Raw genomic sequence first — 56,517 nt, 5'->3', positions numbered from 1 at the left:
CGGAGCCGACCCATGCTCACCACCCTGAAGACCTCCTACACCGACACGCGCGCGGCCGACCTGGCCTGGGCGCTGGGCCGTGAGCCGCTGCCGGCGCTCGCCGTGCTCGACCTCGAACTCGCCGGCGCCACACTCCAGTTGAGACTGCTCGGCGCCTCCCACCAGGTGCTTCTGGAGGAAGAGGGCCGCACCTGCTCCGAGACCGTCGCCTGCATGCCGGGCAGCAGCACCCCGCTGCCGCTCGGCGTCTCCAAGCGGATCGGCGAATGGGAGTACGAATTCGCGGCCCGCGTCGAGACGCTCACCCGGGGCTCCTTCGCGGGCCGGGCGCAGGAACTGCTGGCGCTGGTCGCCGACCACCCGCACGGCCTGGCCGGGACGTTCCCCGGTTCGCCGCACGCCTTCACCGCGATGCTGGCGCAGCGCCACGAGGGCCAGGTGCGCTGGCGGACCTGGCACGCCTACCCGCAGGAGGGCCAGCTCGTGGTCACCCGCACCCGGATCGGCGCCCGTATGCCCGCCGCGCTCTGAATACACCCGTGCGGCCCCAGATGCACTCGTGTGGGTGACAAAGGGCGAGGAGGTCGTGACGTAGCGTTACGAGCATGATCGAGCCGACCGTGACCCTGCCACCCACGAGGGTGCGACGCCGACCGCCGCCGCGGCCGCGCCCCCCGGTGCGGTGGCCGGTCCTCGTCGTCGTCTTCGTCTGCGCCGCCTGCGGTCTCGTCTACGAGCTCGAACTCGTCGCCCTCGCCTCGTACCTGATCGGCGACTCGGTCACCCAGGCGTCCGTCGTGCTCTCCGTCATGGTCTTCGCGATGGGCATCGGCTCGCTCCTCGCCAAGCGGCTGCGCTGCCGTGCCGCCGTCGGATTCGGCCTGCTCGAAGGCGCGCTCGCGCTCATCGGCGGCACCTCGGCCCTGGTGCTGTACGCCTGCTTCGCCTGGCTCGGCGAGTCGCGCTGGGTCCTGGTCGCCTTCTCGCTCGCCATCGGGGTGCTCATCGGCGCCGAGATCCCGCTGCTGATGTCGCTCATCCAGAGAGCGCCCGAGCGCTCCGTCCCCACCGGCCGGGCCGGCCGGGCCGGGGGGCCCGCCCCGCCCGGCGACCCCGACGACGCGGCCGGCACGGTCGCCGACCTCTTCGCCGCCGACTACGTGGGAGCGCTCGTCGGCGGCCTCGCCTTCCCGTTCCTGCTGCTGCCCTGGCTGGGGCAGCTCACCGGCGCGCTCGTCACCGGCGCGGTCAACGCGGTCGCGGGCGCCGTCCTGGTGCTCTGGTTCTTCCGCCGCGACCTCACGGCCCGTACCCGCGCGCTCGTCGTCGGCGTCAACCTCGCCGTCCTCGGCGTGCTCGCCACCGCGACCGTCCTCGTCGACGACTTCGAGGAGGCCGCCCGCCGGGCCGTGTACGGGGAGCGGGTCCGGGTCGCCGTCCACACCGACCTCCAGGAGGTCGTCGTCACCGGCGGCCCCGAGGACCCGCCCGACCTCTACCTCGACGGGCGGCTGCGGGTCTCCGGCGCGGACGAACACCGCTTCCACGAGGCGCTGGTCCACCCCGCGATGAACGGCCCGCACGCGCGCGTCCTCATCGTCGGCGGCGGCGACGGGCTCGCCGCCCGCGAGGTGCTCCGCCACCCCGGCGTCCGCTCCGTCTCCGTGGTCGAACTCGACCCCGGCCTCGTCCGGCTCGCCCGCACCGACCCCGCGCTCGCCGCGCTCAACGGCCAGGCCTTCCGCGACCCGCGGGTGCGGGTGGTCCACGCCGACGCCTTCAACTGGCTGAGGGCCACCTCCGGGCGTGTGCAGGAACGGTACGACGTGGTGATCTCCGACCTGCCCGACCCCGGCATCACCCGCAGCACCAAGCTGTACGCCCAGGAGTTCTACGGCCTCGCCGCCGGCGTCCTCGCCGACGGCGGCCGGCTCGTCGTCCACGCCGGCCCCGCCACCGACCGGCCCCGCACCTACTGGACCGCCGACGCCACCCTCCGCGCCGCCGGTTACGCCACCCGGCCGTACAGCGCCGAGGGCGGCACCCCCGGCTTCGCCGCCGGTCCCGACCGCGCCGACCGGGACAGCGGCACCCGCCACGAACCCGACGACTGGGGCTTCCTGCTCGCCGTCCGCGGCACCCGGCCGCCCACCCTCGGGCTCGCCGCCGACACGCCCCCGCTCCGCTCCCTCGCCCCCCGCGACCTGGCCGCCGCCGCCCGCCGGGCCGAGCGGACCCGGATCACCGGACTCCCGCCGTCCACCCTCGTCCACCCCCGCTACGTCGACTGAGCGGCGCCCCGAGCGGCACCCCGCGGCACCCGGGGTGTGGCTCCCGGGACGAACGGGCGACGCCGGGCGCCCCGCTGAGTAGGCTCGGATCCCATGGAGCATGAGGTGTTCGTCCCGGTCCCGGCCGAGGCCCTGCGGGCCACCCTCACCGACCCGGCCCGGGTCGCGCGGTGCGTCCCGGGCTTCCAGAGCGACGCCTCCGAGGAGGCCGCCGGAGCGGGCGAGGACCTCGTCGGCCGGCTCCGGCTCCGGGTCGGCGGCCACACCATCACCTACCGCGGCGGTCTGCGGATCGTCGAACGGGACGGCGCCATCACCTACGAGGGCGAGGGCGCCGAGGCCCGCGGCAAGGGCGTCGCCGAGATCTCCCTCACCGTCGTCCTCACCCCGGCGGCCGAAGGCACCGGACTCAGCTTCACCGGCGCGCTCACCGCCACCGGCCGACTCGCCGAGGAGCCCGAGGAGGCCCGGGAGACCGCCCGCGCCCGGCTCCTGGACGCCTTCGTGGAGGCCGCCGCCGCGCTCGCCTCCGAGACCGCCGCCGACGCACCCGAAGGGGACACCGCCTTCGGCACCGGCGCCTTCGACGGAGGCCCCGCCCTCGACGGGGAGCCCGCCCCCGCGGACGTCCGCGAGCCGGCCCCGGCCGCGCCGGTCGACATCCCCGCCGCGCCCACCGCGCCCGCCGCCGAGGCCGCCCACGCCCGCCGGACCATGATCGGCCGGAGCGCCGAGGAGGTGGACCACGCGCCGCCGCGCGGCCGGTACGCCCCGGTGCCCGCGCCCGAGCCGAGCGGCGCCGGCGCCACCCTCCGCTGGGTCGCCCCCGCCGCCGCGCTCGCCCTCGCCTCGGCGGTCATCGTCGGCCGCGCCCTGCGCCGCCGCCGCTAGGTTCTGTCCGGCGATTCCCGCCGGACCCGGCCCGCCGCACAGAGCCCGCCCGGCCCGCACGGTCTGCCCGCACGCCCCGCCCGCTCCGCTCCGCCCACCACGCCCCGCCCGCCACGCCCGGCCCGCCACGCCCCGCACGCCCCGCCCGGTCCCGCCCGCCCCGCCGGGACGAGGGCGTGGGAACGGTCCCATGATCCGGGCCCCAGGATTTAGGGTTCGGGCGTGAGCAACCTGACGCGACTGACGGCGGGCGACGCCGAGCTGACCATCAACCCCGAGCACGGCGGCCGGATCGAGAGCCTGCGCATCGCCGGCACCGAGGTCCTCAAGCAGGGCGAGCGCTACGGCAGCTTCCCGATGGTGCCCTGGTGCGGCCGGACCAGGAACGGCCTCTTCCGCGACGGGGCCACCACCCACCGGCTGCCCCTCAACGCGGACCCGCACGCCATCCACGGCACCGTCCGCGACCAGCCCTGGACCGTGGCCCGCACCACCGCGACCGAGGCCGTCCTCACCTGTGAGCTCGGCGACCCGTGGCCGTACAAGGGCAGGGTCACCCAGGTCCTCGAACTGGCCGACGACCGGCTGACCCTGAGGTTCGGGGTGGAGGCGTACGACGACTCCTTCCCGGCGCAGGCCGGCTGGCACCCCTGGTTCCTGCGGAACCTCGGGCGGGGCGGCGAGGACGTCCGCGTCGGCTTCACGCCCGACTGGCAGGAGGAGCGCGGCGACGACCACCTCCCCACCGGCCGCCGCATCGGCCCCACCCCCGGCCCCTGGGACGACTGTTTCGGCATGCCCGCCGGCGTCGACGTCGCCCTCACCTGGCCGGGCGAGCTGGAGCTCAGGGTGACCAGCCGCGCCGAGTGGGTCGTGATCTACGACGAGCCCGAGGACGCCGTCTGCGTCGAGCCCCAGTCCGGCCCCCCGAACGGCCTCAACACCCACCCGCGCCTGGTCACCCCCATCGACCCCCTGGAGGTCGAGAGCGTCTGGGCGTGGCGGCGGCTTTAAGCTCGGGGCATGACTGACGTACGCGCTGAACTGCTCCAGCAGATCAAGGACAAGGCCGTGGTGCACGGCAAGGTGACCCTCTCCTCGGGTCTGGAAGCCGACTACTACATCGACCTTCGCCGGATCACGCTGGACGGCGAGGCCGCGCCGCTGGTCGGTCAGGTCATGCTCGACCTGACCGAGGAGCTGGACTTCGACTGCGTCGGCGGCCTCACCCTGGGCGCCGACCCGGTCGCCACCTCGATGCTGCACGCCTCCGCCGCGCGCGGGCAGCGCCTCGACGCCTTCGTCGTGCGCAAGGCGCAGAAGGCGCACGGCATGCAGCGCCGGATCGAGGGCACCGACGTGAAGGGCCGCCGCTGCCTGGTCGTCGAGGACACCTCGACCACCGGCGGTTCCCCGCTGACGGCCGTCGAGGCCGTCCGCGAGGCCGGCGGCGAGGTCGTCGCCGTCGCCACCATCGTGGACCGGGGCGCGGCCGACGCGATCGCCGGCGCCGGGCTCTCGTACCTCACCGGTTACCGGCTCTCGGACCTCGGACTGGCCTGAGGACCGGGCCCGAGGACCGGACCTGGGGACCGGCGTAACCGCCGCGAAGTCGTGACTTAGGTCCCGGACCCCGGCACATGCGGCCCTGACCTGCGCTTTTCCCGAAGGGCGGGGTGTTTCACGTGAAACACCCCGCCCTTCGGCATGCGCCGTCCGTGGGAGGCCGCACAAGAGTCTGGAAAGATGGCACCGACGATGACGTCGCCCCTAGGTCAGGGACATAGCAACGCCCACACCCGCACATCACAAGGAGCGGACGAATGCCCATCGCAACCCCCGAGGTCTACGCCGAGATGCTCGACCGGGCGAAGGCCGGCAAGTTCGCCTACCCGGCCATCAACGTGACCTCGTCCCAGACCCTCCACGCGGCGCTGCGCGGGTTCGCCGAGGCCCAGAGCGACGGCATCATCCAGATCTCGACCGGTGGCGCCGAGTTCCTGGGCGGCCAGTACAGCAAGGACATGGTCACGGGCGCCGTCGCCCTGGCCGAGTTCGCGCACATCGTCGCCGCGAAGTACGACATCACCGTCGCGCTGCACACGGACCACTGCCCGAAGGACAAGCTGGACGGCTACGTCCGCCCGCTGCTCGACGTCTCCGCCGAGCGTGTCGCCCGGGGCGAGAACCCGCTCTTCCAGTCGCACATGTGGGACGGCTCCGCCGAGACCCTCGCCGACAACCTGTCCATCGCGCAGGAGCTGCTCGCGAAGGCCCACGCCGCCAAGATCATCCTTGAGGTCGAGATCACCCCGACCGGCGGCGAGGAGGACGGCGTCACCCACGAGATCAACGACGAGCTCTACACCACGGTCGACGACGCGATCCGCACCGCCGAGGCCCTGGGCCTGGGCGAGAAGGGCCGCTACCTGCTCGCCGCCTCCTTCGGCAACGTGCACGGCGTCTACAAGCCGGGCAACGTCGTCCTGCGCCCGGAGCTCCTCAAGGACCTCCAGGCCGGTGTCGCCGAGAAGTTCGGCCAGGCGTCCCCGTTCGACTTCGTCTTCCACGGCGGCTCCGGCTCGACCGCCGAGGAGATCGCCACCGCCATCGAGAACGGCGTGGTGAAGATGAACCTCGACACCGACACCCAGTACGCCTTCACCCGTCCGGTCGTGGACCACGTGTTCCGCAACTACGACGGCGTCCTGAAGGTCGACGGCGAGGTCGGCACCAAGTCGACCTACGACCCGCGCACCTGGGGCAAGCTCGCCGAGGCGGGCATGGCCAAGCGCGTCACCGAGGCGAGCGAGGCGCTGCGCTCGGCCGGCAAGAAGCTGAAGTAACAGCCGTGACCGAAGGGCCCGGCACCCACACGGTGCCGGGCCCTTCGCGTACCCGGAGGAGGGGCCGATGGAGGAGGCACGGATGGAGGAGGGACCGATGTACGACTTCGACGAGGTGAGGGACCGGACGGGCACCTGGTCGGTCCAGTGGGACGGGATCGCGGACCGCTTCGGTGTCTCCGAGCTCCTCCCCTTCACCATCTCCGACATGGACTTCGCCTCCCCGCCGGAGGTCCTGGAAGCCCTCCACGCCCGCGTCGGCCACGGCGTCTTCGGCTACACGGACTGGCGGCTCGGCGGCCCCGACGGCTTCCGCGAGGCGATACGCCACTGGTACGCGACCCGGTACGGCACCGCCGTCGACACCGAGGCGCTGGTCTACGCGCCCTCCGTGCTCAGCCAGCTCTCCCAGCTGCTGCGGATGTGGACCCGGCCCGGCGACGGGATCGTCACCCACACCCCCACCTACGACGGCTTCCGCAAGGCCGTCACCGGCCTCGGGCGCGAACTGCGCGGGGTGCCGGTCGGCGACCTCGGCGCCCTGGAGCGGGAGCTGGCCCGTCCGGACAGCACGATGCTGCTGCTCTGCTCCCCGCACAACCCCACCGGGCGGGTGTGGACGGAGGCCGAGCTGACCGAGTTCGCCCGGCTCGCCCGCCGGCACGGGGCGGCCGTCGTCAGCGACGAGATCCACGCCGACCTCACCTCCGAGGGACACCGGCACATCCCCTGGTCCCGGATCGCCGAGGCCGGCGGCGACCGGCGCTGGGCGCTCGTCACCTCCGGCACCAAGGCGTTCAACTTCCCGGCGCTCTCAGGCTCGTACGGCTTCCTCGGCGACCCGGAGGAGCGGGCGGCGTTCGTCCGGCGGATGGAGACCGGCGAGGGCCTCGCCTCCCCGGCCGTCCTCTCGCTCACCGCCCACATCGCCGCCTACCGGCACGGCGCCACCTGGCTCGACGCCCTGCGCGGCTATGTCGCCGGCACGATGGCGATGATCGCGGAGCGGCTCGCCGACGGGCTGCCCGGCGTCGTCTGGCAGCCGCCGCAGGCCGGCTACCTCGCCTGGATCGACCTCCGGCCGCTCGGCGTCGACGACACCCGGCTCCAGGAGGAACTGGTCGCCACGGAGAAGGTCGCGATCATGCCCGGCTCCACGTACGGCACCCCCGGCTTCGTCCGGCTCAACGTCGGCTGCCCCCGCGCCAAGGCCGAACAGGGCGTGGACGCCCTGGTCAGGGCGGCGACCCGGCTCCGCACCCGCTGACCGCACAGGGAGGCGGGGAGGCGGCGGGTCGAGGTCCGGGGGACCATGCAGGCATGAGTGTGGCTGGGCCCGAGGTGCGGATGGCCTCCGGGACCGGGCGGTGGATCGTCTTCACGACCGTGCTCGGCTCCGGGATGGCACTGCTCGACTCCACCGTCGTCAACGTCGCGCTGCCGCACATCGGCGAGGACCTCGGCGCCGACCTCGCCGTGCTCCAGTGGACCGTCAACGCCTACATGCTGACGCTCGCCGGGCTGATCCTCCTCGGCGGCTCGCTCGGCGACCGGTACGGGCGGCGGCGGGTCTTCGTCGTCGGCGTGGTCTGGTTCGCCCTCGCCTCGCTGCTCTGCGGGCTCGCCCCGAACGCCGGGGTGCTCATCGCCGCCCGCGCCCTCCAGGGCGTCGGCGGGGCGCTGCTCACCCCCGGATCGCTCGCGCTGATCCAGGCGAGCTTCCACCCGGACGACCGGGCCCGGGCGGTCGGCCTGTGGTCCGGCTTCGGCGGCGTCGGGGCCGCGATCGGGCCGTTCGTCGGCGGCTGGCTCGTCGACGGTCCCGGCTGGCGGTGGGTCTTCCTGCTCAACGTGCCGCTCGCCGCGCTCTGCGTGCCGGTCGCCCTGCGACACGTGCCCGAATCCCGCGACGAGGCCGCGCACGGGCGGTTCGACGTGCTCGGCGCGGTCCTCGGAGCCGCGGCGCTCGGCCTCGTCACCTACGCGCTGATCGGCGCCGTGTGGTGGGCCGGGGCGATGGGCGTGCTGGCCGGCGCCGGGTTCGTGGGGGTGGAGCGGCGGCGGGCCGAGCGGGCGATGGTGCCGCCGTCGATCTTCCGGTCCCGGCTCTTCACCGCCGTCAATCTGGTGACGCTCTGCGTGTACGCGGCCTTCGGCGGCTTCTTCTTCCTGGCCGCGCTCCAGCTCCAGGTCGTCTCCGGCTACTCCGCGCTCGCCGCCGGCACCGCCCTGCTGCCCACCACCGTCCTGATGCTGCTGCTCTCCGCGAGGTCCGGCGAGCTGGGGGAGCGGATCGGGCCCCGCATCCCGCTGACCGTCGGGCCGCTGCTGTGCGCCGCCGGGATGCTGCTGATGCTGCGGGTCGGGGAGGACGCCTCCTACGTCCGCGACGTCCTGCCCGCCCTCCTCGTGCTGGGCCTCGGCATGACCGCGCTGGTCGCGCCGCTCACCGCGACCGTCCTCGCCTCCGTCGACGTCGCCCGCGCCGGCCTCGCCAGCGGCATCAACAACGCGGCGGCGCGGGCGGCCGGCCTCATCGCGGTCGCGGCGCTGCCGCTGCTGACGGGGATGGGGCCGGAGGCGTACCGGTCGGCGGCGGAGTTCGACGAGACGTTCGGGAAGGCGATGCCGATCTGCGCGGGCGTCCTGCTGCTCGGCGCGGCGCTCGCCTGGTTCACGATGCGGACCCCCGAGGCGCCCTCCTGCCATCCCGGCTGCCGCCACCACTGCGGCGTGACCTCCCCGCCCCTGGACCCGGGCACCCCCTGACCTCCGCGTGCGCCCACGACGGAACGGCGGGACGGTCGGGCGGGCGGGTGGGGCAGACTGGGGGGATGGTTACGCATGAGAACTTGCTGGGCGGTCCCGCGCCGACGCTGCTGCCCGACGAGCCCGAGCCGCGCGAGCTCCTCGCGCAGGGCACCGCCCCCGCGGACGTCGCCGCGAAGTACCCGACCTCCTCGCTCGCGTGGGCGCAGCTCGCGGACGACGCGTTCGAGGCGGGCCGCGTGGTGGAGTCGTACGCCTACGCCCGCACCGGCTACCACCGCGCGCTCGACGTGCTGCGCCGCAACGGCTGGAAGGGCCACGGCCCGGTGCCGTGGGAGCACGAGCCGAACCGCGGCTTCCTGCGGGCCCTGCACGCGCTCGCGCGGGCCGCGGGGGAGATCGGCGAGCAGGCCGAGTACGAGCGCTGCACGACCTTCCTGCGGGACTCCTCGGAGACCGCCGCCGAGACGCTCGGCTGAGTGCCTTTCCCCCCGGCCAGTAGGATCCACGCAGCGGCCTGAACAGGGGGGAACTGTCGTGGGCAAGCGGGGGGCGCCGAACCAGCGCCCGCAGAACCGACAGAGCGGGACGAGCCGCCGCCGCGCGAGGACGCGTGTCACGCGCCGCGGCCGGCTCGTCCTCTCGACCCTGGTGCTGATGGGCGTCTCGCTCGGCGCGGGCGTGGCGATCGCGCACCTCCGGGGCGACGACGGCGGCCGGGACACCGCCGCCCCCGCACCGGTCTCCGAGGCGCCGCGGGCGCCCGGGCCGGCGGCGACCGCGTCGGAGGGACCGGCCCGCGAGGCCAGGTCGAAGCCCACCGCCGAGCCCACCGCCGAGCCCAAGCCGAAGCCTGATCCCAAGCCGAAGCCTGATCCGAAGCCGAAGCCGAAGCCGAAGCCGAAGCCCGAGCCGAAGCCGGCCGCCACGAAGAAGAAGCCCGCGACCGTGCCGCAGTCCGGCTCGGGCACCTTCACCACCGCCTCCGCCTCCGGACGGGTCACCGGCACGAGCGGCGAGCTGCGCCGCTACCGGGTGCAGATCGAGGAGGGCGTCGACCTGTCGGCCCGGGAGACGGCCGAGGAGATCGAGGCGATACTCGCCCATCCGCGCGGCTGGGCCGCGCACGGCCGGGGCCGCTTCCAGCTGGTCGGGTCGGACGCCGACTTCGTGATCCGGATAGCCACCCCCGACACCGCGGACGCGCTCTGCGCCCGGCAGGGCCTCGACACCCACGGCGAGCTGAACTGCGAGACCACCGAGGGCGTCGTGGTGAACCTCAAGCGGTGGATGCTGGGCTCGCCGACCTTCGCGGGGCCGCCGGAGGAGTACCGCCACCTGATCATCAACCACGAGGTCGGGCACGAGATCGGCATCCGGGAGCACATGGACTGCGGTGGCCCCGGCAAGCTCGCGCCCGCCATGATGCAGCAGATCAAGGGCCTGAACGGCTGTCGTTCGAACGCGTTTCCGTATGACGAAGACGGGGTCTACATCACCGGTCCGATCGTGTCATGATGCGTCTGGGACGGCGCGCGACGAAGCACGCCTCCTGAGGGGACCGGGGCTCCCGTGGCGCCCGCCTTCCGCAGCGGAGGGGCGCACGCGGTGGAGCGGACCGCTACCCGGTAGTTCGTATCGAGGAGACAGAAATGTCGACCTACCAGGGTTCTCCCGATGCCTCCGGAGCCGACGCGGTCACCGACGCGCCGAACCTCGACTTCGCGGGCACCACGCCGTACGAGGACTACGTCCAGGCGGACGTCCTCACCCACCTCCAGCACCTCCGCTCGGACGATCCCGGCGAGATGGTCTTCCTGGTCACCACCCAGGTCATGGAGCTGTGGTTCACCGTCATCGTCCACGAGTGGGAGACCGCGAGCCGCGCCCTGCGCGAGGACCGGATGCCCGTCGCCGTCGACGCGCTGAAGCGCTCGGTGCGCGAGCTGGAGGCGCTCAACCACTCCTGGCGGCCGCTCTCCCAGCTCACCCCCGCCCAGTTCAACTCCTACCGGGGCGCCCTCGGCGAGGGCTCCGGCTTCCAGTCGGCGATGTACCGCCGCATGGAGTTCCTGCTCGGCGAGAAGTCGGCGTCCATGCTCGTCCCGCACCGGGGCGCGCCCCGCGTCCACGCCGAGCTGGAGAAGGCGCTGCACGAGCCGAGCCTGTACGACGAGGTGCTCGCGCTCCTCGCCCGGCGCGGCCTGCCCGTCCCGGCCTCCGTCCTCGCCCGCGACCTCACCCGGCGGTACGAGCCCTCGGCCGAGGTCGAGGCCGTGTGGGCGGCGCTGTACGCGGAGCCCGAGGCCGAGGGGAACACCGAGCTGGTCCGGCTCGGCGAGGCGCTCAGCGACGTCGCCGAACTGGTGTGGCGATGGCGCAACGACCATCTGGTGGCGACCCGCCGCGCGATGGGCTCCAAGACCGGCACCGGCGGCTCCGCGGGCGTGGCCTGGCTGGAGAAGCGCGCGCAGAAGAACGTGTTCCCCGAGCTCTGGACGGCCCGCAGCCATGTCTGACCTGAACCAGCGGGCCCTGGAGCTCGACGCCGCCGACCCGCTCGCCGGCCACCGCGCCAAGTTCGCCCTCGACGACGCCACCGTCTACCTCGACGGCAACTCGCTCGGCGCCCTCCCCGCCCACGTCCCCGCCCGGATGGCCGACGTCATCGGCCGCGAGTGGGGCGAGCTGCGGATCCGGTCCTGGGACGAGTCGGGCTGGTGGACCGCGCCGGAGCGGATCGGCGACCGGATCGCCCCGCTCGTCGGCGCCGCCCCCGGGCAGATCGTCGTCGGCGACTCGACCAGCGTGAACGTCTTCAAGGCCGTCGTCGCGGCGGCCCGCCTCGCGGGGGAGGGACGCGACCAGATCCTGGTGGACGGTTCGACCTTTCCCACGGACGGGTACATCGCCGAGTCCGCCGCGCGGATGACCGGTCACCGGATCGTGCCCCTCGACCCGGCCGACATCCCCGCCGCGGCCGGCGAGCGGACCGCAGTCGCGCTCGTCAACCACGTCGACTACCGGACCGGGCGGCTCCACGACCTGCCCGGCACCACCGCCGCCCTCCACGCGGCCGGCGCGCTCGCCGTCTGGGACCTCTGCCACAGCGCCGGCGCCCTGCCCGTCGACCTCGACCGGCACGGCGTGGACCTGGCCGTCGGCTGCACCTACAAGTACCTGAACGGCGGCCCCGGTTCCCCCGCGTACCTGTACGTCGCCGAACGCCACCAGGACCGCTTCGACTCGCCGCTGCCGGGCTGGACCTCGCACGCCGACCCCTTCGCCATGACGCCCGGCTACCGGGCCGCCGAAGGAGCCGTCCGGGGCCGCGTCGGAACCCCGGACATCCTCTCCACGCTGGCCCTGGAGGCGGCGCTCGACGTGTGGGACGGGGTCGCGATCGACACCGTCCGCGCCAAGTCCCTCGCCCTCACGGACTTCTTCCTGGAGTGCGTGCGGGCGTACGTCCCCGAGGGCCGGGTCACCCCGGTCACCCCGGAGGCGCACGCCGAGCGCGGCAGCCAGGTCGCGCTGCGCTGCGCGGACGCCCCCGCCGTCATGCCCGAGCTGATCAAGCGCGGAGTCGTCGGCGACCTGCGCCGCCCGGACGTCCTGCGGTTCGGCTTCACCCCGCTCTACGTCGGCTTCGCGGACGCCGAGCGCGCGGCCCGGATCCTCGCCGACGTGCTCGCCGAGGCGCCCGCCTCTTCCTAGCCGACTCACCTACGGTGGACGGCCGGTGACCGGTCGTCAGGTCTGATCTTCACCTGATCTGCGGGGCCCCGGACCCTGATACGGTCCCCGCAGGTCAGGCCGATTCGGCCCCGTCACCGAGAGGTTGGAACCCCCATGCCGGACCCCGCCGCGCGCGACGCCGCCGAAGAGGCATCGGCCTTCTCGCACCCGGCCGTCCCCCCCGACGCCACCGCCGCGTACGGCGAACACCCCGACCAGATCGTCGACTTCCACGCCCCCCGGGACGGTGGCGACGGACGCGCCCCGCTCGTCGTCGTCCTGCACGGCGGCGCCTGGCGGGCCCCCTACGACCGGCAGCACATCAGCCCCTTCGCCGACTTCCTCGCCCGCCGCGGCTTCGCCGTCGCCAGCGTCGAGTACCGGCGCGGCCCCGGCCTGCCCCACCAGGGCGGTACGGCCCCGGTCGCCGGCCGCTGGCCGGAGACCTTCGACGACGTGGCCGCCGCCCTCGACGCCCTGCCCGAGCTCGCCGCCGCCCACCTGCCGCGCGCCGACCCGCACCGCACGGTCCTCACCGGCCACTCGGCCGGCGGGCAGCTCGCCCTGTGGGCCGCCGCCCGGCACGTCCTGCCCGCCGGCTCCCCCTGGCGGCTGCCCGCCCCGCCCGCCCTGCGCGGGGTCGTCGCCCTCGCCCCGATCGGGCACTTCGAGCGGGCCCGCGAACTCGACGTGTGCGGCGGCGCGGTGACCCAGCTGCTCGGCGGCGAGGAGGCGTACGGCGAACGGGCCGCCGCCACCGACCCGGCCCGGCTGCTGCCCACCGGCATCGCCACCGCCGTCGTCCAGGGCCGCGCGGACCTCACCGTCCCCGCCGAGGTCGCCGACGCGTTCGTCGAGGCGGCGGCGAAGGCGGGGGAGACGGTCGGCCTGACGCTCCTGGAGGACGTCGGCCACTTCCCGCTGATCGACCCGGCGGCCGACGCCTGCGCGGTCGTCGCGGAGGAGATCGCCCAGCTCGCCTACTAGGCGCGGAGGGGGGACGGACCGGCTCGCGAACGAGGCGCGGAGAGGGGACGGACCGGCTCGCGTACGAAGCGAGGAGGGGGACGGACCGGCTCGCGTACGAAGCGAGGAGGGGGACGGACCGGCTCGCGAACGAAGCGAGGAGGGGGGACGGACCGGCTCGCGTACGAGGCGCGGAGGGGATCGCCCGGCTCGCGTACGAGGCGGGAGCCGGAACGTAGTACTCAAGGGGGACGGCCCGGGATCCGTATCCAGCCGGACGCGGGCCGGCCCCGGGCTTCCGTACCGTGGTCGGCGTGAATCCGACACAGACCCCCGACACGGGCAGCCGCAGCCCCGAGCTCCGCATGACGCTGGACGCGCTCGGAGGCCTGCGCGCGGACCTGACCGGCGACGCCCTCTCCTACCGCCCGCTGCCCCGGCTCGCGCCGGACAGCCCCGTCCTGCGCTTCCTGCCCCGACGGCTGCGCCCGCACGCCGGGCTGCTGCCGCACGCGGCGATCTGCTTCCTCGCCCTGGTGACCTTCGTCCTCGGCGTCGACCGCATCACCGACTCCGTCGGACCGGTCGCCCTCGTCACCTGCCTGGTGCCGACGGCCGCCGTGCTCCTCACCCTGAGCCGCCCGGCGACGGCCTTCTGGCTCTCGATCGGCTCCACGCCCTTCGTCGCCTACCTGAGCGGCTACGACGGCTGGCCCTGGACGCCCAGCTCCTTCGCCGCCCACCTCTCCGTCCTGGTGATCGTCGCCCTGCGGACCGGCCCCAGGACCGCCGCCTGGATATGGGTGATCACCGCGGCGTACGCCACCCTCACCTCCTTCTTCCTGAGCGTGGGCTCGTGGTACGGCTTCAACGGCGTCGAGATGGTGTTCTTCTCCGCGTTCTTCCTGCTGGTCATCGCCGTCATCCAGATCCGCCGCCAGGCGGATCGCGAGGTCACCGCCCAGCAGACCGTCACCGCCGTCGAGCGGTCCAGGCGGACCCTCCTGGAGGAGCGCACCACCATCGCGCGGGAGCTGCACGACGTCGTCGCGCACCACATGTCGGTGGTCGCCATCCAGGCCGAGGCCGCGCCCTACCGGGTGGAGAACCCGCCGCCGGAGCTGGAGCAGGCCTTCCGCACCATCCGGGAGAACGCCGTCGCCGCCCTCACCGAGCTGCGCCGCATCCTCGGTGTCGTCCGCGCCGAGGACTACGAGGCCCCCGACGCCCCGCAGCCGACCCTCGCCGACCTGCACGGCCTGGTCGACAACGTCCGGGAGGCCGGGCTCGACGTGTCCATGGCGGTGACCGGAGCGGTGCGCGAGCTGCCGCAGGGCGTGGAGCTCTCCGCGTACCGGATCGTCCAGGAGGCCCTGTCCAACGTGCTGCGGCACGCGCCGGGCGCCGACGCGAAGGTCGAGGTCAGCCATGTGCTCGGCGGCCTCGGACTGCGGATCGCCAACGGCCCCGCCCGCGGCCTCGTGAAGCCCTCCCCCGGCGCCGGCCACGGCATCACCGGCATGCGGGAGCGTGTCACGATGCTCGGCGGGGAGATGACCGACGGGCCGACCGACGACGGCGGCTACGAGGTCGCCGTGTTCGTCCCCGTCCAGCGCGAAGGGACCGACCAGTGATCAAGGTACTGATCGTCGACGACCAGATCATGGTCCGCGAGGGCTTCTCCGTGCTGCTCGGCGCGATGCCCGACATCGAGGTCGTCGGCGAGGCCGTCAACGGGCGGGAGGCGATCGCCCAGGTCGCCGCGCTCCGCCCGGACGTCGTCCTCATGGACATCCGGATGCCCGAGCTCAACGGCATCGACGCCACCCGGGAGATCGTCGCCGCCGACGCGGACGCCAAGGTGCTCGTCCTGACCACCTTCGACCTCGACGAGTACGTGTACCAGGCGCTGCGCGCCGGCGCCTCCGGCTTCCTCCTCAAGGACGCCTCGGCCCGGCAGCTCGCGGAGGGCGTCCGGGTCGTCGCGGCGGGGGAGGCGCTGCTCGCGCCGACCGTGACGAAGCGGCTGATCACCGAGTTCGCCCGGTCCGCAGACACCGCGCCGAAGGCGCCCGCCGTCGCCCAGATCGGTGAACTGACCGAGCGCGAGACGGAGGTGCTGGTGCTGATCGCCCAGGGCCTCTCCAACCAGGAGATCGCCAGCCACCTCGTCGTCGCCGAGTCGACGATCAAGACCCACGTCAGCCGGATCCTGGTGAAGCTGGGCCTGCGCGACCGGACGCAGGCGGCGGTCTTCGCGTACGAGGCGCGCCTGGTGCAGGTCGGGCGCTGACCCGGCCCGGGCGGTAGCGTCCGCGGCATGGACGCCGCCGCAGTGTTCGACCCCTGGTCCCCGGAGTTCGTCGCCGACCCCTACCCGGCGTACGCGCGGCTGCGGGAGACCGGCCGCGCCCACTGGTACGGCCCCACCCGGCAGTGGCTGGTCCCGCACCACGAGGACGTGTCGGCGCTGCTGCGGGACCGGCGCCTGGGACGCACGTACACCCATCGCTTCACCCACGAGGAGTTCGGCCGGCCGGCCCCCGACCCGCTGCACGAGCCCTTCCACACCCTCAACGACCACGGGCTGCTCGACCTGGAGGGCGCCGACCACGCCCGGATCCGGCGGCTGGTGTCGAAGGCGTTCACCCCGAGGACGGTGGAGCGGCTGGCGCCGACCGTACGGGAGCTTGCGGCGGGGCTCGTCGGCGAGCTGGTCGCGGCGGGCGGCGGCGACCTCCAGGCGGCGGTCGCCGAACCGCTGCCGGTCGCGGTGATCGCCGCGATGCTGGGCGTCCCGGAGGAGGACGAGGAGCGGGCGATGCTGCGGCCCTGGTCGGCGGCGATCTGCGGGATGTTCGAGCTGAACCCGTCGGAGGAGACGGCCCGGCGGGCGGTCCGCGCCTCGGTCGAGTTCTCCGGCTACCTGCGGGAGCTGATCGCGCGCCGCCGGACCGACCCCGGCGACGACCTGATCTCGGCGCTCATCGGGGTCGAGGGGCTGACCGAGCAGGAGATGGTCTCCACCTGCGTGCTGCTCCTGAACGCGGGTCACGAGGCGACCGTGAACACCACGGTCGGTGGGGTGCGGACCCTGCTGGCGCACGGGGAGTGGCCGGCCCTCGCCCTCGCCCCGGAAAAGTTGTCCACAGCTGTGGACGAACTCCTCCGTCACGACACACCGCTCCAGATGTTCGAGCGGTGGGTCCTCGACGACATCGAGATCGGCGGGACGGTGATCCCCCGCGGCTCGGAGGTCGCGCTCCTCCTCGGCTCCGCCAACCGCGACCCCGCCCGCTTCGGCCCCACCGCCGACGCCCTCGACCTCACCCGCGCGGACAACCCCCACGTCACCTTCGGCGCCGGCATCCACTACTGCCTGGGCGCCCCCCTGGCCCGCCTGGAACTCGACGCGGTCTTCCGCGAGCTGCTCCGCCGGGCCCCCACCCTCCGCCTCGCCGCCGAACCCGTCCGCACCCCCGGCTACGTCATCCGGGGCTTCGACTCCCTCCTCGTGCAGCTCTGAGCCCCACCCCGAGCCCCGGCACGCCACCCCGGAGGCCCGCCCGCCGTGTCCGAGAGGCCCGGCACGGCCGCCCCCGAGGCCCGCACGGCCGCCCCCGAGAGGCCCGTACGCCGTGCGCGCGGCCCGCACGCGAGGCTCAGGAGTCCTCCGTCCCCTGCCGCTCCGCGGGAGGCGCGAGCCGGTCGATCAGCGCGGCGAACCCGGCCGACCCGGTCTCCCGGTACGGCTCCGCCGGCCAGAGCGCCCGCCCCTCGTGCCACGCGACGACGAGCGGGGCGCCGTCGTCCGCCCGGTCCAGCCAGCCGCGCAGCTCCACCGTGCCGGTCGGCCCGGCCGGCAGCCCCTCCCAGGGGCGCTTCGACGGCCCCGGCGACACCAGCGGGAGGACCGCCTCGGGCCGGTCGTCGTCCCCGCCGTGGTCGGGGAAGAGCACCAGGACCGGTCGGCCCTCGTACGGGTCGTACAGCAGCGCGTACCGCCGGACCACCGGCACGGGCGCGGTGGCGGCCCGCACCAGCAGCCGGACGGACGGCAGCCCCGAGTCCAGCAGCCGGAAGACGCTCCGGACGAGCAGCCCGGCCGTGATCACCAGGAACGTGTACGTCGGAACGGACGACGCGCCGGCGGGCGCGACGAGCGCGAGCAGCCCCAGCCCGAGGACGCTTCCGCCCGTCAGTTCCACGTCCCGCGCCCCGGACCACCGCCGCAGGCTCCGCACCCGCCACCAGGGCACCTCCCGGACGTCCGCCTCCGGGCGCGGCGGCCCGGTCCGCGGGGCGGCCTGCCGCTCGGCGTGCGCGGCGTACACGGCGAACCGGGCTCGGCCGGCCTGTTCCGTCGGGGCACCGCCGAAGCCGAGGGGCCCGGCCGCGGCGGAGGCGCCGCGGAGGTCCCGCGCGGCCTCCCGGGCGGCGCGCCGCCGCGACCGGGTCCAGAGGGACACACCGCCGCCGACGATCCCGACGGCGCCGCCCAGCAGCCCGCCGAGGCCGATCAGGCCGACCGTGTCCGCCGGGTCCGAACCATGCCGCTCCCCGTCCCCGGTGTACCCGTACAGCTCGCCCTTCCACGGGCCGTACGACACGACGAAGCCCGATTCCCAGCCGGCGAGCAGCGGATCGCGCTCCGGATCGCACCGGTAGGGGCTGCTGCGCTCCGACCCGTCCCACGGGTCCTTCCAGCGGACCACGCAGCTGCCGTCCGCCTCCTCGCTCACCACGGTGAGGTCGATCTGCGGGTCGGCCTCGCGGCGGTCGTCCCAGGCGACAGCGGTCGCCACCATGACCGCGGCCACCACGACCAGCCACCGCCACCGCCCCGTCAGCAGCCGGCGCCGCTCCTTCCGCCGCCCCGCGGCGTCCGGCTTCGCGGCGTCCGGCTCCGCGGACGGCCCGCCGTCGGGGAGCGGCGGCATCGGCGGAGGGACCGGCGGTCCGGCCAAGCCCTGTGCCGACGCACGGGCCACGATCCGACGGCGCGCAGCCGCCCCCCGTACCGGCTTCGTCCAGAACAGCGCCCCACCGCCGGGCGGCGCGAGCACACCGCCCGCGCCCGGATCGCCGCACCACCACATCACCGCGCCCCGGCCCGGCCCGTGCGGCGCCCAGCGGTGCCGCAGCGCGACCACCCGCAGCGGCCACAGCTCCTCGCCGTCCGGCCCGCCGGCCAGCACCACGGCCTCCGCGCTCCAGACACCGGGCGGCACCGCCACCGCCCTGTGCGCCGTCCACACCCCCGAGCCGAGCACCCGGCGGAAGCGGCGCGTGTGGGCCCGCGCCCCGATGCCGGTGCCGATGACCGCCAAGCCGATGCCCACCAGCCAGGCGGTCAGCTGGCCCCGCCACTCGGGCCCCGGCCAGAACGCGCCCAGCCCGACCCCGAGGGCGGTCAGCACGCCCCCGCCGGCCAGGACCCGGCCGCTTCCGCGCCGGTACGCCTCCAGCGCCTCGGCCGTCCCGCGCAGCTCGCGCGCACGCGTCATTCCCGCCCCTCCCCGCCGGACCCCCGCGGCCCGTCCCCGTCCCCGTCCCCGTCGAGGACAGTAGCCGCGGCGCACCGGTCACGACAGGGGTCGGAGTCGTGTCGGGGCAGGTCAGAGGGGTGGAACGAGGGACGGTTCGCGGGGCAGGGTGAGGCCCCAGCCGCCGGCGTGGACCGTCCAGGTGCGGCGGCGGACCGGGCCCGCCACGCGGCCGTCGGCGCGGTAGCGGAAGTCGGGGCCCGAGACGGTCAGGACGCCGGCGGCAGCGCGGCGCGGCGGGCCGGACGTCGCGCCCGGGTGGACGGTGACCTCCGCCGTACCGCCGCCGCCCGCCGGGCGGGCCGTCACCGCCGACACCGGCGCGTCCACGTCGGCCAGCAGCACCCCGTCCGCCTCCACCCGCAGCCGGTGCACGAGCACCGAGGGGACCGGCGGCGCGGGCCGCACCAGGGTGCGGACCAGGGAGCGGCAGGTGCCCCAGACGGAGGGCGCCGTCCCGGCGGCGGGGACGGGCACGGCGGGCACCCGCAGGTCGCCGAGGACCACCCCGTCGCTGTCGTCCACCAGCAGGTCCAGGCTCCGCACCGTGCCGTCCAGCACCGTCCGGGCCGCCGTCACCGCCGAGCGCGGCACGCCGAAGCCGTACGCGACCTCCAGGGCGTCCGGCGGGCCGATCGGGACCAGGGCGAGCGGCGCCCGGTCCCGGTGCAGCAGGGTCACCGCGCGCAGCAGCGCCCGGTCGTCGCCGAGGACGACGGGGCGGCGGGAGCCGCGCCGGGACAGGGCCCGGGAGAATTCCTCGGGGGAGTCCGGCAGGCAGATCTTCGCCTCCGCGCCCGCGGACAAGACATCCTTCGCGATCCGTACGGACTCGCCGTCACTTCGGCGGGCGACCGGGTCGACGATGACCAGCAGCTGGTCGTGATCCGACACCTCGGTCCTTCCTCGGGTAGTCTCTTTGTGCAAGAGCCCCTTGCGCTATTGCGCCAGGGGCTTCGTCTATTCCGGGGCACACCGGTGAGGCGGCGTAGGCCCCCTGACCTTGGAATGCCCCCTCCGGAAGGGGTGTACGCCTGTGCCCGCACTTGTGCTGCTCGGTGCTCAGTGGGGTGACGAGGGCAAGGGAAAGGCCACCGACCTCCTCGGTGGCTCGGTCGACTATGTGGTGCGCTACCAGGGCGGTAACAACGCCGGCCACACGGTCGTCGTCGGCGACCAGAAGTATGCGCTTCATCTGCTCCCTTCCGGAATCCTCTCGCCGGGATGCACCCCGGTCATCGGCAACGGTGTCGTCGTCGACCCGGCGGTCCTGCTCTCCGAGCTGAGCGGGCTGAACGACCGCGGTGTCGACACGTCGAAGCTGCTGATCAGCGGCAACGCCCATCTGATCACCCCGTACAACGTCACCCTCGACAAGGTGACGGAACGGTTCCTCGGCAAGCGCAAGATCGGCACCACCGGGCGCGGCATCGGCCCCACCTACGCGGACAAGATCAACCGCGTCGGCATCCGGGTCCAGGACCTCTACGACGAGTCGATCCTGGAGCAGAAGGTCGAGGCGGCCCTGGAGCAGAAGAACCAGCTCCTCGCCAAGGTCTTCAACCGCCGCGCGATCGAGTCCGGCCGGATCGTCGAGGAGATGCTCCAGTACGCCGACCAGATCAAGCCCTTCGTCGCCGACACCACCCTGATCCTCAACAACGCCATCGACGACGGCAAGGTCGTCCTCTTCGAGGGCGGCCAGGGCACCCTCCTGGACGTGGACCACGGCACGTACCCCTTCGTCACCTCCTCGAACCCCACCGCCGGCGGTGCCTGCACCGGCGCGGGCGTCGGCCCGACGAAGATCAACCGGGTCATCGGCATCCTCAAGGCGTACACCACCCGCGTCGGCGCCGGCCCGTTCCCGACCGAGCTCTTCGACGAGGACGGCGAGGCGCTGCGCCGCATCGGCGGCGAGCGCGGTGTCACCACCGGCCGTGACCGCCGCTGCGGCTGGTTCGACGCGGTCATCGCCCGCTACGCCACCCGCGTCAACGGCCTGACGGACTTCTTCCTCACCAAGCTGGACGTGCTGACCGGCTGGGAGGAGATCCCGGTCTGCGTCGCGTACGAGATCGACGGCAAGCGCGTCGAGGAGCTTCCGTACTCCCAGAGCGACTTCCACCACGCGAAGCCGATCTACGAGACCCTGCCCGGCTGGTCGGAGGACATCACGAAGGCCAAGACCTTCGCGGACCTCCCGAAGAACGCGCAGAACTACGTGAAGGCGCTGGAGGAGATGTCCGGCGCCCCGATCTCCGCCATCGGCGTCGGCCCCGGCCGCACCGAGACCATCGAGATCAACTCCTTCCTGTAGGCAGGACGGCGCAAGGGCCCGCACCCCGGCAAGGGGCGCGGGCCCTTCGCGCGTCCGCGCCGGCCCGGGAAGGCCAGAGACTGTCCGCGCCGGTCCGCGCCGGTTCGTGCCGGTCGGTGGCGGGGTCGGTGCGGATCGGACCGCCGTCAGTCCGCCCGGTGGTACTCGCCCGGCTCCGTGTCGTACATCGGGTAGACCTGGAGGATCTCCTTGCCCTTGTACGTCGTCAGCGTCAGGTAGCCGCCGGGGTCGTCGCGGACGCACTCCCGGTCCGCGCCGGGTTCGAGGTCCATGGGGCCGAGGACGTACGGGGGCGTGGTGCTCGCGAGGATCGCCGTCCAGGTGCAGTTGACCGCGTCGGCGAGCTGGTTGCCCTCCGCGTCCGTGCGCGGATAGACGCTCAGCACGCGGAGGACGGCCGAGCCGACCGCGCCCTGGGTGACCGTCACCTCGTCGGTGTAGCGATCCGCCTCCGGGCCCTCGACCAGCGGCTTCATCTTCCAGCGGCCCAGGTACTCCGCGGGCAGGACCTCCGGGCCGGTGCGGGCCTTGTGGAAGGTGGCCTTCGCGGTGCCCGAGGTCCATTCGAGGACCTCCGGGGAGCGCAGGGTGAGCGTCTGGTGGGCGGCGGCCATGCACCGCCGGGCGGGCACGCTGGTGGTGACGTCGGACTCGCCGAGGACGACCTTGTCCTCGTCGGCGGAGATGAGCCGCGAGCGGCCCATGCACAGCCGGTTGTCGCCGACGTGCGTGTAGACGGCGGTCTTGGTGCCGGTCGCGCCCTGGACGAGCTCGATGCGGACGGTCTCGCGGGGGTGCTCCGAGGTGCCCCGCAGGACGCCCTCCCAGGCGCCGAGGAAGGCGGCGGGCACGGACCCGGCGGGCGCCGAGGCGGCGGAGGACGAGCCGGATCCGGTGCCCTTGCCGTCCCCGCCGGGGGCGCCGGCCCCGCCGCCGAACGGCCAGAGGGCGTAGCCGACACCCGCCGCGGCCGCCACGGCGACGGTCGTGAGCGCCGCCGCCAGCACCCGCCGCCGGGAGCGGGCGGCGGGCCGCGACGGCTCAGGCTCCGGTGCGGGCGTCGGGTCGCCGGGCGCCGCACCGCCCGCGGTGCGGTCGGGCGCGCGCTCCGCCCCGGAGGTCCTCTCGGGGCCTTCCGTGCTCTCCGCCTCCAGCAGGCGCGCCGCGTGCCGGCCGAGGCGGACCAGGACGTCGGCGGGCAGCCACGGCTCGGCGACCGGCAGCGTCCCGGCGAGCTCGGCCGCCGTCGGGCGGGCCGCCGGGTCCTTGGCGAGGCAGGCGCGGATGAGCCCGGTCAGGGCGGGCGCCACGTCCGTCAGGTCCGGCTCGTCGTGGGCGATCCGGAACATCAGCGCGTGCACACCGCTGTCGGAGGTGCCGAAGGGGGAGCGGCCGGTCGCCGCGTAGGCGAGGACGGAGCCCAGGCAGAAGACGTCGGAGGCCGGGCCGAGCTTCTCGCCGCGCACCTGCTCGGGCGACATGAAGCCGGGGGAGCCGACGACGGCGCCGGTGCTGGTGAGGCCGCCGTCGGTGACGGTGTCCACGGCCCGGGCGATGCCGAAGTCGATGATCCGGGGGCCGTCGACGGTGAGCAGCACGTTGGAGGGCTTGAGGTCGCGGTGGACGAGCCCGGCCCGGTGGATGTGGTCGAGGGCCTCGCCGAGGCCGGCGCCGAGGGCGCGGACGGTGGCGGGCGGCAGCGGCCCGTACTCGTCGCCGACGACGGTGCGCAGCGAGGGCCCGGGCACGTAGCCGATGGCGACCCACGGGGCGGCGGCGGTGGTGTCGGAGCCGAGGACGGGCGCGGTGCCGGAGCCGCCGACCCGTTCCAGCGCCTCGACCTCGCGGGCGAAGCGGCGCCGGAACTCGTCCTGGGCGGCCAGTTCGGCGTGCACCACCTTCACGGCGACGGTCCGCCCGCCGGCCGAACGCGCGAGGAACACCCGGCCCATGCCGCCGACCCCGAGCCGGCCGACGAGTCGGAACGGGCCGATGGCGACCGGGTCTTCCGCGTTCAAGGGATCCACGTGGCAAGAGGATGCCAGACCGGGCGGAGGGGCCGGGCCACGGTCCGGGTCACGGTCCGGTGTCGGGGCGGGTACCAGGGGTGACGTCAGGGCGCGGGTCGGTGGCGGTGGCGGTGTCGGCGTCCGCGTCCGCGTCGGTGTCGGGGCCGGGACCGGGATTGGTGTCGGGGACGGGGACGGTGCCGGTGTCAGGGCCGGTGCCGGTGCCGGTGCCGCGACTGGGTTCGGGGCCGGGTCCGGGTCCGGGTCCGGTCCGGGTTCGGTCCGGGTCCGGCCGGGGCTCAGTCCTCGCCGCAGATCCGCAGGCCCTTCGGGGTGGCGCAGGGCAGGTGCCCGCGGGCGCGCACGATGTCCTGGCCGCGCCCGCGCGCGAGGTAGGAGAGGAAGCTCGCGGTGAGGGAGTCGCCGGGCGGATCGCCCCAGGTGTACGCGTACTCGATCTCCCGGTACGGGTACGGGGACGTGCCCAGCTCCTCCAGGACGGGCGCGCGGCCGTCGAGGTCGACGCGGTGCAGGCCCTTCGCCGTCGCGACCGCGCCGAGTTCGGCGTAGCCGATCGCGCCGGGGAGGCGGGCGACGGTGGCCAGGACCTGGGCGGTGGAGTCGAGTTCGCAGCGGACGACCTCGGCCTCCGGGTCGTCGACGGTGGCGCAGTCGCGGGAGGAGTGGGCGGGTTCGTTGCGGCCGAGGACGCGGCGCTGGAAGACCTCCCGGGTGCCGGAGTTGGCGTCCCGGCTGACCAGCAGGACGGGCAGGTCGGGGAGGTGCGCGGGCAGCCCGGGGCCCTCCAGCTGGTTCCAGCGGGCGACGTCACCGCGGTAGAGGGCGCGGATCTGCTCCAGGGTGAGGCTCTCGACGGGCACGGCGTCGTGGGCGACGACGGTGAACAGGGAGACGGCCACCAGGTGTTCGCGCAGCCGCGGGTAGCCGGCCGGGCCGTGTCCGTCGGAGAGGGCGAGGACGGCGGGGGAGCCCTCGGCGCCCGCCCGCGACCCCGCCTCGGCGAGGTCGCGGACGCCGGAGGTGGAGCCGTCGGCGTCGACGGTGACGGTGGCGCCCGCGCAGTCCTTCTCGTACGCCTTCGCCACCTCCTGGACGACCGGCGCGAAGGCGGTGGAGCCGGTGACGGTGAGGGTGCCGCGGGCGCAGCCGATCGGGGGCGGGGTCCGCTCGCGGACGACGAGCGCGGCGAGCGCCACCACGCAGGCGGTGAGGACGACGGTGACGGTGCGGGCGGCGGGGCTGAAGCGGCCGGCCTGGTCGTCGGGGGTGGTGGAGTGGTTGCGGCGGATGGAGCCCCCGACGATGTGCCCGTCCACCTCGATCCGGCCGTCGGCGACGGGTCCGGCGAGCTGGACGAGCAGCTTGAAGTACTGGCCGGTGCCGAGCGCGACCCGGGGGACGAGGACGGCGTTGCCCGCCAGGCCGAGCTCGGGGGCCCGCTTGAGGTCGTCGCGGACGGACTCCCAGCCCTGGGGGACGGTGGCGACGACGCCGCCGACGTTCACGGCGGCGGCGCCCTTGCCGAAGGTGAGTCGGAGGGCGGGCTCGGTGGGGGTGGTGCCGTAGTCGCCGTGGGTGATGTCGAGGTCGCCGTCGTTCTCGATGCGGAGCAGGACGACGGTGGCGCCGTCGGCGGAGTTGCCCAGCACCTCGCCGGCGCGGACGGTCGTCACCCCGCCGCCCCGGCCGGCGTCCTCCTTGTGGAGGGGCGTGTTCAGCTGCACGCGGTAGCCGAGGCGCTTGCGCTGCGGTCGGAGGCGGTCGAGCCAGATGGCCACGACCGAGACGAGGACGCCGGCCAGGGCGGTCACCACGGCGACCACGTTCTCGGCGGTTATCCACTCCATGCGGTCACCCACTCCGTGCGGCTGTCCCCTCCACCGGGCTCCATGGCCGGGACGGTACGGACGGGTGTGCGAGCGCGGGGGTGGTGTAGCGGCCGGACACCTGGATTTCGCCGCTCGTTCAGCCGGGCGCGGGGGCGTGGGGCGGGGGTCGTCCGGGTGGCCCGGCAGGGGTTGCCCGGGCCGGAGGAGCGTGGATGTAATGGCCGTGAGGGGGCCCTTCCGGAGGAGGAACCCCATGCGTGTCGTCGAAGTGACCGCCTACGGCGGACCCGAGGTCCTCAGATCGGCCCGGCGTCCCGAGCCGGACCCCGCGGACGCCCCCGGGCGGGTCCGGGTACGGCTGAAGGCCGCGGCCGTGAACCAGGCGGACCTCAAGATCCGTTCCGGTCGTTTCGCCGCCGCGCTCGGCGCGCTGGCCCCGCCCTTCGTGCTCGGCTACGACTTCGCCGGGACCCTGGTGGACCCCGCGCCGGGCCTGGCGGCGGGCACCCGGGTGGCCGGTTTCGTGCCCTGGGTGGCGGACGGCAGCGGCGTGGGGACGTACGCGGAGACGATCCTGGCGGAGCCGGCCTGGCTGGCGCCGGTCCCGGACGAGGTGGACTTCACGGCGGCGGCCTCGCTGCCGCTCTCCGCGGTGACCGCGGCGCAGGCGCTCGACCTGCTGGAACTGCCCGCGGGCTCGACGCTGCTGGTGACCGGGGCGAGCGGGGTGGTGGGCCGGTTCGCGGTGCAGCTGGCGGCGCGGGCGGGCCACCGGGTGATCGCCCTCGGCGACGCGGACGACGTGCACGAGCTGCGGCTCCTCGGCGCCCACGGGGTGGTGGGGCGCGGTTCGCCCGACGAGGTGATCACCGGGGTGCTCGGCTTCGCGCCGGAGCGGGTGGACGGCGTCTTCGACGCGGCCCTGATCGCCGAACCGCTGTTGCCCGTGGTCAAGGACGGCGGGGTCTTCGTCTCCGCCTCCGCCGAGCGGGTGCCGGTGGCCGAGCGGGACGTCCGGGTCGACGTGGTGGAGGGCCGTCCGGACGCGGCGCGGCTGAAGGAGCTCCTGGAGCTGCTGGGCGCGGGCGCCCTCGCGACCCGGGTGGCCGACGTGATCCCGCTGGAGCAGGCGGCGGAGGCGCACCGGCGCGCGGAGGCGGGTCACCGGCCCGGCCGGATCGTGCTGATGATCTGACGGTCGGGAGGAAGATCGAGAAAGCGCGCGGTTTCGGACAACCCTGGGGGGCCTTCACCGGTCGGAAGGGTGACAGCGAAACAACGCAGGGGGGAACCCGATCATGTTCGAACGACGCAGGCCCGGGCTGAAGGCGGCGCTCGTCGCCACGGCCGTCGCGGCGGCGACGGCCACCGGCGCGGCCTCCGCCGTCGCGGCTCCGGCCGCCGACCCGGTGGTGGCGCCCGCCTTCAACCTGTACGGCGTCCACCAGCAGACCGGCGAGTTGTGGGAGTGGTACCACGACGGGCCGTACCTCGTCAGCGACGTGCCTCTCATGGAGGACCGTTCGGACGTCGCCGACATCATCACGGTCGACAACAACAACAACGGTCACGGCGAGGGCATGTGGACCCTCTACAGGAACGGCCGTCTGGACTTCGGTGGTGTCGTCGGCGGCACCTGGCAGCCGGCGAAGACCGTCGGCAAGGGCTGGCACATCTACGCCGAGGTCCTGTCGCCCGGCACCCTCGGCGGCGCCAAGGAGGCCGACCTGATCGGCCGCGACACGGCCGGCGTGCTGTGGAGCTACCTGGCCTACCCGGACGGCCGCCTCACCACCCGGACGCGGGTCGGCGGCGGGTGGAACGCGTACGACCAGCTCGCGGGCCAGGGTGACCTGACCGGCGACGGCAGGGCCGACATCGTCGCCCGCGACAGGACCGGCGTCCTGTGGCTCTACAAGGGCACGGGCGACTACAAGGCGCCGTTCGCGGGCCGTGCGAAGGTCGGCGGCGGGTGGAACGCGTACGACCGGCTGCTGTCGCTCGGTGACGACGACCAGGACGGCAAGGTGGACCTGCTGGCCCGGAAGACGACGGGCGAGCTGCTCCGGTACCCGGGTACGGGCGACGCGGCGAAGCCGTTCGCGGCGCCGGTGCCGTTCATGGGGGCGGGCATGAAGAAATTCAACCTCCTCTAGATCCACGGCACTTCGCGCGAGGCGGCCCCGTACCCGGCCTTTCGGGTACGGGGCCGCCCGGTACCGGACCGCCATCTGTCCCGAGTCTTGGTCTAGACCTTGACAGGTACAGACCAGTGCCGGTTCGCTGGCCTTCCCCCCACCGGAAGGACGACAGCGCATGCGACGACTTCTCGCCCTGATCGCCGCTCTCTGTACGGCACTCGGACTCGCGGTCCTGCTCCCCGCCACGGCGGGCGCGGCGCCCGCCTGTGTCACCGCCTGGAACTCGGGCCAGGTCTACACGGGCGGCATGACCGCCTCGCACAACGGCCGCAACTGGTACGCGAAGTGGTGGACGCAGAACGAGCGTCCCGGCTCCAGCGACGTCTGGCGCGACGAGGGCGCCTGCGGCGGTGGCGGGGGCGGCAACCCGGACCCGTCCGGATTCGTCGTCACCGAGGCCCAGTTCAACCAGATGTTCCCGAACCGGAACCCCTTCTACACGTACGCGGGCCTGGTCACGGCCACCAAGAAGTACCCGGCCTTCGCGGGCACCGGCAGCGACACCGTGAAGAAGCAGGAGGCCGCGGCCTTCCTCGCCAACGTGGCCCACGAGACCGGCGGCCTCGTCCACATCGTCGAGCAGAACACCGCCAACTACCCCCACTACTGCGACCGCAACCAGCCCTACGGCTGCCCGGCCGGCCAGGCCGCTTACTACGGCCGCGGCCCCATCCAGCTCTCCTGGAACTTCAACTACAAGGCCGCCGGCGACGCCCTCGGCATCGACCTCCTCAACAACCCCTGGCGGGTCGAGCGCGAGCCGGACGTCGCCATGATGACCGGCCTCTGGTACTGGAACACCCAGAACGGCCCCGGCACGATGACCGCCCACAACGCCATGGTCAACGGCGCCGGCTTCGGACAGACCATCTGGGCCATCAACGGCTCCCTGGAGTGCAACGGCCGCAACCCGGCCCAGGTCCAGAGCCGCGTCACCAAGTACCAGCAGTTCACCCAGATCCTCGGCGTCCCCGCGGGTGCGAACCTGTCCTGCTGACCGCTCGCCCCGCACGACCCCGCACCACCCTCCTCCGCACGCCCCGGCCTCCCGGCCGGGGCGTGCGCGCGTCTCCGTCAGACCGCCCGCTCCGCCTCCGTCGCGACCACGTCGAGGGCCGCCGACAGCCGGTCGAGCACCCGGACCGTCTCGTCGAAGGCGTCCTGCCCGCCCAGGGCGGCGGTCAGCCGGGCTGCCAGCTCGGCGTGGCCCGGGTCGATGCGGGTGATCGCCGCGCGGCCGGCCTCCGTGGGGGCGAGCAGTTTGGCGCGGCGGTGCGCCGGGTTGGGGGCGTAGGCGGCCAGTCCCTCGCGGACCAGGAGGTCGGCGACGCGCTGGACGCTCTGCCGGGTGATGCCCATGACCCGGGCGATCCCCGCCACCGGCAGCGGCTCCGGGAGCACCGCGCCGAGCACCTGCCACCAGGCGGCGGTCAGCCCGGCGGGCTCGGCCAGCCTCTCCGAGACGGCGAGGAACTGGCCGTTGAGCCGGAAGACCCCGAGGGCGGTCCGGCTCAGGGCGTCCTGCTGGGCGCGGCTCACCCGTTCAGCTCGGCGAAGGCGGCCGGGTCGGAGTCGTGGAAGAGCCGGTACCAGGCGTCCCGCTTGCCCTCGTAGGCGCCGAGGCGGGCGAAGATCTCGCGGGCGAAGGCGACGGGCTCGGTCGGCCCGGCGGTGATCAGGTCCCCGTCGGTGACCGCGTCGGCCTCGACGTACCGCCCGGCGCCCGCGTACCCGGTCGCGGCGAGGTGGAAGGAGGCGGCGCCGGTGTGCGCCCGGTCGTCGAGCAGGCCCTCGCGGGCCAGTCCGGCGGTGGCGCCGCAGATGGCGGCGACCGGCACCCCGGCGTCCAGGAAGGCGCGGGCGGCGGCGGTGAAGGGGGCGAGCTCGTCGCCCTCGTCGTACTTCTCGGCCCCGGGGAGGATCAGCAGCGCGCTGTCCTCGGGGCGCAGTTCGTCCAGCGCGAGATCGGGCAGGATCCGGATCCCGGCGATCGTGCGGACGGGCTTCCCGGCGTCGAGGGCGACGGTCCGCACGGTGAAGCCGGCCCGGGCGAGCCACGCGGTGGCGTGCCCCGTCTCCCAGTCGGCGAGCGTGTCGTACACGGCGAGGTGAACGGTCCTGGAGGTCATGACAAGAGACTGTCATCACGACAGCATGCTGTCAAGGAGGGCGGAGGGTCGCCGACGACGGAATCCGCAGCGACCCGCCACGCGGAGCACAGTGTCGTGTCCGGCGCGTTCTCGGTGGACAAGATGGTGATGGCCGTCCCACCTGCGGTTCCTTACCCTTCGGTGCATGACCCCTCATGTCATCGAACCCGACCCCCAGGCCGGCGCCGCCGTCAAGGCAGCGGACCGCGCGCACGTCTTCCACTCCTGGTCCGCGCAGGGCCTGATCGACCCGCTCGCCGTGGCCGGCGCGGAGGGTTCGTATTTCTGGGACTACGACGGCAACCGCTACCTCGACTTCACCAGCGGCCTCGTCTACACGAACATCGGCTACCAGCACCCCAGGGTGGTCGCCGCCATCCAGGAGCAGGCCGCGAAGCTCACCACCTTCGCGCCCGCCTTCGCCGTCGACGTCCGCTCCGAGGCCGCACGCCTCATCGCCGAGCGCACCCCCGGCGACCTGGACAAGATCTTCTTCACCAACGGCGGCGCCGAGGCCGTCGAGAACGCCGTCCGGATGGCCCGGCTGCACACCGGCCGCCACAAGGTGCTCTCCGCCTTCCGCTCGTACCACGGCGCCACCTCCACCGCGATCAACCTCACCGGCGACCCCCGCCGCTGGGCCTCCGACACCGGCTCCGCCGGCGTGGTGCGCTTCTGGGCGCCCTTCCTCTACCGCTCGCCGTTCTACGCCGAGACCGAGCAGCAGGAGTGCGAGCGGGCCCTCGCGCACCTGGAGGACACCATCGCCTTCGAGGGCCCGGCGACGATCGCCGCGATCATCCTGGAGACCGTCCCCGGCACCGCCGGCATCATGACCCCGCCGCCCGGCTACCTCACCGGCGTCCGCGAGATCTGCGACAAGTACGGCATCGTCTTCGTCCTCGACGAGGTCATGGCCGGATTCGGCCGCACCGGCAAGTGGTTCGCCGCCGAGCACTTCGACGTCGTGCCCGACCTGATGACCTTCGCCAAGGGCGTCAACTCCGGCTACGTGCCGCTCGGCGGCGTCGCGATCAGCGAGCGGATCGCCGCCACCTTCGAGACCCGCCCCTACCCGGGCGGCCTCACCTACTCCGGCCACCCGCTGGCCTGCGCCGCCGCCGTCGCCACCATCGAGGTGATGGAGGACGAGCAGGTCGTCGAGCACGCGGCCCGCATCGGCGAGACCGTCCTCGGCCCCGGCCTGCGCGAACTCGCCGAGCGCCACCCCTCCGTCGGCGAGGTCCGCGGCATGGGCGTCTTCTGGGCGCTCGACCTGGTGAAGAACAAGGAGACGCGCGAGCCGCTCGTCCCGTACAACGCCGCCGGCGAGGCCAACGCCCCGATGGCCGCCTTCGGCGCCGCGGCGAAGAAGAACGGCCTGTGGCCCTTCGTCAACATGAACCGCACCCACGCCGTCCCCGCCTGCAACGTCTCCGAGGACGAGGTCAAGGAGGGCCTGGCCGCCCTGGACGCGGCGCTCACCGTCGCCGACGAGCACACGGTCTGACGCCGCGGACGCGCGCACGGGGTGACGCCGCCGACGGCACGGCCGGCGCCACCCCGCGCGGCGGGACCTCCTCCCCCGGAGCTGGTCTGGACTAGAGTCTTCCGGAACCTCACGGAGGGGGCCCCGCCCGCATGCCCGGCACGTCCGCGAACAGCGCCGTCACCCGCAGCACCCTCAGCCGGCAGATCGCGGACGCTCTCCGTGACGAGGTCCTCGCGGGGCGTCTCCGGCCGGGCCAGGAGTTCACCGTCAAGCAGATCGCCGAGCAGTACGGCGTCTCCGCCACCCCGGTCCGCGAAGCCCTCGTCGAGCTCTGCGCCCAGGGCCTGCTCGACTCCGACCAGCACCGCGGCTTCCGCGTCCACCGCTTCTCCGTGGACGACTACCGGGCGATGGTCGAGGCCCGCATGCTCGTCGCCGACGGCGTCTTCCGCCGCCACACCCCGCAGGCGCGCGCCGCGCTCCCCGCGCCCGACCCCGACCTCGGGGTCGTCCTGGTGTCGATCCGCCGCCGGGGCGAGGCCGCCGTCCGCGCCGCCCGCGCCGGCGACCTGGACGTCCTCGTCGGCTACGACATCCGCTACTGGCACGAGCTGGGCCGGCTCGTCGCCCGCAACGAGCACATCGCCGGGTTCCTGCACCGCCTCCGCGTCCAGGCCTGGGCCTTCTCCGTCCCCTACCTGCGGGCCGAGCGCGAACTCCACGGCTGGCTCTGGTCCGGCCACGTGGAGCTGATCGACGCCGTCACCCGGGGCGACGCCGAGGCCGCCGTCGGAGTCGTCCGCGCCTACAACGCGCACGCGCTGGAATGGGCCGACCGCCTGGAGACCCGTCTGCGCCGGTCCGGTTGAGGCCCCCCTTCCCGGGGCAGGCCTCCCACGGGTGGGCGTCGTCGGCCCCGCCGACTACCCTGGCCCTCCCCGGAACTGACGGAGAGCGAGCCTCCCTTGGCCTGTGACCTGTGGCTGGTCCCCCTCGTCGACGTGCTGTGCCACAGCCCCGACAACCCCTTCGCCGAAGACCTCGCCGCCTACGACGCGGTGCTGAGCGCCTCCGGCCTGCCGACCGTGCCCGTGTACGCGTACATGCCCGGACTCTCCGGCGACGTCGCCCCGGTCGCCGGCTTCGACTACGAGGCCCTGCACTTCCTGCGCCGCGCCTACCTGCTGGCGATCTGCGGACTGCCGGTCGAGCCGGTCGGCGAGCTCGGCGGGGACTACGAGCAGCTCCTGGAGATGTTCGAGACCACCGCCCAGCAGTCCCACCTCGTCTGGCACTACGACCACGCGGGCGCGTACGTGCCGGTCGACTTCCCCGTCCCGCTCTCCAGCGACGAGCTCCTCGCGGGCGGCGGCCCGCTCGGCTCCTCCTACGGGCTGCTGCGCGAGCTGGAGTTCGTCGCCCCGGCCCTCGGCATCGACCCGGCGAACCCGCCGGCCACCCCCGCCCCGCCCGCCGGGCCCACCGAGCTGGAGGAGCCCGCCGCCCCGCTCCCGTACGACGACGGCCCCTTCGCCCGGGAGCGGCACGTCTGGCTGGGGCTGCACGCGGCGGCCACCCGCAGCCTCGCCCAGGGCTCGATGATCATGCTCAGCTGACCTCCGGCCCGTGCGTCCCGGGGGCCCTCAGCGGGCCTCCGGGGGCCGCTGGCGCGGCATGTTCGGCCGGGTGCCCGGCGGCAGCGGAAAGCGGCCCGACGGGTGCGCCGCCTCCGGCCGCGCCGGCATGACCCCGACCGACTGGAGCGCCAGCGGCGCCGGGCCCGAGCGGAACTCGACCATCCAGTCCGCGGTCTCCGCCCGCACCAGCTCCGTCACGTCCTCCGAGAACCGCCGGAGCACCCCCAGGCACCGGTCGGCGGCCTCGCTGGCGGTCCCCTCCGTCGGCCCGAGGACCTCCCGCACGCTCTCCGAGGCCCAGTCGAACTGGAGCGCCTGGAGCCGCCGCTGCACGGCCTGGGCGGTCGCCACGTCCCTCATCCAGCCGGAGGTCAGCCCGAAGTACCGGTCGCAGGCCAGGCAGGCGGCTCCGAGCAGCAGCGAGAGGTAGCCCCAGCCGGCCGTGCCCCCGGCGACCCCGGTCAGGTCGAGCAGCGGCAGCGCGGCCCCGGCGATCACGCCGAGCGCGGTGCCGATCCGCAGTATCCGGGCGCAGCGGCGCTTCCGGGCCCGGTCGGAGAGGTACCACTCGGCGGTGGCCAGGGCGTTGGACTCCACCCACCGGTAGAGCTCGTCGAGGCGCTCCGCGGGCTCGCCCCAGTCGCCCAGGGGGAAGGGCTTCCCCGTCAGATCTCTGTGGACGTCTCCCCCGGGCTGCCCCGGCGGCTGCATCTCCGGCTGGTGGCTCACCGGGGGACTCCTCTGCTCAGCCCAGCGTTCGTGGCGCTCGTGTCCTTCTGTGACGTGCGGTGCACGTGGTGCCTGCCCTTCCTACCGCCGAATGGTGGGCGGCGGGCCCGGAATCCCGGGATTTCCGCCCGCAAGAGCGTGTTGATCAGGTAGAGGAGCCCGCAGTTTCTCACTCGAAAGAGTTGTCACGGCAGGGCGCTCCCCGACCACGTAGGCTCGTTCCACCGGCACCAGACGTGACGGACCGAACCATCAACCACGAGGAGTGACCGTGATCCCCGGTGGCGGCCAGCCCAACATGCAGCAGATCCTCCAGCAGGCGCAGAAGATGCAGCAGGACCTCGCCCGCGCCCAGCAGGAGCTCGCCGCGACCGAGGTCGAGGGCCAGGCGGGCGGCGGCCTCGTCAAGGCCACCGTGACCGGCTCCGGAGAGCTGCGCGGCCTGGTCATCGACCCGAAGGCGGTCGACCCCGAGGACACCGAGACCCTGGCGGATCTGGTGATCGCCGCCGTGCAGGCCGCGAACGACAACGCGCAGCAGCTCCAGCAGACCAAGCTGGGCCCGCTGGCGCAGGGTCTGGGCGGGATGCCGGGCCTGGGCTTCTAGCGGGCACTTCCAGCCACTACCGTAAGAAGCAAGGCAGCACACCCCGGAAAGGGCGTTCCGTTGTACGAAGGCGTGGTCCAGGACCTGATCGACGAGCTGGGCAGGCTGCCCGGCGTCGGTCCCAAGAGCGCGCAGCGGATCGCCTTCCACATCCTCCAGGCCGAGCCGACGGACGTGCGCCGGCTGGCCCACGCGCTCCTGGAGGTCAAGGAGAAGGTCCGGTTCTGCGAGGTCTGCGGGAACGTGGCGCAGCAGGAGCGGTGCAACATCTGCCGCGACCAGCGCCGCGACCTGACCGTCATCTGCGTGGTCGAGGAGCCGAAGGACGTCGTCGCGATCGAGCGGACCCGCGAGTTCCGGGGGCGTTACCACGTCCTCGGCGGCGCGATCAGCCCGATCGAGGGCGTCGGCCCGGACGACCTGCGGATCCGGGAGCTGCTCGGCCGCCTCGCGGACGGCACGGTCACCGAGCTGATCCTGGCGACCGACCCGAACCTGGAGGGCGAGGCCACGGCCACGTACCTGGCGCGGATGATCAAGCCCATGGGGCTGAAGGTCACCCGGCTCGCCAGCGGGCTCCCGGTCGGCGGCGACCTGGAGTACGCCGACGAGGTGACGCTCGGCCGTGCCTTCGAGGGGCGGAGGCTGCTAGATGTATGACGACCGGGCGCGGGAGGACCGGGCCGGTGCCGGTGAGCTCTCAGGGAGGCTCCTCGATGTCTGACCCCACGCTCCACTCCATCACGCAGAGTCCCGACGACTTCGCGGTGCAGATCGCGGACTCCGTCGAGAGCTTCATCGTCGCCACGACCGAGGTCGCCAAGGGCGACGAGCCGGACAGCGCGGTGCCGTTCCTGCTCCTGGAGATCTCCCAGCTGCTGCTCGCCGGGGGCCGCCTCGGCGCGCACGAGGACATCCTCCCGGACGAGCGGTACGAGCCCGACACGGGTCCCGAGCCGGACGTGGACGACCTGCGGGAGCGGTTCGCGGCGATGCTGGACCCGGTGGACGTCTTCTCCGAGGTCTTCGACCCGTACGAGCCCCGCAAGGCGCCGGTCCCGGCCCGTATCTCGGACAACCTCGCCGACATCGTCACGGACCTGCGGCACGGCCTCGCCCACTACCGGGCGGGCCGCACCTCCGAGGCCCTGTGGTGGTGGCAGTTCTCGTACTTCTCCAACTGGGGCCCCACCGCCTCGGCCACCCTCCGCGCCCTCCAGTCCCTGGTCGCGCACGTCCGCCTGGACCAGCCGCTGGCGGCCCTGGACGGCCTCGACACCGACGAGGACCTGACCGAGGACGACCTCGCCGAGGAGGCGGGCCGCGTGATGGTCCAGGAGATCGCCGGGCCGCTGGGGATGAAGGGGCTGTAGGGGCCGCGGGGACGGGCACGGTCGGACCGCGCCCGTCCCGATGTGATCACCCTCTGGTCACCGCGTCTCAGGATGTGATAGCAGGCAGGCGTTTTTCGGTCGCTCGTTAGACTGAGCCGACCGCAGCGAGAGGCTGCGGCACCGACCGAGCGAGGAGCGCACGTGGGCCTTGTCGTGCAGAAGTACGGAGGCTCCTCCGTTGCCGATGCCGAGGGCATCAAGCGCGTCGCCAAGCGGATCGTGGAAGCCAAGAAGAACGGCCACCAGGTGGTCGTCGTGGTCTCCGCGATGGGCGACACGACGGACGAGCTGATCGATCTCGCCGAGCAGGTGTCTCCGATGCCTGCCGGACGTGAGTTCGACATGCTGCTGACCGCCGGAGAGCGGATCTCCATGGCCCTGCTGGCGATGGCGATCAAAAACCTGGGCCACGAGGCCCAGTCGTTCACCGGCAGCCAGGCGGGTGTCATCACCGACTCGGTCCACAACAAGGCGCGCATCATCGATGTCACGCCGGGCCGGATCCGTACCGCCCTCGACGAGGGCAACATCGCCATCGTCGCCGGCTTCCAGGGTGTGTCCCAGGACAAGAAGGACATCACCACGCTGGGCCGCGGCGGCTCGGACACCACGGCCGTGGCGCTCGCCGCCGCGCTCGACGCCGAGGTCTGCGAGATCTACACCGACGTCGACGGCGTCTTCACCGCCGACCCGCGCGTGGTGAAGAAGGCGAAGAAGATCGACTGGATCTCCTTCGAGGACATGCTGGAGCTCGCCGCCTCCGGCTCCAAGGTGCTGCTGCACCGCTGCGTCGAGTACGCACGCCGCTACAACATCCCGATCCACGTCCGCTCGTCCTTCTCCGGACTCCAGGGCACGTGGGTCAGCAACGAACCGACAGGGGACAAGGTGGAGCAGGCCATCATCTCCGGTGTCGCCCACGACACCTCCGAGGCGAAGATCACCGTCGTCGGCGTGCCCGACAAGCCGGGCGAGGCCGCGGCCATCTTCCGGGCCGTCGCGGACGCCGAGATCAACATCGACATGATCGTGCAGAACGTGTCGGCGGCCTCCACCGGTCTCACCGACATCTCCTTCACCCTCCCCAAGGCCGAGGGCCGCAAGGCCATCGACGCCCTGGAGAAGGCGAAGGCCGCGATCGGCTTCGACTCGCTCCGCTACGACGACCAGATCGGCAAGATCTCGCTCGTCGGCGCCGGCATGAAGACCAACCCGGGCGTCACCGCGGACTTCTTCCGCGCCCTGTCCGACGCGGGCGTGAACATCGAGCTCATCTCGACCTCCGAGATCCGCATCTCGGTCGTCACCCGCGCCGACGACGTCAACGAGGCCGTGACCGCCGTCCACACCGCCTTCGGTCTGGACAGCGACTCGGACGAGGCCGTCGTCTACGGCGGCACCGGGCGCTGACCCGCCCCCGCGTCCCACCGACCGCGCCCGGCCGCTCCCCAGCGGCCGGGCGCGGTCGTCGCAACCGATTGCGGTGACTTCGTGGGATCTGTGAACATCCTGTGAGCAATTCGGCCGCGGAACCCCCTTGAACTGCGGTGATGTGGTGTCGGACGATGCTCTTCCCCCTTGCTGCAACTCGTGGTTGGGCGGGGCGCGTCTCCGCGTACACCCACGAACGTGGCGCGGAGCATGCGCGGAAACGGGGCGAAGGGGGAGAACGGTTACGCATGAGGATGATCTGCTCGCCGCAGAGAACAGCGGTGTACGCGTACAACCATCCCGGGGGAACACGCGTCCAACTGACGTGGCAGACGTACTCGACATCCCTGCGATCTCCCCGCTCCGGGGGGTACGCGCGGCCGTGCTCCCCCTCCGGGCGCCCCGCGGCGTCCCCGCGCCCGGACGCGCCGTCGCGGCCCGCCCGCTCGGACGTCCGCGCCCACTCGACGGGCCTCCGGTGACCACCGTCGTGCCCACCGAGTCCCGCGCGAGCGGAGTCAGCGGCATCCCCGCGCCCCGCACGGCCGCCGAACCCGCCGTCACCGGCGCCGGCACCACCGTCGACCACCTCACCGAGACCTACCGCGCCCACTACCGGTCGCTGCTCGGTCTCGCCGCCCTCCTCCTCGACGACACCGCCTCCTGCGAGGACGTCGTCCAGGAGGCGTTCATCCGCGTCCACTCGGCCCGCCGGCGCGTCCGCGAGCCCGAGAAGACCCTCGCCTACCTCCGCCAGACCGTGGTCAACCTCTCCCGGTCCGCGCTGCGCCGCCGCATCCTCGGCCTCAAGCTGCTCTCCAAGCCGATGCCCGACATGGCCAGCGCCGAGGAAGGGGCGTACGACCAGCTGGAGCGCGACGCCCTCATCAAGGCGATGAAGGGCCTCCAGCGCCGCCAGCGCGAGGTCCTCGTCCTGCGCTACTTCGCCGACATGACGGAGGCTCAGGTCGCCGAGACCCTCGGGATCTCGCTCGGCTCGGTGAAGGCGTACGGCTCCCGGGGGATCGCGGCCCTGCGCGTCGTCATGGAGGCGAAGGCATGAGCGCGGAGCGGGACCACGGCGAGCACCGCGACGAGCGGCGCGAGCACGACGAACGACCCGAGCGGGACGTGCGCGGCGACCGCGAGGACCGGGACGAGCACGAGGGACGCGGCGAGGGCGAGGAGCGCCACGACCCCGACGAACGCGGCGGACGCGCCCCCGAACAGGGCCGCGTCGCCCGTGACGACCTGAGTGGACGACTGATGACGGACTTCGAGCGCGCACCCGGCGAGGACGAGCTCGCACTGCGGCGACTGCTCCAGGGCGCCGTCTCCGGCCTCGAACCGTCCACCGACTCCCTCGACCACCTCCGCCGCGCCGTCCCCGCCCGCCGCGCCCGCAAGCGACAGGCCCTCGTGGGCGCCGCCGCCGCCGCGGTCCTCATCGGCACCGCCGTCCCGGCCCTCGTCCACGTCGCCGGCTCCCCGGGCGTGACCGCCGCGAACCCGGCCCTCGCCGGCCACGGCGAGCAGGCACAGGGCGGAACCGGCGCGGAGGCCGAGAACCCGGCCACGACCAAGGCGCCCTCCGTCAAGGTCTCGCCCACCACCGGCCCCACCAAGGACCACACCAAGGGCACCGGTCACCCCGACCCCGAGGACAGCCCGACCGCGTCCGGCACCGCCGCCGGACCCGGGGCCACGCTCAGCTGCGGCCGAGGCACCCTCCAGTCGGCGGGCGCGTACAACAGCGGCCCCGACGCCACCGGCGTCGTCTACGGCGGCTTCACCATCGTCAACGCCTCCGGCAAGCCCTGCGTCGTCGACGGCGACGGGCTCGTCGGCGTCTCGACCACCGGCTCCGCCGACCCGAACCGGATCGGCGTCGTCCGGCACAGCGACGGCGACCCGGCCACCGGCCTGCCCGCCCCCTCCGCGGAGTCCGCCTCGGTGCTGCTCGGCCCCGGCGACTCGTACCAGGTGAAGTTCGCCTGGGTGCCGAGCGAGGGGTGCCCGACGCTCGGCCCGGTCGACCCCCCGATCGAGCCCACGCCCACCGAGCCGACGCCGACCGCGACGGAGCCCTCGCCGCCCCCGCCCACCGAGCCGACGCCGACTCCGACCGAGCCCTCGCCGCCCACGCCCACCGACGGCGGTGAGGGCACCACCCCGGGCGGCGCCGACGCCGGCGGCGGCACCGGCGGCACCGGCGGCGGCTCGGGCTCCGGATCGGGCTCGGGAACCGACTCCGGCGTCGACTCCGGCCTCACCACCCAGCTCGTGCGCGCCGACCCGGTACAGGGCGGCGTCGTCGTCAGCCACACCGCGGAGCCCGGCGACCCCACCGTCAGCACGGTGCTCTCCGGCGCCTGCGCGGGCACGGTCTACCGCACGGGGCTGCTCAAGGGCTGAGCCCGGCCGGGACACGGCGAAGGGGCCGGGGAGACTGCTTCTCCCCGGCCCCTTCGCCGTACCGAGTCCGTACCGCGCCCGAGGCGAGCCCGCACCGCGCCCGAGGCGAGCCGTACCGCGCCCGGGGCGGGCCAGTACCGTGCCCAGGGCGGGCAGCCCGTCAGAGACGCCGCTCGTCGCGGACGCCGCCCGTCAGGGACCGGCCAGGCCCAGCTCCGCGTCCCGTGCCGCCTCCGCCTCGCGGCGCACCAGCCGGAACCACATGAAGACCACGAAGCCGGCGAAGACGAACCACTCCGCCGTGTAGCCGAGGTTCTGGAAGGCCTTCGCGTCCAGGCCGGTGCCCGCCGCCGCTGCCGCCGGAACCGGCGTCAGACCGGCCGGCGAGTCGGTGAGGGTGACCCAGGCGTCGTACACGTCCTCGGTCACCACGTTCACCAGCGACGCCGCGCTGATCATGCCCAGCTGCCCCTCGGGCAGCCCGCCGGCCGTCCGCACGCCCTTCGTGCCCTGGTTCTCCGACGCCTGGAGCGCGCCCACGGCCGTGACCTCGCCGGACGGCGGGGCCGGGGCCTCCGCGCCCGCCGGGAGCCAGCCCCGGACCACGGGCAGCGACCGCCCGCCGTCCGTCCGCAGCAGCGTCAGCACGTACGAGCCCCGCCTGCCGTCCAGCTCGCGCTCCGGCACCAGGAACTGCTTCCCGTACCGGCCGGTGGCCTCGGCCACGCGACCGGAGGTCTCCTTGTCCACCGGCAGCAGCGACGCCAGGGGCGCGGCGCGCTGGGCGCTCGCGGCGGGCTTCCGCTCGGCCTCCTGGTGGGAGTCGACGCGATCCTCGAACTTGCCCAGCTGCCAGGTCCCCATGAACACGCAGACGGGGATGGCCAGCAGGACGAAGAGATTGATCCCCCACCAGCGGGGGGTCCTCAGGAACCGGTACACGCCCCCCACGGTACGGGGACGGTCCCGGAGCCCCGCCGGGAGGGCACCGAATCCGGGCGCGCGCTCCTCAGGCCGCCGCGTCCGGCCGCCGCAGCCGGATCACCGCGCGGCCGCCCGCCAGGTCCACCGTGGTCCGTCGCGGCGGCGCCCCGTCCTCCTCGTCGTCACGGAGCAGGAGGGCGCTCTGCCGCTCCTTCAGCTCACTCTGCTTGCCCGGCGAGAAGGTGGCGTGAAGCTGCTCGAAACCGGTCGAGGAGACCGTGCCCCGGCGCTTGCCACGGCCGGTCATGCGTAGGAACTGGTCGGCGAAGGCGACCGCGGTCAGCAGGATGACCAGCCCGGGCAGCGTCACGAACACGGCGAACTCCATGCCCACAGCAGACCACGACCCACGACCGGCCGGAAGGCCCCGCCGCGGCGCACGGCCGGCCGGGAGGGGCCACCGCGGCGCACGGCCGACCGGGAAGGGCCTGTCACGGCCCACGGAGGGCCGGGGAAGGGCCCACTACGGCGCGCGGAGGGCCGGGGAAGAGCCGGCCACGGAGCACCGACGGCCGGGAGGGGCCACCGCGGCCCACGGGCGGCCGGGAAGGGCCCACCACGGCCCACGGACGGCCTGAAGGGCCCCGTCCGCGTCCCCGTCAGGGATCGGGCCGGACGTGGTGCGTCCGGCGGCCGTCCGGGCCGAGGACCTGCGCCCCGATCTTGTACGTGCGCATGCTGACCGCCGTCCCGGTGATCCGCAGCGCCGGGGCGGCCCGCACCAGCCCCGCCGTGATCTCGTGCAGCTCGTCGACCGAACCCAGCCACATCGCCACCGCCAGGTTGTGCGGCCCGGTCACCGAGGTGATCACCTGGGTGCGGCGCACCCGGGTCAGCGCCGCCACCGTCGCCGGCTCGTCCAGCGGCGCCACCTGCGCCGTCACCATCGCCCACACCGGGCGCCCGGAGAAGCGGGGCGCCGGCTGGCAGTGGTGGTGGAGCGCGCCGCCCGCCGCCAGGAGGTCCAGCCTGCGCCGTACCGTCGACTCGCTGGCGCCGCACCGCCGGGCCAGTTCGGCGGCGGTCCTGCGGGCGTCCCCGGCCAGCTCGGCGATCAGCCGCCGGTCCAGCTCCGTCACCCGGGGGGCCACGCGCGCGCGTGCCGGGTCCCGCCGCTCCAGGGCGGTCACCTCGGTGAGCAGCCGGGCCTGGGCGGGGGTGAGGTGCTCGACGCGGGAGCGGTAGGGGCGGTTGTGCATCCGGGTGACGACCTGGGTGCGGGCCCGGAGCACTCCGGGCAGCCGGCGCACCCGGCCGGTGACGTACGCGTCGAGGGCGGGCAGGTCCTGCGCGATCAGCAGCAGGACCAGATCGGCGCCGCCGGTCACCGCGTGCACGCCGAGGGTGCCCGGGTCGCCGGACAGCTCGATCGCCGTCGCTTCCGCGCTGTCGGCGGTGCACTCCAGCTCGATCCAGGCGTACAGGGCGGACTCGGCGCCGCGCCGGGCGACGAGGAGCGAGGTCCAGGCGTAGCCGCCGGCGGTGAGGTGCTCCCAGCGGCGCGCGAGCGTGTCGGGTCCGGTCCCGAGGACGGTGGAGAGCTGGGTCCAGCTGGCCCTCGGGAGTACCTGGAGCGCGTGGATCAGCGACATGTCCGCCTCTCCCAGGACGGAATCCCCGGTCTGCATTTCCCTCCTTGGCCGATCCCCGGAAAACCTTGGTCGTGGACCCGAGGGCACCCCAGGATGTGGACCAGGGCATATGCATTCAAGCCGCCTCGACGCCCGATGGCCACGGAATCGGCCAGAAGTCACAGCGGCGACACCCGGCGGCGGACCAGATCCGGCGAAACCAGGCCACGGGGGACGGAGACCATGGGGCGAGTGGCGGAAGAACCGCCGGAGTACGAGGTGTTGTGGGGCGAACCGGTCGCCGCCGCCCAGCTCGCCGTCGCGGAGGAGGGGTACGCGACGGCCGGCCCGGCCGAACGGCTCCTGTGGGAGCGGCTGTCGGTCTTCGAGGGCGCCTTCGACCGGCGCGCGGTGGAGGAGGTCTGCGGGTACGGGGCGCTCGCCGCCGTCGACATCGCCGCCGTCCTGGACCGGCTGGCGACGCGGGCCCTGCTGCCGGTGGACGACCTGTTCGACGGGGAGGACGGCGGGCCGCGCCACTGGATGCCGCATCCGATGCGGGCGGTCGGCGCCCGCAGGCTCACCGCCCGGGGCGACCGCTGGATCGTGCTCCTGCACCACCGGAGGTGGTGCGTGAAGGTCGCCCGGCGGGCCTCCGAGTGGTGGCAGCGGGGTCGTCAGCTGGATGCCCGCGACCTGGCGCTGCGCGAACTCCCGGACCTGGCGGCCGCGATGGACCCGACGACGGCGCCGCTCGCCCCCGGCGACGAGGCGGGCGCGGCCCTGGAGATCGCCGTCTCGCTCTGGTTCCTGTGGGTGGGTTGCGGGCGGGCGGCCGAGGGGCGGACCCGCCTGCGGCACGTCCTCTCGCTGCACCAGGGCCCGCCGCCCGCCCGGGCGCTGTGGCTCGCCGCCTTCCTGGAGCTGGAGTCGGGCCGCCCCGAGGAGGCCGACCCGCTGCTCGTGATGGCGTGGGCGAGCGCGGTACGGGACGGCGACGAGCGGTGCCTGGGACTGCTGGCCCATCTGCGCGGCTCGATCGCCCTGTACCAGGGCCGCACCCGGGCGGCGGCGGAGGAGTTCCGGGAGGCGCTGGCGCAGATCGGGGACGTGCCCGACTTCGGGCCCACCCGGGAGGCCTGCTGGGCGGCGCTGGCGCTCTGCTTCAGCCGCACCGACCCGGAGGCCGCGCAGGAGGCGCTGGACCGGCTGGAGCTGGAAGGGGTGCGGCGGCGGACCCGGGCGGGCCGGGACCTCTTCGCCGACGCCTGGGGGGACCACGCCCGCGCCGAACTCCTCGCCTGGGACGGGGAGCGGGTCCGGGCCGCCGAGCTCGCCCGCCGGGCGCTGTGCGAGCACCTGCGGCTCGGCTCCTCGGTGGGCGCCGCCTGCGCGGCCGAACTCCTCGCCCGGATCCGGCTGCTCGACGGCCGGCCCGACCGCGCCGCCCATCTCCTGGGCGCCGTCGACCTGTTGCGCACCTCCGTCTTCGACACCTCCTACCGGCCCTCCCGGTACTGCGCGGTGGCGCGGGCCCGCAGCGACGCGGCGCTGAACGCGCTGCTCGACGACCCGGCGCTGCGCGAGGCGTACGAAGAGGGCGCCCGCAAAGGCCTGTTCGCCCTCTCACGGGAGCGGTGACCCACTCGCGGGAGCGGTACCCGATCGGGAGGGGTGGCCCACGCGCTCGGCAGGGGCGCCCACTCGCGTCGGGGCGGCGGTGTTTCACCCGCGCGGGGTGGGGACGGACCGGCCTCCGGAGGGTTGTCCACAGCTTCGCTCCGAGGCCTGCTCGGGCGCCGTGCGGATGCCTACGATGAGGGCATGATCGCTTTCGCGGTGTCCGCCCTTTTCCTCCTTCTCTTCGGGGTCGGTCTGCTGCGCGACCGCCGCCGCTTCGGGAACGCGGTGTACCTCGGTCTCGCCGTCACCTTCCTCGGCCTCGGCCTGCTCTCGGCCGTCGACGACCTGCCGCACGGCCTGACCGAGACGGTCCTCGTCCTCCTCCTGCTGGTCCTCTGCCTGGGGCCGCTGGTCCTCGCCTGGCTGCTGTGCGTCAACGGCGTCAAGATGGTCCGCAGGGAGGGCAGAAGCCCGGCGAACCTGCTCTCGCTCCTCGCCGGCCTCGGCATATTCGGCGTGCTCGGACTCACGGCGGTCGCCGTCCTCACCCGCTCCCGGGTCCTCGGCGTCATCGCCGTCACCCTGCTCCTCGTCCTCGGATACGTCTCCTTCCTCTTCCTCTGCTTCGTGGGGTACGCGTTCCTGTACGGCCGGATGCGGCTGCGCCGCGACGCGGGCTTCGTGGTGGTGCTGGGCTCCGGGCTGATCGGCGGCCGGCGGGTGCCGCCCCTGCTCGCGAGCCGGCTCGACCGGGGGCGGGAGATGTACGAGCGGCTGGCCGAGCGCGGCGGGCCGACGCCGCCGCTGCTGGTCGTCTCCGGCGGCCGGGGTCCGGACGAGGAGGTGCCGGAGTCCCACGCGATGGCCGCGTACCTGGTGGAGCGGGGCTTCCCGGAGGACCGGATCGTCCGCGAGGACCGCTCCCGCAACACGGAGGAGAACCTGCTGTTCAGCAGGGAGCTGATGGAGGCGGAGCGGCCGGGCGCCGGGTGCGTGATCGTCACCAACAACTTCCACGCCTTCCGGGCCGCGCTGATGGCGAGGAAGGCGGGGGTGGACGGCCAGGTGGTGGGCTCGCCGACCGCCAAGTACTTCTGGCCGAGCGCCACCATCCGCGAGTTCGCGGCGGTCTTCCTGGAGTACCGGGTGGTCAACCTGACGGTCTGCGCGGTGCTGCTCGGCATCGGCTGCCTGGGGCTCGCCGTCGCGGGGTGACGACCCGCTCCGGAGGGCGGGCCGGGCCCGGCGTCCCTACGCTGGAGGGACGGAGGTGTCCGAGGGCGTCGGCGGCGGCGCCCGGAGCCGCCGCGGAGGTGACCTCATGAGGCGACGCCACCACTTCCACATCGACTACCGGGGCCATTCGGTCTCGGCGACCGTGGAGACCGGCCTGAGGCCCGTGGTCGAGGTCCTGGTCGACGGCAAGGAGACCGGGCACATGGACGCCCGGGAGGACCGGCCGGTGGCCGTGCCGATCGAGCTGCCGACGGACCCGCCGACCCCGGCGACCGTACGCGCCACTCTGGGTCCCGGCGTGCCCCGCTGCCTCCTGCTCGCCGAGGGCGACCCCGACCCGCACGTGATGGCGCCCCGCCTGTACTGAGAGGGACCGCGGCCGGGCCGGGCTCAGGAGAGCCAGGCCATGCCGATGAAGAGGAAGACGACGAAGGCGAGCACCCCGGCGACGGCGGCCGTCTTGCGCGGTCGGCGGCGGGACAGCTCGGCGAGCGCGCCCCCGGCCGACCCGGCGCTCCCGCCCCGCTCGGGCGCCCGCCGCCGCGACCCGCCCACCGAGGCGGGCGAGGACGCCGGCGCGACCGTACGTCCGGAGAACGTGGAGGGGGCGGAGAGGGAGGAGGGGGCGGAGGGGGGAGGGGAGGGGGCGGGGGCCCGGGAGGCGGGCATGGCGGCCGGCGAGGCCACCGGCGCCGTGTGCGGCGCGGCCTGGCCGGGCGGGGCGTGGACGACCCCGGGCATGGCCGCGGCGGCGGGCCGGGGCGCGTACTCCCGCCAGGCACCGGAGCCGAACCAGTCGGCGATGGCCTGCGCCGGCGGACGCTGCTCCGGCTGCTTGGCCAGCAGGCTCAGCAGGTACGTCTCGAAGGCGGGCGTGAGCACCACCCCGAGCCGGCTCGGCGGGGTCGGCGCGCTGTCGATGTGCTGGTACAGCAGGGCGGTCGCGGTGTCCGCGCGGAAGGGCGGGTTGCCGGTGAGCAGCTGGTAGAGCACGCAGCCCAGCGAGTACACGTCGGAGGCGGGCGAGGCGGGCTTGCCGAGCGCCCGCTCCGGTGCCAGGTAGAGGCCGGTGCCGACGATCTGCCCGGCCGTGGTGAGACCGGCCGAGGGGTCGTCGACGAAGCGGGCGATGCCGAAGTCGGCGAGCTTGACCGTGCCCTCGGCGTCCATGAGCAGGTTGCCGGGCTTGATGTCGCGGTGGACCACGCCCTGCCGGTGGGCGGCGGCCAGGCCGGCGGCGGCGTGCGCCGCGACCACGGCGACCCGCTCGGCGGGCAGGACCAGCGGGTGGGCGGGGGAGGAGGCGAGGCTGTCGCCCTCGACCAGCTCCATCACCAGGAAGAGCTTGCCGTCCCAGGTGCCGAAGTCGAAGACGCCGACGACGTGCGGGTGGCTGAGCCGGGCGGCGGTCTGCGCCTCCAGGCGGAAGCGGTCGGCACCCGAGGGGTCGGTGGACTGCGCCAGCATCAGCTTGACGGCGACGGAACGGCCCAGGACCTCGTCGGTGGCCTGCCACACCTCGCCCATGCCGCCACGGCCGATACACCCGTGTAGCCGATATCGGTCCGCGACCAGCACCAGGAGACGCCCTTTCGACAATCGATCACTTGACGGCAGAGCACCAGGGTAGAGCCGCGACCCGCGCGTCTTCGCCGCGCTCCCCCCGAAGGGGAACCACGGTGGAACCGCCGCCGTACGCACGGACGTCCGGAAGGGCCCCGGGGGTTCCGCCGCAGGCCGTCCGGTATCGCTCGGCTCCGCCCTGCCCCCGCCCGGCCCCCGTCAGGCCTCCCGCCCCTGCTCCCCACCCGATCCGCCGCAGCCGGGCTCCACCGGCCCCTCGCCACACCCGGATCCGCCGCCGCGCGGCCGGGATCCGTTCCCTCGCCACACCCGGACCCTCCGCCGCGTGGCCCTGATCCGCTCCCTCGCGGCCCCGGATCCGCCCCCCCCGTGCGGCCCTCGATCAGCCCCCACCCCCACCCCACGGCACCCCCCAGCGCCGTTCCGGCTCTCGCCGGGTTCCTTCCGGGTTCCGTCCGGGTTCCCGGAGGGTGAACAATGGGTGCCGTGGGGTCGGCGGGAACCGGCCCGTACGCGAGACCCGACCCCGACCTGGAACGGAGTGGACCGTGGCGCGACCGCGAGTGGGCGTGGCGGTACTGACGATGGGCACCCGCCCCGAGGAACTGGGCGCGCTGCTCGACTCGGTGGCGAAGCAGGACGAGCCCGCCGCCCGGGTGGTCGTGGTCGGCAACGGCACGGGTTCGCTGCCTGCGCTCCCGGAAGGCGTCACCGGTGTGGAACTGCCCGAGAACCGGGGGGTCACCGGTGGCCGGAACGTGGCCATCGACACCCTCCGCTCCTTCGGGGACGTGGACGTCCTGGTGGACCTGGACGACGACGGCCTGCTGGTCGACACGGACGTCTTCCGCCGCCTGGTGGACCTGTACGAGACCGAGCCGAAGCTCGGCGTCGTCTCCTTCCGGATCGCCGACGAGACGGGCGAGACCCAGCGCCGGCACATCCCCCGGCTCGGCGCGAAAGACCCGATGCGCGGCGGCGAGGTCACCACCTTCCTCGGTGGCGGACACGGCCTGTCGATGCCGATGCTCGACCGCATCGGCGGCTGGCCGGAGGAGTTCTTCTTCGCGCACGAGGAGACGGACCTGGCGTGGCGGGCGCTCGACGCCGGCTGGCGGATCCGGTACGAGCCCGGGCTGCTGCTCCAGCACCCGAAGACCAGCCCGGCCCGGCACGACGTCTACTACCGGATGACCGCCCGCAACCGCGTGTGGCTGGCCAAGCGGAACCTTCCGGCCCCGCTCGTCCCGCTCTACCTGGTGGTCTGGGTCCTGCTCACCGTCGCCCGCACCCGCTCGGTGCGCGGCCTGCGCTCCTGGTTCGCCGGGTTCGCGGAGGGCCTGCGCGCCCCTGCGGGGCAGCGCCGCCCGATGCGCTGGTCGACCGTGCTCCGTATGACGAAGCTGGGCCGCCCGCCGATCATCTGACGCCGACGGACCGGGGGTTCCCCGCCGTCGACGACTTCCCCGCCGTATGCGACTTCCCCGCCGTCGGTGACCTCCCCGCCGTCAGGAACTCCTCGACCACGTCCGCCCAGCCTTCCGGGTCCTCCCAGAACGGCAGGTGACCGGTGGCGAGTTCGGCCGTCCTGGCGTCCGGTACGGCGGCGGCGAGGGCGCGCTGCCGTGCGGGGGAGACGAGCGGGTCCTCGGCGGTGACGACGACGAGCGCCGGCACCGCGAGCCGCCCCAGGTCCTCCCGTACGTCGATCCGCCCGGCGAGCTCCAGATGGGCCGGGGTCCCGGCGGGCGGGGCGGGCGCGAGCATCAGCATGGCGCGCAGCCGGGCCGGGTCGGTCCGCTCCAGGAACGTCTCGCCGAGCCCGGTCAGCGCCAGGTGCTCGGCGAGCAGCCGGTGCCGCCCGCTCTCGTACAGTCCCCGCCAGAGCGAGACGCCCAGCCGCATGCGGTGGTCGAAGCGGGCGAAGGGGGCGGTCAGCACCAGGCCGGTGACCCGCTCCGGATGCCGGACCGCGAGGCGTACGGCCAGCGGCGCACCCGCCGAGTAGCCGCAGACCGCGAAGGTCCCGACCCCGGCGGCGTCCGCGGCGGCCACGAAGCCGTCGACGACCTCGTCCACCCCGAGCCCTTCGCGCTCCGGCAACTCCCCTCGTACGCAGGAGAATCGGTCACCGACCCGGCGTGTCAGCCCTCCGAAGTGGGTCTCGGCGCTTCCCCCGGCCCCGTGGATCAGCAGCAGCCCCGCCACCTCGAACCCCCCGTTCCCTCGCACGACTTGACCCCGCCCCTGCCTATCACGGCGGGAGCGGGGCGGGGACGGGGCGAGGCCGTTCGGACGGACCGAGGACCGAGGACCGGAGACCGGAGACCGGAGACCGGAGACCGAGGGTCGAGGACCGGGACCGGAGCGGACCGAGGGCCGAGGACCGGTGCCGGAGCGGCCGGTTGCGGAGCGGACCGAGGCCGGAGCGGCCGGGGGCCGCGCTCGGCTAGTCGGTGATCTCGACCCTCCCGTGCGTGCCGTCGACCGGCGCGGCGGGCACGGGGGCGGCGGCCGGAACCGCCTTGGCGGTGAGGCCCTGGAGGAGGGAGGAGAGGTCGACTCCCGTGGTGGAGCTGAGGAGTTCCATGCCCTGGGCGACGTTGTCCGCGACCGTGCGGGGCAGCTTGCCGGCGCCGTCGGTGGAGATGACCGTCATCTTGTCGATGGCGGCGAGCGGCTCCGCCGCCTTGGCGACGACCTGCGGCAGGACCTCGACCAGCATCTGGAGCACGGCCGCGTCGCCGTACCGCTCGAACGCGTCGGCCCGCTTGTGCATCGCCTCGGCCTCGGCGGCGCCCTTCGCCGCGATGGCGCCGGCCTCCGCGTCACCCTCCAGCCGGACGGCCTCCGCGATGGCGGCACGCCGGGCCCGCTCGGCCTCACCGCGCTTGGCGCCCTCGATGGCCTCGGCCTCCGCCAGGGCCTGGCGGCGCTGCTTCTCGCCCTCACCCGTCAGACGGGCCCGCTCGGCCTCGGCCTCGGCCGCCGCGATGGACGCCGTCCGCTCGCCCTCGGCCTGCTTCACCCGGGCGGTGCGCTGCGCCTCGGCCTGCTGCTCGGCCTCGTACCGCTTGGCGTCGGCGGGCTTGCGGACCTGGGTGTCGAGCTGGCGGTCGGTCAGGGCGGCCTGCCGGGTGGCGACCTTCTCCTGCTCGGTGAGGATGTCCTGCTGGCGGGCGGCCTCGGCGAGCGGTCCGGCGGCGTTGGCCTGGGCGGCGGCCTCGTCGGTCTGCGCCTTGATCTCGGCCTGCTTCAGGTACAGGGTCCGCTGGGCGACCGCGATCTCCTCCTCGGCCTTCAGACGGGCCTGCTCGGCGGCGCGCCGGGCCTCGGCCTCGGCGATGTCGGCCTCCTGCTTGGCGCGGGCGGCCTCGGGCCGGCCGAGGTCCTCCAGGTAGGAGCCCTCGGTGGTGATGTCCTGGATCTGGAAGGCGTCGAGGACCAGGCCCTGCCCGGAGAGGCTGGCCTCGGCCTCCTCGGCGACCTGCCCGGCGAAGGCGGCCCGGTCGCGGATGATGTCCTCGACGGACATCCGGCCGACGATGGACCGCAGCGCGCCGGAGAGCACCTCCTGGGTGAAGCCGACGATGCCGTCCTGCTGCATCAGGAAGCGCTGGGCGGCGGCGCGGATGGAGTCCTCGGTGCCGCCGACCTTGACGATGGCGACGCCCTCCAGGTTGGCCTTCACGCCGCGCAGGGTGACGGCGCCGCGGACGGCGATGGGGATGTGCCGGCTGGAGAGGTCGAGGGTGAACTTCTGCTGCACGAACGGCACGACGAAGACCCCGCCGCCGACGACGACCTTCTGGCCGCTGTTGTCGGTGTAGACGCGGCCGGTGGCCGGGTCGGTGGCCTTCTGGCCGCGCCGGCCGGTGATGATGAACGCCTCGCTCGGGCCCGCGACCTTGTAGCGGGTGACGACGGCGAGGGCGAGCAGGACGACGAGGACGACGATGCCCACCACGGCGGTGAGGACAGGGCTCATGACGAAACCCCCTTCGATCGGGTACGGCGGAGAGGACGGCGGGAGGAGCTGGCGGCGAGGGCGGCGAGGGCGGCGCGGCGGGGGTCAGCGTTCGACGGGGCGCACGTGGACGGAGGTGGCCGAGAGGACCGACTCGACCCACACCTCGGTGCCGCGCGGGACGGGCCCGGAGGCCTTCGCCGCGTACTTCACGGGCTGGCCGCCCAGGTGGAGCAGCACCTCGCCGTAGCCGTCCGCGGGGACGGCGGTGACGACGGAGCCGGAGCTGCCGGTCAGGTCCTCGCCGCGGGGCGCGGTCGCGCCGGTGTCGCGCAGCAGTGCCCGGCTGAACCGCCAGGTCACCCACCCCACGCCCAGCCCCGCGACCACGCCCGCGCCGACGGCGGTCCCGGCTCCCGTTCCGGTCGTGCCGAGCACGACCGCCCCCGTGAAGCCGAGCGCCGAGAGGAACCCGGCGAGGACCGGCAGCGACAGCAGCCCGTCCAGCCCCCCGAAGCCGTCGAAGAGGCCTTCCAGGACCCCGTCGAAAGCCAGGCTCAGGACGAGCAGCAGCAGACCGCCGATGCCGAGACTGAGAAACCAGACCATGTCCCCGCTCCTTCGGTCGCCGTGTCCTGCCCGCCGTCAGAAGGATCGTTTCATCGCACAGTCACCTTGCGCATTGCCGACGCCCGGCAATCTTTACGCGTCCTTGATGCCGTCCGGAAACGGACGCCGCGCAGCCCCCTGCGCGCGCCCCGCCCCGCCGCGCAGCCCCCGTCGCGCGGCCGCCCCGCCCTCACAGCCCCCTGCGCGCGGCTGCCCCGTCCTCACAGCTCCTCGTCCGGCCAGCCGAGCAGCCGGGCCCCGATCGCGGCGGTCTGGAGCGTGTACCGCTGGGTGGGGTCGCCGGGGTCGGAGCCGGTGAGCCGGTGGATCCGGTCGAGCCGGTACGTGACGGCCCGCACGCTCAGCGCCAGCCGCCGGGCCGCCTCCGTGGTGACGCACCCCGCGTCGAAGTAGGCGTGCAGGGTGTCGAGCAGCGGTCGCGCGCCGCCCCTGGCCGTCGCGAGCGGCCCGAGCACGGTCCCGACGAGATCGGCCATGGCCTGCCGGTCACGCCCGAGGACCGGGTAGACCAGCAGGTCGGCGGCGTACAGGACCGGCCCGTCGAGCCCGATGCGGTCGGCGAGGTCGAGGGCGCCGAGCGCCTCCTCGTACGAGTGGACGACCCCGCCGGCGCCCGGGTGCGGGCGTCCGATCGCGACCAGACTGCCGTCGGCGGTGGCGTAGGTCTGTTTGGCGAAGTGGGCGAGGACCTCGGGCTCGTCGGCCGGCGCGACGCAGATCAGCCGTCCGTCCTTGGTGGTCAGGAGGATCCGCCGGGTGGGGAAGCGGGCGAGGAGCGAGGACTCCACGCTCCGCGAGACGGGATACCCGTCCCCGAACGGCTCCGGCGCCCGCGCCACGGCCACCGCGTGCGCGTGCGAGAGCAGCAGCCCGAACCGCTCGGCCCGCTGGGCCAGCCGCCCCAGGTCGCTCCGCCCGTACAGCAGGTCGTCGACGAACTCCCGCCGTGCCGCCTCCTCCTGGCGCACCGCCAGTTTCTGGGCCCGCTCGTGCCCCTCCGCGAAGGCGTCGACGGCCTGCTCGACGGCGCCCAGCAGCAGGTCAGGATCGATCCCCCGGGGCAGCCCGCCCCGTACCTCCCGCGCGGCCGCCAGATGCGCCCGTACGAGCGCCCGGAGCCCGATCCCCGCCTCGGCGGCCCGCTCCCCGCGCTCCCGCAGCCCCTCCAGCTCCTCCCGCCTCAGCCGTCGCCCGGTCGCGCAGACCCCGGCCAGAATCCCGGCGTACCCGTCGAGGTACGCCCCGTACTCCCCGTACGCCGCGTATCCGTCATGCGACCTGTGCTCGGTCACGGCACACCCTCCCAGCGCGAGGTCTCTCCCCCGGAAAACGACTCAGGGCCCGACCCGCTTGCGCGGATCAGGCCCTGAACCTCTGGCTGTCGGGGTGGCGGGATTTGAACCCACGACCTCTTCGTCCCGAACGAAGCGCGCTGCCAAGCTGCGCTACACCCCGATGTCGCTGCTCTGTTCTTCACGTCGCGGCGACATCGATTACTTTAGCCCACCCGCGCCCAGAGACGAAATCCGGTTTCGGCGCCCCGCCACCGCAGGTCGGAAGCGGTCCGCCGCGACGAGGAGGAGGCCGAGGGCGCAGAAGGCGAGGCCGAGCACGAGGGCGTTGACCAGGACGCCGGCGTAGCCGTGGGCGGCGACGTCGAGGAAGGGGTACGGGTAGCGGGTCCGGGCGCCGGCGGGCAGCAGAGCGCCGCGGACGAGGGCGAAGAGCAGGTACGCGCCGGGCGCGGCGAGCCAGAGCACCGCGTACCGGGGGCGGAGCGCGCCGGGCGGGGTGAGCAGCAGCCACTCCAGGGCGACACCGAGCGGGGTGACGGTGTGCAGGAGCTGGTTGGCGACGGCGCGGCCCCCGGTGAGCCGGGCGATGTCGGCGGCCTGGTTGAAGGGGCTCGCCGGGTTGTCGAGGACGAGGTGGAAGACGAGCCCGACGACCGCGACGCAGAGCAGCACCCCGCCGGTCCACACCGCGGGCACCGGCGGCCGGCCGGTCCAGGCGCGGGCGGCGCCCAGGCCGAGGACGACGGCGACGGCGGTGTTCGACCAGATCGTGAAGAAGCTGAGGACGACCAGGGGGTTCCCCTCGACGCACTCGATCACGATGCCGGTCGCCGCGGCCAGGGCGATCAGGCCGCGGACGAGGGCGGTGAAACGGTTCGGCATGGCCCTCACCGTACGGGGGCGGGTGTGCCCCCGCGGGGAGTTCAGGCGCGTGCCGTCAGGGTGAGCAGCGTCGCCTCGGGCGGGCAGGCGAAGCGGACCGGGGTGAACCGGTTGGTGCCGCAGCCCGCGGAGACGTGCAGGTAGGAGGTGTGGCCGCCGGCGGTGTGGGTGGAGAGCCCCTTCACCCGGCCGGTGTCGATGTCGCAGTTGGTGACGAGGGCCCCGTAGAAGGGGATGCACAGCTGTCCGCCGTGGGTGTGGCCGGCGAGCAGCAGCTCGTAGCCGTCGGCGGTGAAGGCGTCGAGGGCGCGCAGGTACGGGGCGTGCACGATGCCGAGCGAGAAGTCCGCCGACGCCTCGGGGCCGCCGGCCACCCGCTCGTACCGGTCCCGCTTGATGTGCGGGTCGTCGAGGCCGGTGAAGGCCAGGTCGCCCTGGGGCAGCTTGAGCCGGCCGCGGGTGTTGGTGAGGTCCACCCAGCCGGCCGCGTCGAAGGCGTCCTTCATGCCTTCCCAGGGGTTGTGCACGGCGCCGACGACCGGCTTGTTGCCGTTGAGCCCGTGCCGGCCCTGCATCTTCTCCACCAGGTAGAGGGCGGGGTTGCGCAGCCGGGGGCCGTAGTAGTCGTTGGAGCCGAAGACGTACACGCCGGGGAACTCCATCAGCGGGCCCAGCGCGTCGAGGAGCTCCGGCACGGCCTCGGTGTCGGAGAGGTTGTCGCCGGTGTTCACGACGAAGTCGGGGCGGAGTCCGGCGAGCTTCTGCAGCCACGCCCGCTTCTTGTCCTGGCCGCACACCATGTGCACGTCGGAGACCTGGAGGACCCGCAGGTCGTCCATGCCCGGTGGCAGGACGGGGACGGTGATCCGGCGGAGCCGGAAGGAGCGGGCCTCGAAGCCCGCCGCGTAGACGAGTCCGGCCGCGGCCGTCGCCGCGACGCCTGCCGTGATCTTCAGGGGGATCCCGTACCGTGCGCGCATCCCCCCATCGTTCCAGACGCGTGGGGTGGAAATGGACGGGCGGGCGGCGGCGGGCACCTGCCACACTTGATGCCATGACCACGCTCAAGGCACGACTGAAGGACGACCTCAACGCCGCGATCCGGGAGCGCGACGAACTGCGCTCCTCGACCCTGCGGCTCACCATCACCGCGATCACCAAGGAGGAGGTCGCGGGCAAGACCAAGCGCGAGCTCTCCGAGGACGAGGTGCAGAAGGTGATCGCCAAGGAGGCGAAGAAGCGGCGCGAGGCCGCCGACGCCTTCGAGCAGGGCGGTCGCCACGAGTCGGCCGAGCGCGAGCGGGCGGAGGGCGTCCTCCTCGACGCGTACCTCCCGAAGCAGCTCTCCGACGACGAGCTGGACGGCATCGTCGCCGCCGCCGTCGAGGAGGCGAGGGCCGCCGGCGCCGAGGGCCCCCGCGCCATGGGCGCCGTCATGAAGATCGTGAACCCGAAGGTCGCCGGCCAGGCCGAGGGCGGTCGCGTGGCCGCCGCCGTGAAGAAGCTCCTCGCGGGCTGAGCCGCCCCCGTACACGCGAAAGGGCGCCGTCCACCGGATCCGGTGGACGGCGCCCTTTTCCCTGCCGTACGTCAGCGGTTGTCGCGGCCGTTGCCCCGGTCGCCGCCGATCAGGCCCGGAAGGTCGATTCCCGGGAGCGGGTCGTCCCGCCGGTCGCCCGGCTTGTTCTTGTCCCGGTCGCGCGGCTTGTCGTCGTCCGCGGGCTTGTCCTTCTTCGGGTCCTTCGGCTTCTCGGCCCGGGGGACCTTGATGCCGACGAAGGAGGGCCTCTGGTCGTCGAGCGCGCCGGTCATCGCGATCCGCCAGATCGGTCCGGGCAGGCAGCCGCCGCAGACCTTGTCGTAGTAGACGCCGCCGATGGTGAGGTCGAACATCTCGTCGCGCTCGCCGACGTCGTCGCCGACCCAGACCGCGGTGGACAGGTTCGGGGTGTAGCCGACGAACCAGGCGTCCTTGCGGCCCTCGGTGGTACCGGTCTTGCCCGCGTTGTCCCGGTCGCTCAGGCCCGCCCGGGTGCCGGTGCCGTCCTCGACGACGCCCTTCAGCATCTGGTTGATCATGTCGGCGGTGCGGTCGGACATGGCCCGGGTGCACTTGGTCTGCGGCACGTTGAGCTTGTCGCCGTTGGCGGCCTTGATGGAGTCGATGACCACCGGGACGCAGTAGATGCCGCGGTTGGCGAAGGTCGCGTAGACGTTCGCCATGTCGAGCGGGGTGCTCTCCAGGGAGCCGAGGGTCGCCGACGGGCTCTGCAGCATCGGCTTGCCGAGCTCGCGCTCGTAGCCGACCTTCTTCGCCATCGTCAGCGTCTCGCAGAGGCCGGCGGCCTGCTCCAGCTTGGCGAAGTAGGTGTTGATGGACTTGCCGAGGGCGCTCGTCATGTCGTACGCCCCCTTCTCCGACTTGAGCTCGTTCTGGACGGACCAGTCGGCGTAGCCCGACGGCTTGCCGTCGCAGCGCGTGTAGTCGCTCTCCTCCATGGAGATCTTCCACGGCGTGTCGTAGCTCGTCGCCGGGGAGAGGCCCTTCTCCAGCGCGGCGGCGGCCGTGATCGGCTTGAAGGTCGAGCCGACCGGGAAGCCGTACGTGGTGCCGCCCATCTTGCTGCCGACGGCGAGGTTGAGCGTGGTCTGGTGCTGCTTCTGGTCCAGGCCGTACGGGCGGGACTGGCTCATCGACAGGATCTTGCCGGTGCCGGGCTGGACCTGGACCACGGCGGTCGCGACCCCGTCGTCCTTGTTGACCTTGGCCACGGCGGCCTCGTTCGCCGCCGCCTGCGCCTTCGGGTCGAGCGTGGTCCGGACGGTCAGACCGCCCAGGTTCCACAGCTTCTGCCGCTCCTCGGCCGTCTTGCCGAAGACCGGGTCGCTGAGGATCGTCTTGCGGACGTAGTCGCAGAAGAAGCCGGCGCCGTCGACGGCGGTGATGCAGCCGTTCCTCGGCGTCTTCACCTTCAGCTTGATCGGCGCGGCCTTGGCCTTGTCGAACTCGGCCTGGCTGATGTCGCCGACGTCCGCCATCCGCTGGAGGACGATGTTCCGCCGCTTGGTGGCTTCCTGGAGGTCGTTGATCGGGTCGAAGCGGCTCGGCGACTGGACGAGGCCGGCCATCATCGCGGCCTCGCCCAGCTCCAGCTTGGCCGCGGGCTTGGAGAAGTAGCGCTGCGAGGCGGCCTCGATGCCGTACGCCTGCTGCCCGAAGAACGTGATGTTGAGGTAGTTCTCCAGGATCTTCTTCTTGCCCAGCTCCTCCTCGACCTGGATCGCGTACTTCAGCTCGCGGACCTTGCGGCCGATCGTCTGCTGGGTGGCCTGGGCGACCTTCTCCGGGTCGTCACCCGCCTCCTCGACGAAGACGTTCTTCACGTACTGCTGGGTGAGGGTGGACGCGCCCTCGGAGACCCCGCCCGACTGCGCGTTCTTG

The 56,517-nt window shown here is 73.9% G+C and carries 52 protein-coding genes and 1 tRNA gene (1 of these 53 only partly in view); 34 read left to right on the top strand and 19 right to left on the bottom strand.

The window, feature by feature from the left end:
- The first annotated feature begins 12 nt into the window (after positions 1 to 12).
- The 16 genes from ACF1BN_RS23510 to ACF1BN_RS23435 all read left to right on the top strand — a co-directional run bounded on the left by ACF1BN_RS23510 (position 13) and on the right by ACF1BN_RS23435 (position 17,027).
- Positions 13 to 531 carry a DUF2617 family protein gene (locus tag ACF1BN_RS23510; RefSeq protein WP_392333556.1) on the top strand — a complete coding sequence of 173 codons (519 nt, stop codon included), beginning with the start codon at positions 13 to 15 and terminating at the stop codon, positions 529 to 531.
- Between the two features lie 74 nt (positions 532 to 605).
- Positions 606 to 2,291: a polyamine aminopropyltransferase gene (locus tag ACF1BN_RS23505; RefSeq protein ID WP_392333555.1), complete on the top strand. Its 1,686-nt coding sequence runs from the start codon at positions 606 to 608 to the stop codon at positions 2,289 to 2,291.
- A gap of 93 nt (positions 2,292 to 2,384) precedes the next feature.
- On the top strand, positions 2,385 to 3,182 hold the full coding sequence (locus ACF1BN_RS23500; protein ID WP_392333554.1) for an SRPBCC family protein: 798 nt from the start codon (positions 2,385 to 2,387) through the stop codon (positions 3,180 to 3,182).
- Positions 3,183 to 3,404: 222 nt separating this feature from the next.
- On the top strand, positions 3,405 to 4,196 hold the full coding sequence (locus tag ACF1BN_RS23495; protein WP_392333553.1) for an aldose 1-epimerase: 792 nt from the start codon (positions 3,405 to 3,407) through the stop codon (positions 4,194 to 4,196).
- A gap of 9 nt (positions 4,197 to 4,205) precedes the next feature.
- Positions 4,206 to 4,745, top strand: a complete 540-nt coding sequence (pyrE, locus tag ACF1BN_RS23490) for an orotate phosphoribosyltransferase (protein ID WP_392333552.1) — start codon at positions 4,206 to 4,208, stop codon at positions 4,743 to 4,745.
- A 260-nt stretch (positions 4,746 to 5,005) separates the two neighbouring features.
- Positions 5,006 to 6,028: a class II fructose-bisphosphate aldolase gene (gene fbaA, locus ACF1BN_RS23485; RefSeq protein ID WP_376602077.1), complete on the top strand. Its 1,023-nt coding sequence runs from the start codon at positions 5,006 to 5,008 to the stop codon at positions 6,026 to 6,028.
- 67 nt (positions 6,029 to 6,095) lie between these two features.
- Entirely contained in the window at positions 6,096 to 7,295 is a 1,200-nt protein-coding gene (locus ACF1BN_RS23480) for a MalY/PatB family protein (protein ID WP_392333551.1), read from the top strand.
- Positions 7,296 to 7,348: 53 nt separating this feature from the next.
- A complete protein-coding gene (locus tag ACF1BN_RS23475) occupies positions 7,349 to 8,797 on the top strand; it encodes an MFS transporter (protein WP_392333550.1) in 1,449 nt (482 codons plus the stop codon).
- Between the two features lie 65 nt (positions 8,798 to 8,862).
- Positions 8,863 to 9,276: a DUF3151 domain-containing protein gene (locus tag ACF1BN_RS23470; RefSeq protein WP_392333549.1), complete on the top strand. Its 414-nt coding sequence runs from the start codon at positions 8,863 to 8,865 to the stop codon at positions 9,274 to 9,276.
- 58 nt (positions 9,277 to 9,334) lie between these two features.
- Positions 9,335 to 10,315 (top strand): DUF3152 domain-containing protein, encoded by a 981-nt coding sequence (locus ACF1BN_RS23465; RefSeq protein ID WP_392333548.1) that lies wholly within the window; start codon positions 9,335 to 9,337, stop codon positions 10,313 to 10,315.
- Positions 10,316 to 10,449: 134 nt separating this feature from the next.
- Positions 10,450 to 11,316, top strand: coding sequence for a tryptophan 2,3-dioxygenase family protein (locus ACF1BN_RS23460; RefSeq protein ID WP_392333547.1), 867 nt, complete (start codon positions 10,450 to 10,452; stop codon positions 11,314 to 11,316).
- The gene (kynU, locus tag ACF1BN_RS23455; RefSeq protein ID WP_392333546.1) at positions 11,309 to 12,514 is read left to right on the top strand and encodes a kynureninase; all 1,206 of its coding nucleotides are present in this window, start codon (positions 11,309 to 11,311) and stop codon (positions 12,512 to 12,514) included. The genes ACF1BN_RS23460 and kynU overlap by 8 nt, the downstream gene beginning before the upstream one ends.
- Before the next feature lie 135 nt (positions 12,515 to 12,649).
- Entirely contained in the window at positions 12,650 to 13,522 is an 873-nt protein-coding gene (locus ACF1BN_RS23450) for an alpha/beta hydrolase family protein (protein ID WP_392333545.1), read from the top strand.
- Between the two features lie 284 nt (positions 13,523 to 13,806).
- Positions 13,807 to 15,135, top strand: coding sequence for a sensor histidine kinase (locus tag ACF1BN_RS23445; RefSeq protein WP_392333544.1), 1,329 nt, complete (start codon positions 13,807 to 13,809; stop codon positions 15,133 to 15,135).
- Positions 15,132 to 15,794 carry a response regulator gene (locus ACF1BN_RS23440; protein ID WP_392333543.1) on the top strand — a complete coding sequence of 221 codons (663 nt, stop codon included), beginning with the start codon at positions 15,132 to 15,134 and terminating at the stop codon, positions 15,792 to 15,794. The genes ACF1BN_RS23445 and ACF1BN_RS23440 overlap by 4 nt, the downstream gene beginning before the upstream one ends.
- A 27-nt stretch (positions 15,795 to 15,821) precedes the next feature.
- Positions 15,822 to 17,027: a cytochrome P450 gene (locus ACF1BN_RS23435; protein ID WP_392333542.1), complete on the top strand. Its 1,206-nt coding sequence runs from the start codon at positions 15,822 to 15,824 to the stop codon at positions 17,025 to 17,027.
- A 136-nt stretch (positions 17,028 to 17,163) separates the two neighbouring features.
- On the opposite strand, the gene ACF1BN_RS23430 is transcribed toward ACF1BN_RS23435, so the two are convergent.
- Both ACF1BN_RS23430 and ACF1BN_RS23425 read right to left on the bottom strand, forming a co-directional pair.
- Positions 17,164 to 19,008 carry a hypothetical protein gene (locus tag ACF1BN_RS23430; protein WP_392333541.1) on the bottom strand — a complete coding sequence of 615 codons (1,845 nt, stop codon included), beginning with the start codon at positions 19,006 to 19,008 and terminating at the stop codon, positions 17,164 to 17,166.
- Positions 19,009 to 19,119: 111 nt separating this feature from the next.
- Positions 19,120 to 19,941, bottom strand: coding sequence for a diacylglycerol kinase (locus ACF1BN_RS23425; protein WP_392333540.1), 822 nt, complete (start codon positions 19,939 to 19,941; stop codon positions 19,120 to 19,122).
- A gap of 142 nt (positions 19,942 to 20,083) precedes the next feature.
- Here ACF1BN_RS23425 and ACF1BN_RS23420 point away from each other — a divergent pair, with 142 nt between their 5' ends.
- Entirely contained in the window at positions 20,084 to 21,367 is a 1,284-nt protein-coding gene (locus ACF1BN_RS23420) for an adenylosuccinate synthase (protein ID WP_392333539.1), read from the top strand.
- A 146-nt stretch (positions 21,368 to 21,513) separates the two neighbouring features.
- Here the strand turns inward: ACF1BN_RS23420 and ACF1BN_RS23415 are convergent, their stop codons facing one another.
- Together ACF1BN_RS23415 and ACF1BN_RS23410 are read right to left on the bottom strand one after the other, a co-directional pair.
- A complete protein-coding gene (locus tag ACF1BN_RS23415) occupies positions 21,514 to 23,415 on the bottom strand; it encodes a serine/threonine-protein kinase (RefSeq protein WP_392333538.1) in 1,902 nt (633 codons plus the stop codon).
- A 281-nt stretch (positions 23,416 to 23,696) separates the two neighbouring features.
- On the bottom strand, positions 23,697 to 25,265 hold the full coding sequence (locus ACF1BN_RS23410; protein WP_392333537.1) for a PstS family phosphate ABC transporter substrate-binding protein: 1,569 nt from the start codon (positions 25,263 to 25,265) through the stop codon (positions 23,697 to 23,699).
- A gap of 235 nt (positions 25,266 to 25,500) precedes the next feature.
- On the opposite strand from ACF1BN_RS23410, the gene ACF1BN_RS23405 reads away from it, so the two are divergent.
- From ACF1BN_RS23405 to ACF1BN_RS23395, 3 genes are all read left to right on the top strand, one after another.
- Positions 25,501 to 26,442, top strand: coding sequence for an NADP-dependent oxidoreductase (locus ACF1BN_RS23405; protein WP_392333536.1), 942 nt, complete (start codon positions 25,501 to 25,503; stop codon positions 26,440 to 26,442).
- Positions 26,443 to 26,545: 103 nt separating this feature from the next.
- Entirely contained in the window at positions 26,546 to 27,403 is an 858-nt protein-coding gene (locus tag ACF1BN_RS23400) for an FG-GAP repeat domain-containing protein (protein ID WP_392333535.1), read from the top strand.
- A 160-nt stretch (positions 27,404 to 27,563) separates the two neighbouring features.
- Positions 27,564 to 28,445: a glycoside hydrolase family 19 protein gene (locus tag ACF1BN_RS23395; RefSeq protein ID WP_392333534.1), complete on the top strand. Its 882-nt coding sequence runs from the start codon at positions 27,564 to 27,566 to the stop codon at positions 28,443 to 28,445.
- A 77-nt stretch (positions 28,446 to 28,522) separates the two neighbouring features.
- Here ACF1BN_RS23395 and ACF1BN_RS23390 read toward each other — a convergent pair whose 3' ends face one another.
- Positions 28,523 to 28,987: a MarR family winged helix-turn-helix transcriptional regulator gene (locus ACF1BN_RS23390; RefSeq protein WP_392333533.1), complete on the bottom strand. Its 465-nt coding sequence runs from the start codon at positions 28,985 to 28,987 to the stop codon at positions 28,523 to 28,525.
- Positions 28,984 to 29,577 carry a DJ-1/PfpI family protein gene (locus ACF1BN_RS23385; protein ID WP_392333532.1) on the bottom strand — a complete coding sequence of 198 codons (594 nt, stop codon included), beginning with the start codon at positions 29,575 to 29,577 and terminating at the stop codon, positions 28,984 to 28,986. Before ACF1BN_RS23385 ends, ACF1BN_RS23390 begins: the two co-directional genes overlap by 4 nt.
- Positions 29,578 to 29,743: 166 nt before the next feature.
- Here ACF1BN_RS23385 and ACF1BN_RS23380 point away from each other — a divergent pair, with 166 nt between their 5' ends.
- The 3 genes from ACF1BN_RS23380 (at position 29,744) to ACF1BN_RS23370 (ending at position 32,706) form a co-directional block, all read left to right on the top strand.
- Positions 29,744 to 31,108 carry an aspartate aminotransferase family protein gene (locus ACF1BN_RS23380; protein ID WP_392333531.1) on the top strand — a complete coding sequence of 455 codons (1,365 nt, stop codon included), beginning with the start codon at positions 29,744 to 29,746 and terminating at the stop codon, positions 31,106 to 31,108.
- 131 nt (positions 31,109 to 31,239) lie between these two features.
- Positions 31,240 to 31,959 (top strand): GntR family transcriptional regulator, encoded by a 720-nt coding sequence (locus ACF1BN_RS23375; RefSeq protein WP_392333530.1) that lies wholly within the window; start codon positions 31,240 to 31,242, stop codon positions 31,957 to 31,959.
- 96 nt (positions 31,960 to 32,055) lie between these two features.
- Entirely contained in the window at positions 32,056 to 32,706 is a 651-nt protein-coding gene (locus tag ACF1BN_RS23370) for a hypothetical protein (RefSeq protein WP_392333529.1), read from the top strand.
- 27 nt (positions 32,707 to 32,733) lie between these two features.
- On the opposite strand, the gene ACF1BN_RS23365 is transcribed toward ACF1BN_RS23370, so the two are convergent.
- The gene (locus ACF1BN_RS23365; RefSeq protein WP_392333613.1) at positions 32,734 to 33,438 is read right to left on the bottom strand and encodes an SLATT domain-containing protein; all 705 of its coding nucleotides are present in this window, start codon (positions 33,436 to 33,438) and stop codon (positions 32,734 to 32,736) included.
- Positions 33,439 to 33,727: 289 nt separating this feature from the next.
- Here ACF1BN_RS23365 and ACF1BN_RS23360 point away from each other — a divergent pair, with 289 nt between their 5' ends.
- From ACF1BN_RS23360 to ACF1BN_RS23335, 6 genes are all read left to right on the top strand, one after another.
- Positions 33,728 to 34,063, top strand: a complete 336-nt coding sequence (locus ACF1BN_RS23360; protein WP_376603920.1) for a YbaB/EbfC family nucleoid-associated protein — start codon at positions 33,728 to 33,730, stop codon at positions 34,061 to 34,063.
- Positions 34,064 to 34,123: 60 nt separating this feature from the next.
- Entirely contained in the window at positions 34,124 to 34,723 is a 600-nt protein-coding gene (gene recR / locus ACF1BN_RS23355) for a recombination mediator RecR (RefSeq protein ID WP_376603922.1), read from the top strand.
- 56 nt (positions 34,724 to 34,779) lie between these two features.
- Positions 34,780 to 35,436: a DUF5063 domain-containing protein gene (locus ACF1BN_RS23350; protein ID WP_392333528.1), complete on the top strand. Its 657-nt coding sequence runs from the start codon at positions 34,780 to 34,782 to the stop codon at positions 35,434 to 35,436.
- A gap of 162 nt (positions 35,437 to 35,598) precedes the next feature.
- Positions 35,599 to 36,867, top strand: coding sequence for an aspartate kinase (locus ACF1BN_RS23345; protein ID WP_376603926.1), 1,269 nt, complete (start codon positions 35,599 to 35,601; stop codon positions 36,865 to 36,867).
- 346 nt (positions 36,868 to 37,213) lie between these two features.
- Positions 37,214 to 37,951, top strand: a complete 738-nt coding sequence (locus tag ACF1BN_RS23340; RefSeq protein WP_392333527.1) for a SigE family RNA polymerase sigma factor — start codon at positions 37,214 to 37,216, stop codon at positions 37,949 to 37,951.
- On the top strand, positions 37,948 to 39,303 hold the full coding sequence (locus ACF1BN_RS23335; protein ID WP_392333526.1) for a hypothetical protein: 1,356 nt from the start codon (positions 37,948 to 37,950) through the stop codon (positions 39,301 to 39,303). The genes ACF1BN_RS23340 and ACF1BN_RS23335 overlap by 4 nt, the downstream gene beginning before the upstream one ends.
- 192 nt (positions 39,304 to 39,495) lie before the next feature.
- Here the strand turns inward: ACF1BN_RS23335 and ACF1BN_RS23330 are convergent, their stop codons facing one another.
- From ACF1BN_RS23330 to ACF1BN_RS23320, 3 genes are all read right to left on the bottom strand, one after another.
- Positions 39,496 to 40,245 (bottom strand): SURF1 family protein, encoded by a 750-nt coding sequence (locus tag ACF1BN_RS23330; RefSeq protein WP_392333525.1) that lies wholly within the window; start codon positions 40,243 to 40,245, stop codon positions 39,496 to 39,498.
- Between the two features lie 67 nt (positions 40,246 to 40,312).
- Positions 40,313 to 40,615, bottom strand: coding sequence for a DUF6191 domain-containing protein (locus ACF1BN_RS23325; RefSeq protein ID WP_392333524.1), 303 nt, complete (start codon positions 40,613 to 40,615; stop codon positions 40,313 to 40,315).
- 271 nt (positions 40,616 to 40,886) lie between these two features.
- Positions 40,887 to 41,915, bottom strand: a complete 1,029-nt coding sequence (locus tag ACF1BN_RS23320) for an Lrp/AsnC family transcriptional regulator (RefSeq protein ID WP_392333523.1) — start codon at positions 41,913 to 41,915, stop codon at positions 40,887 to 40,889.
- Between the two features lie 195 nt (positions 41,916 to 42,110).
- On the opposite strand from ACF1BN_RS23320, the gene ACF1BN_RS23315 reads away from it, so the two are divergent.
- The 3 genes from ACF1BN_RS23315 (at position 42,111) to ACF1BN_RS23305 (ending at position 45,084) form a co-directional block, all read left to right on the top strand.
- A complete protein-coding gene (locus ACF1BN_RS23315; RefSeq protein ID WP_392333522.1) occupies positions 42,111 to 43,499 on the top strand; it encodes a tetratricopeptide repeat protein in 1,389 nt (462 codons plus the stop codon).
- 183 nt (positions 43,500 to 43,682) lie between these two features.
- On the top strand, positions 43,683 to 44,696 hold the full coding sequence (locus ACF1BN_RS23310) for a YdcF family protein (protein WP_392333521.1): 1,014 nt from the start codon (positions 43,683 to 43,685) through the stop codon (positions 44,694 to 44,696).
- A gap of 106 nt (positions 44,697 to 44,802) precedes the next feature.
- Positions 44,803 to 45,084, top strand: a complete 282-nt coding sequence (locus ACF1BN_RS23305; protein ID WP_392333520.1) for a hypothetical protein — start codon at positions 44,803 to 44,805, stop codon at positions 45,082 to 45,084.
- A 23-nt stretch (positions 45,085 to 45,107) separates the two neighbouring features.
- Here ACF1BN_RS23305 and ACF1BN_RS23300 read toward each other — a convergent pair whose 3' ends face one another.
- A complete protein-coding gene (locus ACF1BN_RS23300) occupies positions 45,108 to 46,244 on the bottom strand; it encodes a serine/threonine-protein kinase (RefSeq protein WP_392333519.1) in 1,137 nt (378 codons plus the stop codon).
- A 605-nt stretch (positions 46,245 to 46,849) separates the two neighbouring features.
- On the opposite strand from ACF1BN_RS23300, the gene ACF1BN_RS23295 reads away from it, so the two are divergent.
- A complete protein-coding gene (locus ACF1BN_RS23295; protein WP_392333518.1) occupies positions 46,850 to 47,728 on the top strand; it encodes a glycosyltransferase family 2 protein in 879 nt (292 codons plus the stop codon).
- Here ACF1BN_RS23295 and ACF1BN_RS23290 read toward each other — a convergent pair.
- From ACF1BN_RS23290 to ACF1BN_RS23260, 7 genes are all read right to left on the bottom strand, one after another.
- Entirely contained in the window at positions 47,721 to 48,509 is a 789-nt protein-coding gene (locus ACF1BN_RS23290) for an alpha/beta fold hydrolase (RefSeq protein ID WP_392333612.1), read from the bottom strand. The genes ACF1BN_RS23295 and ACF1BN_RS23290 overlap by 8 nt on opposite strands.
- A 241-nt stretch (positions 48,510 to 48,750) precedes the next feature.
- The gene (locus ACF1BN_RS23285; RefSeq protein ID WP_392333517.1) at positions 48,751 to 50,289 is read right to left on the bottom strand and encodes an SPFH domain-containing protein; all 1,539 of its coding nucleotides are present in this window, start codon (positions 50,287 to 50,289) and stop codon (positions 48,751 to 48,753) included.
- An 84-nt stretch (positions 50,290 to 50,373) separates the two neighbouring features.
- Positions 50,374 to 50,877: a hypothetical protein gene (locus ACF1BN_RS23280; RefSeq protein WP_392333516.1), complete on the bottom strand. Its 504-nt coding sequence runs from the start codon at positions 50,875 to 50,877 to the stop codon at positions 50,374 to 50,376.
- Between the two features lie 221 nt (positions 50,878 to 51,098).
- Positions 51,099 to 52,190 (bottom strand): PucR family transcriptional regulator, encoded by a 1,092-nt coding sequence (locus ACF1BN_RS23275; protein ID WP_392333515.1) that lies wholly within the window; start codon positions 52,188 to 52,190, stop codon positions 51,099 to 51,101.
- An 89-nt stretch (positions 52,191 to 52,279) separates the two neighbouring features.
- Positions 52,280 to 52,353: transfer RNA gene (locus ACF1BN_RS23270), tRNA-Pro, on the bottom strand.
- Between the two features lie 38 nt (positions 52,354 to 52,391).
- On the bottom strand, positions 52,392 to 53,075 hold the full coding sequence (locus ACF1BN_RS23265; protein ID WP_392333514.1) for a Pr6Pr family membrane protein: 684 nt from the start codon (positions 53,073 to 53,075) through the stop codon (positions 52,392 to 52,394).
- Between the two features lie 41 nt (positions 53,076 to 53,116).
- Positions 53,117 to 54,055 (bottom strand): metallophosphoesterase, encoded by a 939-nt coding sequence (locus ACF1BN_RS23260; protein WP_392333513.1) that lies wholly within the window; start codon positions 54,053 to 54,055, stop codon positions 53,117 to 53,119.
- Positions 54,056 to 54,129: 74 nt separating this feature from the next.
- Here ACF1BN_RS23260 and ACF1BN_RS23255 point away from each other — a divergent pair, with 74 nt between their 5' ends.
- Entirely contained in the window at positions 54,130 to 54,594 is a 465-nt protein-coding gene (locus ACF1BN_RS23255; RefSeq protein WP_392333512.1) for a GatB/YqeY domain-containing protein, read from the top strand.
- Between the two features lie 71 nt (positions 54,595 to 54,665).
- On the opposite strand, the gene ACF1BN_RS23250 is transcribed toward ACF1BN_RS23255, so the two are convergent.
- Positions 54,666 to 56,517: the 3' portion of a transglycosylase domain-containing protein gene (locus ACF1BN_RS23250; RefSeq protein WP_392333511.1), read on the bottom strand. The gene runs 377 nt beyond the window's last position; only the last 1,852 of its 2,229 coding nucleotides appear in the window; its start codon lies beyond the right edge, outside the window; the stop codon is at positions 54,666 to 54,668.

This window comes from Streptomyces sp. NPDC014861 (genome assembly GCF_043081625.1).
GTDB lineage: Bacteria > Actinomycetota > Actinomycetes > Streptomycetales > Streptomycetaceae > Streptomyces.
The sequence above is the reverse complement of the archived record's forward strand: the minus strand, read 5'-3'. Positions and strand labels throughout refer to the sequence as shown.

Excerpts from the sequence above, each read along its gene's own strand:
- ACF1BN_RS23470 (WP_392333549.1), top strand. The coding sequence starts at position 8,863 with ATGGTTACGCATGAGAACTTGCTGGGCGGTCCCGCGCCGACGCTGCTG.
- ACF1BN_RS23430 (WP_392333541.1), bottom strand. The coding sequence starts at position 19,008 with ATGACGCGTGCGCGCGAGCTGCGCGGGACGGCCGAGGCGCTGGAGGCG.
- ACF1BN_RS23385 (WP_392333532.1), bottom strand. The coding sequence starts at position 29,577 with ATGACCTCCAGGACCGTTCACCTCGCCGTGTACGACACGCTCGCCGAC.
- ACF1BN_RS23260 (WP_392333513.1), bottom strand. The coding sequence starts at position 54,055 with ATGCGCGCACGGTACGGGATCCCCCTGAAGATCACGGCAGGCGTCGCG.
- ACF1BN_RS23365 (WP_392333613.1), bottom strand. The coding sequence starts at position 33,438 with ATGCAGCCGCCGGGGCAGCCCGGGGGAGACGTCCACAGAGATCTGACG.
- ACF1BN_RS23285 (WP_392333517.1), bottom strand. The coding sequence starts at position 50,289 with ATGAGCCCTGTCCTCACCGCCGTGGTGGGCATCGTCGTCCTCGTCGTC.
- kynU (WP_392333546.1), top strand. The coding sequence starts at position 11,309 with ATGTCTGACCTGAACCAGCGGGCCCTGGAGCTCGACGCCGCCGACCCG.
- ACF1BN_RS23475 (WP_392333550.1), top strand. The coding sequence starts at position 7,349 with ATGAGTGTGGCTGGGCCCGAGGTGCGGATGGCCTCCGGGACCGGGCGG.
- ACF1BN_RS23380 (WP_392333531.1), top strand. The coding sequence starts at position 29,744 with ATGACCCCTCATGTCATCGAACCCGACCCCCAGGCCGGCGCCGCCGTC.
- ACF1BN_RS23375 (WP_392333530.1), top strand. The coding sequence starts at position 31,240 with ATGCCCGGCACGTCCGCGAACAGCGCCGTCACCCGCAGCACCCTCAGC.
- ACF1BN_RS23400 (WP_392333535.1), top strand. The coding sequence starts at position 26,546 with ATGTTCGAACGACGCAGGCCCGGGCTGAAGGCGGCGCTCGTCGCCACG.
- ACF1BN_RS23460 (WP_392333547.1), top strand. The coding sequence starts at position 10,450 with ATGTCGACCTACCAGGGTTCTCCCGATGCCTCCGGAGCCGACGCGGTC.
- ACF1BN_RS23435 (WP_392333542.1), top strand. The coding sequence starts at position 15,822 with ATGGACGCCGCCGCAGTGTTCGACCCCTGGTCCCCGGAGTTCGTCGCC.
- fbaA (WP_376602077.1), top strand. The coding sequence starts at position 5,006 with ATGCCCATCGCAACCCCCGAGGTCTACGCCGAGATGCTCGACCGGGCG.
- ACF1BN_RS23305 (WP_392333520.1), top strand. The coding sequence starts at position 44,803 with ATGAGGCGACGCCACCACTTCCACATCGACTACCGGGGCCATTCGGTC.
- ACF1BN_RS23410 (WP_392333537.1), bottom strand. The coding sequence starts at position 25,265 with ATGGAGTGGATAACCGCCGAGAACGTGGTCGCCGTGGTGACCGCCCTG.
- ACF1BN_RS23505 (WP_392333555.1), top strand. The coding sequence starts at position 606 with ATGATCGAGCCGACCGTGACCCTGCCACCCACGAGGGTGCGACGCCGA.
- ACF1BN_RS23310 (WP_392333521.1), top strand. The coding sequence starts at position 43,683 with ATGATCGCTTTCGCGGTGTCCGCCCTTTTCCTCCTTCTCTTCGGGGTC.
- ACF1BN_RS23500 (WP_392333554.1), top strand. The coding sequence starts at position 2,385 with ATGGAGCATGAGGTGTTCGTCCCGGTCCCGGCCGAGGCCCTGCGGGCC.
- ACF1BN_RS23335 (WP_392333526.1), top strand. The coding sequence starts at position 37,948 with ATGAGCGCGGAGCGGGACCACGGCGAGCACCGCGACGAGCGGCGCGAG.
- ACF1BN_RS23320 (WP_392333523.1), bottom strand. The coding sequence starts at position 41,915 with ATGCAGACCGGGGATTCCGTCCTGGGAGAGGCGGACATGTCGCTGATC.
- ACF1BN_RS23450 (WP_392333545.1), top strand. The coding sequence starts at position 12,650 with ATGCCGGACCCCGCCGCGCGCGACGCCGCCGAAGAGGCATCGGCCTTC.
- ACF1BN_RS23405 (WP_392333536.1), top strand. The coding sequence starts at position 25,501 with ATGCGTGTCGTCGAAGTGACCGCCTACGGCGGACCCGAGGTCCTCAGA.
- ACF1BN_RS23265 (WP_392333514.1), bottom strand. The coding sequence starts at position 53,075 with ATGCCGAACCGTTTCACCGCCCTCGTCCGCGGCCTGATCGCCCTGGCC.
- ACF1BN_RS23280 (WP_392333516.1), bottom strand. The coding sequence starts at position 50,877 with ATGGTCTGGTTTCTCAGTCTCGGCATCGGCGGTCTGCTGCTGCTCGTC.
- ACF1BN_RS23300 (WP_392333519.1), bottom strand. The coding sequence starts at position 46,244 with ATGGGCGAGGTGTGGCAGGCCACCGACGAGGTCCTGGGCCGTTCCGTC.
- pyrE (WP_392333552.1), top strand. The coding sequence starts at position 4,206 with ATGACTGACGTACGCGCTGAACTGCTCCAGCAGATCAAGGACAAGGCC.
- ACF1BN_RS23325 (WP_392333524.1), bottom strand. The coding sequence starts at position 40,615 with ATGGAGTTCGCCGTGTTCGTGACGCTGCCCGGGCTGGTCATCCTGCTG.
- ACF1BN_RS23255 (WP_392333512.1), top strand. The coding sequence starts at position 54,130 with ATGACCACGCTCAAGGCACGACTGAAGGACGACCTCAACGCCGCGATC.
- ACF1BN_RS23350 (WP_392333528.1), top strand. The coding sequence starts at position 34,780 with ATGTCTGACCCCACGCTCCACTCCATCACGCAGAGTCCCGACGACTTC.
- ACF1BN_RS23480 (WP_392333551.1), top strand. The coding sequence starts at position 6,096 with ATGGAGGAGGCACGGATGGAGGAGGGACCGATGTACGACTTCGACGAG.
- ACF1BN_RS23510 (WP_392333556.1), top strand. The coding sequence starts at position 13 with ATGCTCACCACCCTGAAGACCTCCTACACCGACACGCGCGCGGCCGAC.
- ACF1BN_RS23395 (WP_392333534.1), top strand. The coding sequence starts at position 27,564 with ATGCGACGACTTCTCGCCCTGATCGCCGCTCTCTGTACGGCACTCGGA.